This is a genomic window from Tomitella cavernea (assembly GCF_016599145.1).
In the GTDB taxonomy this organism is placed as follows: Bacteria; Actinomycetota; Actinomycetes; order Mycobacteriales; family Mycobacteriaceae; genus Tomitella; species Tomitella cavernae.
The window spans coordinates 1-55,487 of record NZ_JAENKO010000029.1 but is presented as its reverse complement, the minus strand read 5'-3'; the positions used below and the strand labels follow the sequence as shown (position 1 = coordinate 55,487).

Below are 55,487 nucleotides of genomic sequence, written 5' to 3'. Positions count from 1 at the left end.
TGGCCGCGCGCCGTCGCCCTGCGCCGCTGCGCGGCGGCGGTGCTGGCGGTCACGGCGGTGGTCCTCGCCGTCCGCGGAGATCCTGCCTCGGACGAGGTCGACGTCGTCATCGCCGCGCATGACCTGTCGCCCGGTTCGGAGATCACGGCCGCGGACCTGGCCGTGGTGCGGCGAGCTTCACGGGCCGTGCCACGCGGCGCATTGTCGGCGGCGGACGCCGCGCTGGAACGCATCATCGCCGCTCCCGTTCGCGCCGGGGAGGCGCTGACCGATGTGCGGCTGCTGGGAGAACCATTGGCCAGGGCGGCCGCGGGGGTGCAGGACGCCCGCCTGGTCACCGTCCGCCTCGCCGACCCGGCACTCGCCGAGGTGGTGCACGCCGGCGATCTCGTCGACATCATCGCTGCGCCGCCCGACGACCAGGCGCAGACGACCGAACTCACCGGCGCCGACAACGTCGACACCGGCGGCGGTGCCGCCCCGGGGCGGTCAGGAGATCTCCCGCCTGTCAGTCCCCGCCGCGACGATTCCCCGTTGACGATGGCCACCGCTGCACCCGTCGTGCTCGTGCCACCGGCCGCCGACTCGAGGTCACGCCGCGGGCGCATCCTGCTGGTGGCGCTGCCTGCGCAGCAGGCGGCGCGCGTGGCATCCGCGTCGATGACCCGCGCCATGACCGTCACAATGCACTGAAACCCGCGGCATCGACCACATCGCGTGATGGACCTGCTCCGGACCGGTCGGGCGACTCAGCCGTGGTGCGGGGGCACGTTGCTGCGCAGCCATTCCTCGGCGCCGTCCCCGCCCCTCTCGCGCACGCTGTTCCGCGCAAGCTCGTCGCCGCCGGCTTCGGGCAGGTTGTCCCCGAAGATGCGGTCGATCCTGGCGCGCTGCGCGGCGCACCGACGCGCCCGGTCCGCCGCAGCCGCCGGAGCCTCGTCGGGCGTCGGATCGTCATGGAGCGGCGGGGGCGCCGCGGCCCGGCCGGCCGGATCGCTACTCGTCGACACGCGAGAGATCTCCGATCACGTGCCGGGCCAGGCGCGCGAGCGTCGCCATCCCGTCGCGGATGGATTCGCGGGTGCCCGCCAGGTTGACAACGAGCGTGCTCCCGGAGATGCCCGCGACGCCGCGCGACAGGCCGCCCTCGATGGAGCCCGCGGCCAGCGCCGAGGACCGCAGTGCCTCGGCGATCCCGGGTATCTCGCGGTCGAGGATCTCTATGGTGACCTCGGGGGTGACGTCACGCGGCGACACCCCTGTGCCGCCGACGGACACGACCAGGTCCACGCCGCCGATCACGGCGGTGTTGAGCGCCTTGCGGATCTCCACCTCGTCCGAGGCGACGACCACGGTCCCGTCGACGAGGAAACCGTCCTCCCGCAGCAGCTCGCCCACCAGGGGGCCGGACTCGTCTTCGACGTCGCCGTGGGCCGCCCGATCGTCGACGACGACGATCAGCGCCCGCCCCGCGAGAGTGTTCAGTCTGTCCATACGGTCCACCGTAGTGCCCAGCAGCGCCGTCGCGGCGATTCCGTCGTCGGTCAGACGGAATCCGTTGGTCTCGCTGAAGGTGTTGGTCTCGCTGTCGGTGTCGGTGTCGATGATGATCACTGTGCTCCTGATGCTCCGGTTGTCGATGATACGGCCCGCCCCGCCGGTCAGTTCTGCGCTTCTCCGAGCGTCACGTCGACGGTGTGCGGATTCCCGCCGTTCTCGTCGGTGACCGTGACGGTGACCTTGTCGCCGGGCGCGTGGGACCGGACCGCTGCGATCAACCCGTCACCGCCACTCACGACCCGGTCATCGACCTTCGTGATCACCTGCCCCTTCTTGATGCCCGCCTGGTCCGCCGGCCCGCCCGGCAGCACCGACATCACCAGTGCGCCGGAGGCATTGGAACGGACGGGGACGGTGATTCCGATCTGCGCATGCTGGGCGTGCCCGGTGGTGATCAGGTCCTGGGAGATCTGCTTGACCTGCTCGACAGGAATGGCGAAGCCGAGGCCGATGGAGCCGGACTGCTGCCCCATGCCCTCGCCGAGCGAAGCGATGGCGGTGTTCATGCCGATCAGCTGGCCCTTCATGTTCACCAGCGCGCCGCCGGAGTTGCCCGGATTGATGGCGGCATCGGTCTGGATCGCGTCGATCACCGTCGCCTGGTCGCCGCTGTTGCCGCTGGTGGACACCGGCCGATTGAGTGCGCTGATGATTCCCGCTGTGACGGTGCCGGACAGGCCCAGCGGCGAGCCGATGGCGACCACCTGCTGGCCCACCTGGAGGTTGGAGGACGAGCCGAGCTCGATCGGTGTGAGTCCCGTCTTGTCGGCCTTGATCACCGCGATGTCGGTGACGGGGTCCGCGGCGACGATCTTCGCGGGACTCGTGGACCCGTCCGCGAACGTCACCTGGATCTGCACGGGCCCGGAGGACTCGGCCGTGGCAACGTGGTTGTTGGTGAGGATCATCCCGTCCTGCGACAGGATTATGCCGGAGCCTTCACCGCCCCCGCCGCGCGTGGCCACCTTGATCTCGACGACGCTCGGCAGCACTTTCTGCGCCACCTGCTGCACCGATCCGCTGGGGGCGGCCGCGGTGGGCTGCGCCTTGGTGGTCGAATCGTTGAGCGCCTGCACGACCGACGCCGAACCGGAATCGTCATTGGTCGCGAAGTACGCGCCGGTCACGCCACCGATAGCCCCGCCGACGAGCGCGAACGCGAGCGCCCCGGCGACGAGCACGGCCGCGCCCGGCCTGCGGCGCGGGGGTTTCGCCGCCAGCGGTGACGGCGCCCCGTGCTGCGGGCCCGGGTAGTGCTCGGGGCCCGGCCCCGGATACACCCCCTGGTATGCGCCGCCCGGCGGGTACGGTCCGGGCGCCTGGTAGGGGCCCGGACCCGGATAGTGCGCGGGCGGCGGCGTCCCCAGCCCGTGGAGCTCCTCGGTGGGGTGCGGACCGTCCGGCGCTCCCGCCTGCGGGCCGTATTGCTGTGGCGGGTCCTGCGTGCCGCCCAGGTCCCCGTCGTGTCCAGGTCCGCGGCCGTGCTCCCCGCCGTCGAATCCGCCGTCGGGATCGCGCCTGTCGGGATCGCGCCTGTCGGGATTGCGCCTGTCGGGATCGCGCCTGTCGGGATTGCGCCTGTCGGGATTGCGATTGTCGTCCATTCTCGGCCTCTCTCCCTGGCGGCGCCCACGCCGCCGCGATCTTCGGATGCCGCCGCGCCGGCGGACTATCCCGGCGGCGCGGTCCCCGCGCCGCCCCGGGGCGGCGACCTCTGATCTTCAGCCTGGTGCACGTTGCTGAGAACGCACTGAGAGCACACTGGTGATTCCCCGTGGAACGAATTACGAACCCTGTGGGCGCGGCTCAACCGTCCACGTGCGTCCTCGCCCCGGGCGCCGACCCCGGCTCGCCCGGCAGGGCGATGCGGATCAACGCGCCCCCACGATCGGACACGTCCGCGGTGATGACCCCGCCGTGTTTCACGACGACCTGCCGCACGATCGCCAGGCCCAGGCCCGAGCCCGGCATCGAGCGGGCTGTGTCCGACCGGTAGAAGCGCTCGAACACCAACTGCCTGTCCGGCTCGGGGATCCCCGGCCCGGCGTCGGCCACCGTGAGCTCGGCCAGATGCGGCCCCACCTGGCGGAGCGCTACGTGCACCTTCTCCCCCGGCGGGCTCCACTTGGCCGCGTTGTCCAGGATGTTCAGTACCGCACGGCCGAATCCACCGGCGTCGCCGTAGACGAACCACGACGCCGCCCACACCTCGAATTGCACGTCGGAGCGGCGCCGTTGCACGCGGTCGAGCGCCCCGTCCAGCACCTCGCGCAGGTCGATACGCTGCCGCACGGTCTCCGGGCTGTCCTCCCGCGCGAGGTCCACCAGATCCGCCACGAGGGTCGACAACTCCTCGATCTGCGCCAGCACGTCGTCGCGTATCGCCTCGGTCTCCCCCGGGGGCAAAGCAGGCGCGCCAGGACGCCCGGCGGCGATGAGCAGCTCCGCGTTGGTGCGCAGCGATGTCAACGGCGTCTTGAGCTCATGACCGGCGTCGGCGACCAGCCGGCTCTGCCGTTCACGCGAGTCCGCCAGGGCACGCAGCATCGCATTGAAGCTCATCGTGAGTCGTGCGAGTTCGTCGTTGCCGGAGACAGGGATCGGGGTGAGGTCGTCCGTGCGCGCGACGCGCTCGGCCGCCGCGGTGAGCCGGCTGACCGGGCGCAGACCGGTTCTGCCGACGGCGGTTCCGGCCGCCGCCGCGACGACGACGCCGATGCCGCCGACGATCCCGAGCACCAGCGCCAACCTGTCGAGCACCCGCTGCGTGGGCGCCAGCCGTTGCGAGAGCACCAGGGTGACCCCGGATTGGGAACGCTCCGCGAGGATACGTTGGCCGCCCGCGGTGCGCAGTGACGACTGGTCGTGCCCGCTCGCCACCGCGACCTCCGGTCCGCCGATGGGGATGCGAGGGCCGGGTGCGTACACGGAGCCGTCGGGGTAGATCAGCGCCACGCTGATGTCCGAGGTGAACGCCCGCGCGAGTGTGAGGACGAAGCTGGGGTCCAATGCCAGCGCCGAGCTGTCGACGAACGTCGCGGCACGCGCACGCAACTGCGTGTCCACCGAGGTGTACAGGGCGGAGCGGACGACGAAGTATGTCGAGACCGCCATCGCCGCCACCAGCACCACCGCGACCGTCGTCGCCAGCGCCGTGACACGCCCGCGCAGCGAAACGCGGCGCAGGTGCGCCAGCCACGCGCGCGGATCCGGACGCAGGTGCTGCGTCACGGGGGACTTTCCCGCAGCACGTAGCCGACGCCCCGGACCGTGTGTATCAGGCGCGGCTCGCCGCCGGCCTCGGTCTTGCGGCGCAGATAGCCGATGTACACCTCCAGTGCATTGCCGGACGTGGGGAAGTCGTAGCCCCACACCTCCTCCAGGATCCGGCCCCGTGTGAGAACCCTTTTCGAGTTCGCCAGCAGCATCTCCAGCAGCGAGAACTCCGTGCGCGTGAGACTGATGGGGCGGTCGCCGCGCATGATCTCGCGGCTACCTTGGTCCAGGGTGAGGTCGGCGAACGCCAGCACCTCGGCGGGTTCGCCGTCCGCGTCCTCCTCCGGGTTGGCGCGACGCAGCAGGGCGCGTAGCCGGGCCAGGAGCTCCTCCATGGCGAACGGCTTCGGCAGGTAGTCGTCCGCACCGACGTCCAGCCCCGCCACGCGCTCCGAGACGGAATCGCGCGCGGTGAGCATCAGTACCGGAAGGTCGTCGCCGGTGCCGCGCAGGCGCCGGCACACCTCCAGCCCGTCGACGCGCGGCATCATCACGTCCAGCACCACAGCGTCGGGCCGTGCCGCGTCGATCTTCTCCAACGCGTCGAGGCCGTCGTGCGCGGTCTCGACCGCATAGCCGTTGAACGTCAACGACCGGCGCAACGAATCACGCACCGCACGGTCGTCGTCGACCACCAGAATGTTCACCGCCACACGCAAAGCCTACGAGGTCCGGCCCCACTGCGGCGGCGACGGCAGGTTCCACCCGCGCGCCAGCGCCGCCAGGCGCAGCACCGTGGCGATGACCGTCCCCGTCACCAATCCCCACGGATACGGCACCGAGCCCAGCTCGAAGCCCACGACGATCGTCGCCCCGACCAGCGCCGGGGTCGCATACAAGTCACGGTGCAACAGCAGTGGCATCTCGTTGACCAGCACGTCGCGCAGCACCCCGCCGCCGATCGCGGTGATCGCGCCGATGAGGATCGCGGCCCACCATTCGGCGTCGTGGCGCAGCGCCGTCGCCGCGCCGGTGGTGGCGAACACCCCCATTCCCAGTGCGTCGAGCCACAACACCGCGGTCTGCACGTGCCCCAGCAGCGGGTGCAGCAGGAACACCCCCAGCGAGAAGGCCAGCGCGACGACGAAATCGGGCCACTGCACCAAGGCTGTGGGCGGGTGCACGCCCAGCAGGACGTCCCTGGTGATGCCGCCGCCGATGCCCGTGGTGACGCCGACGACGCACACCCCGAACAGATCCAGGCGCTTGAACACCCCGATCGACGCGCCGGAGGCGGCGAACGCGGCCGTGCCGACGAGGTCGAGTGTGGTGAGCACAGCGGCCTCCTCCATCGTTCGCGGGCGGGACATGCGCGGGCCACCGCGATTATGCCCGGCCGTGCCCAACCGTCGGGATCTCTGCCCTGCATCCGGACACCCGGGCACCGGCCGGGCCGACGATGCACCCCTGAGTGGACCACGGGGCGTGCCCTCGCGTAGGTTTATCTGGTCATGGGTGTGCCCGCCGGGCCTCCCCACGGGTGGAGCTGCCCGGAAGTCCTGTCACAGGTCGAGTCACACCCGCCCACGGCGTCGCACCCCCCGCCGCGCCGCACCGAAACGCCGCTAGGAGGCCGCACAATATGGCTGGCAAGAGGAATTCGTCGTCGTCGTCGTCCCGCAAGAACCGCAACGACGCGCCCCGCAAGCCCAAGAAGAACCCGTTGACCGCCGCCGGCATCGCCACGGTCGACTACAAGGACATCAACCTGCTGCGCACGTTCATCTCCGACCGCGGCAAGATCCGCTCGCGCCGCGTGACGGGGCTGAGCCCGCAGCAGCAGCGGCAGGTCGCCACCGCCGTCAAGAACGCCCGTGAGATGGCGCTGCTGCCGTACACCACGCACTGACCGCCCATGCCCGGCCGCGTCGCGCGGCCGGGCCCGGTGATCGGGAGCACTTCTCCGGCGGGAGCCGGGCAGGACGTAGCGTTCGTCCTGCCCGGCTCCTTGCATTCGCGTGCCGGGCCGGAAGCACCCGCCGAACCGACACCCCGCCACAGGAGCAGCACGTGACCCACGCAGCCCCGGCCGACCCGGCCCTGGCCACCCTCGTCGCCATCGAGGAGATCAAGCGGCTCAAGCACCGCTACCTGCGCTGCCTCGACGGCAAGGACTGGGAGCCGTTCACCGACACCCTCGCGCCGTCGATCACGGCCAAGTACGGCAAGTACACCTTCGACGACCGGGACGCGCTGGTGGCGTTCATGCGCAAGCACATGGGCCGCAAGGAGATGCTCACCGAGCACTTCGTCGCACACCCCGAGATCACCGTCGACGGAGACACGGCGCACGGCTACTGGCATCTCAGCGACACCGTGCTCATCCCCTCGCAGGGCGTGATGCTGCGCGGCGCGGCCGTCTACGACGACGACTATGCGCGCGGCGAGGACGGGCAGTGGCGCATCACCCGCACCGGGTACGAACGCGCCTACGAGTACGTGGTGAAGCTGGAGGATCTGCCCAGCTTCACCGTCACCGCCAACAAGTGGGCGTGACGGCGGGCGGCCCGGCTCACCGCCTGCGCCGCGCCCGGAGGTAGTCGCCCACCACTGCGGCGCCCAGCCCGTCGGCGTCGGGGGCGACGACGCGGCCGGACACGCGGCGCGCCATCGTGTCGACGAACCGCCCCAGACCCGGATCGCCGCCGAGCCGGAAGAACGTCACCTGCGCGCCGAGCCTGCGCAACGCGTCGAGTTCCTCCACGGTGTGCGCGAGTGTGACCGGGTGCGGCGGGTAGTCGAAGAACGCGTCGCCGCCCGGCTGCAGGTGAGCTGTGGGTTCGCCGTCGGTCACCACCAGCACCACCGGCTGCGCGTCCGGGTATCGGCGCACGTGCCGCCCGGCCAGCAGCAGCCCGTGGTGCAGGTTGGTGCCCTGCTCGAAGATCTCGTCCAGGCCGGCCAGCTCCTGCACGGACATGGTGCGCGCATGCCGCCCGAAGGCGATGATCTGCAGGTGGTCCCCGCGGAAGCGGGTCCGCACGAGATGCTCGAGCGCCAGCGCCGTGCGCTTCATGGGCACCCACCGGCCGTCCATCACCATCGAGAACGAGATGTCCACCAGCAGCGCCACCGCCGCGCGGGTGCGCCTCTCGTTCTCGACCACCTCCACGTCGTCCACTCTCAAACGTACCGGGGGGCCGGAGCCCGTCCCTGCCGTGCGCAGGACCGCGTTGACGACCGTGCGGGTGGTGTCCCACGGTTCGGTGTCGCCGAACCGCCACGGCCGCGCGGCGCCCGTCGGTTCGCCCGCCGCACCCGCGCGGTGCGTTTCGCGGCCGCCGGCCCGCGACGAGAGGCTGCGCGCGACATCGCGCAGCGCGGCCTGACCGAGTTTGCGCATCGCGGCCGGCGACAGGCGCAGATCGCCGTCGGGCCCCCGGTCCACCAGTCCCTGCTCGTGCAGGGCGCGCTCGAGTTCCGCGAGCGTGCGCGCATCCACGGCGGCCTCGCCCCCCAGCAACCGGGCCAGCTCGTCGAGGTCGACGTCGTCCATCGTCGCGCCCGGGTACTGCTGCGACAGCGTCTCCGACAACGCCTCGAGGTCACCGATCTGCTGGATCGCCGACGTCCCCTCGCCGAGGCCCATCCCCTCGGACCCGCCGAAATCCTCGTCGCCGGACCACCCGGCGCCGGGGCGCGCCGCCTGCAGCTGCCCGTCGAGGCGTGCGAGCTGCTCGGCGATGCCCGGGTTCCCGAAGGCCTGCCGGGCGAGCGCGTCGAGTTCCGCGCGCTGGTCTTCCGACAGCGAATTGCGCAGCCGCTGCGCCGCCGCTGCGCGCGCCGCGAGCGCGTCGATGAGCTCGTCGACGCTCGCGGGCCCCTCCGGGAAGAAGTCGCCGTACCCGTCCATGAACTCCGCGAACCGTGCGGTCGTGTCCTCCCCCCGGTTGTGCGCGTCCAGGAGGCCGGACAGCGCCTCCAGCATCCGCTCGACGCGCCGGCGGTCCTCGTCGGTGGCGTTCTCCAGCGCCTGCTTCATCCCCGCGAACCTCTGATCGAGCATCTCGCGGCCCAGCAGGTCCTTGATCTGCTCGTACTTGTCCCGCGCCTCGGCGCTCCGCCACGGATAGGCGCCGAGCTCCTCGACGGCCTTGGCCGTGGACGGCGGCAGCTCGGCCAGCTGCATCTCCTGGAACCGCGCGTCGTCGTCGAGCGCACGCGCCAGGGCCTTGCGTTCCTCCAGCACCGCCTCGTCCAGCAGGCTGCGCGCCTCCTCGAGGGTGCCGGACAGGTCGCCTCTGTCGAGCAGCTCGCTCCGGCGCCGGGCGGCGCGGCGGCGCAGCTCGTCGAGCCCCGCGGTCCCTCGCATGCCGCGGCGCAGCAACTCCCGTACCGCGCGGCGCGGCGAGGTGCCCGCCATGACCTGCTCACCGATGTCGGCGAGCGCCTCGCGCAGATCCACCGGCGGCGCAAGCGGGTCCGGGCCGCCCCGGTACCGGCCGTACCGGGCGTGACGGAGGTCCGTCTGCGGGCCACCCGGATCGTGGCCGCCGTGCCCGCGGCGTCCCCGCGGATCGGGGCCGGTCATCAGCCGTACACCGTCCTGCCGTCATCGTCGCCGGTGTCCTTCGCCACCCGGCGCGCCAGGAACAGCCCCTCGAGCGCGAACTCCACCGCAGAGGCGCGTTCGCCCGCGGTGCGCGCGCCGAGCCGTTCGATCACCGGGGCGACGGTCTCCGCATCGGCGAGTGAACCCAGCAATTCGGCCGCGGAGACGTCGTCGCCGGTGACCACCTGCGTCCCCTGGTCGATCAACGACACCAGCGGGCCGAGGTCGATCCCGCCCAGCCGCCCCCGCACCGTGTCGGCGGTGGCCCGGCGGAGCAGGTGCTCGAGCACCGCGTCCTCGCGACCCTCCTCGCCGGATTCGAACTCGAGCTTGCCCCGCAGCACCGGTATCACCGCCTCGAGATCCACCGGGCGCGCCACCCCCTGCTCGCCGGGCTGGTGCAGGATCGCGGAGCGCCGCAACGCCCCGGCGGCCACCGTCTCGGCGGCGGCGATGGAGAAGCGCGCGGACACACCCGAACTCTGGTCGACGGAGGTGGACTCGCGCAGCAGCCGCGTGAACCGGGCCAGCACCTCCAGCAGGTGCTCCGGCACCTCCGCCACCAGCTGCGACTCTTGGCGGATGACGGCCACCTCGTCATCCAGCTCGAGCGGGTAGTGCGTGCGGACCTCGGCGCCGAAGCGGTCCTTGAGGGGTGTGATGATCCGGCCGCGGTTGGTGTAGTCCTCGGGATTGGAGCTGGCCACCAGCAGCACGTCCAACGGCAGCCGCAGCGAGTGGCCGCGCACCTGGATGTCGCGCTCCTCCATGACGTTGAGCAGCGCCACCTGGATGCGCTCGGCCAGGTCCGGCAGCTCGTTGACGGCCATGATTCCCCGGTGCGCGCGTGGCACCAGCCCGAAGTGGATGGTCTCCGGGTCGCCCAGGCTGCGCCCCTCCGCCACCTTGACCGGGTCGACGTCGCCCACCAGGTCACCCACCGACGTGTCCGGGGTGGCGAGCTTCTCCAGGTACCGATCGCCCCGGTGGCGCCACGCGACAGGCAGCTCGTCGCCCAGCTCTGCCGCACGTCGCCGCGACTCCGAGGTGATGGGGTCGAACGGGTGCTCGCCCAACTCCGCGCCGTCGATGACCGGGGTCCACTCGTCCAGCAGCAGCGGCAGTGTCCGGAGCAGGCGCGACTTGCCCTGGCCGCGCTCGCCGAGCAGGACGATGTCGTGACCGGCCAGCAGGGCACGCTCAAGCTGCGGCAGCACGGTCGCGCCGAAGCCGAGCAGGCCGGGCGCGGAGTCCCGCCCGTCGCGCAGCGCGTCGAGCAGGTTGCGCCGCATCTCAGACTTCACGCTTTCCCTACGGTGGCCCGACGCGCGCAGCCGACCGACGGTGGTGGGGGCGGGCGGCGCCGAAGCGGTGGATTCTTGAGAGGAGATCGCCGTCACCTGTCCCAGGCTACGAGCCCGCACCGGGATTGCCCACCGTTCCGCCTTTCGGGCCCCGCCCCCGCACGCCCGGCCACCAGATACGGTCGCCGATCTGCAAGGACAGCGCCGGAACGAGCAGCGTGCGCACCACGATGGTGTCCAGCAGGACGCCGAAGGCCACGATGAACGAGATCTGCGCCAGAAACAGCAACGGAATCACCGCCAGCGAGGCGAAGGTGGCCGCGAGCACCACCCCCGCCGAGGTGATCACCCCGCCGGTCACCGCCAGGGCGCGCGGCACTCCCGCCACCGTGCCGTCGCGCGCCGATTCCTCGCGCACACGCGTCATGAGGAAGATGTTGTAGTCGATCCCGAGCGCCACGAGGAAGACGAAGCCGAACAGCGGCATCGCCGGATCCGAACCGGGGAAGCCGAGCAGGTGGTTGAACACCAGTGCCGACGCGCCCAGCGCGGACGCGAACGACAACACCACGGTGACTATGAGCATCACCGGCGCCACCACCGCCCGCAACAGCAGAATCAGCACCGCCAGCACGACGGCGAGCACCACGGGGATGATCACCGTCCGATCCCGGACCGACGTCGCCCGCACGTCCACCTGTACCGCCGACATCCCGCCGACCATTGCGTGCGCCCCGGGCACGGCGTGCACCGCGTCGCGCAACCGGCCCACCGTGTCGAGCGCGGCGTCGGAATCGGGCGGGTCGGCGAGCACCGCGTCGATCTCGGTGTCGCCGCCCGCGCTCGCGACCGTCCGCACCGCCACCACCCCGTCGACCCGCCGGGCCGCCTCCGACACCGTGGAGGCGTCGCCGTCGTCGGTCACGATGATCGCAGGCGCGGACGCCCCCGCGGGGAAGTGCTCGCCGATGATCCGCTGCGCCACCTTCGAATCGACCTCGCGGAGGAACACCTCCGACTGGGGAACCCCGCCCGCACGGAACTGCGGCGCGAAGGCGGCGAGCACGAACAGGACGACCAACGCCCCCGCGGCGTACCGGCGGGGATGGTCGCGCACGCTCCGCGACAGCCGCCACCAACGCGGATGCTCGGCGGCCACGATCGCCTCCGGATCGGCGTACGCCGCAGCCCCCGGCAGCACCCGCGGCACCCGCGGCCAGAAGACGCGCCTGCCGAGCGGCAGCAGCATCGCCGGCAGAAACGTCATCGTGGCCAGCAGCGATCCGACGATGCCGATCGCCGCTATGGGGCCGAGGCTGCGGTTGGACTGCAGCTCGGACAACAGCATGCACAGCAGCCCCAGGATCACCGTGCCCCCGGAGGCCGCGACGGGCGCGAGGGTGGCGCGCCAGGCCCGGCGCATCGCCCTGAACCGGTCCGGCGTCAGCGCCAGCTCCTCGCGATAGCGGGCCACCAACAGAAGGGCGTAGTCCGTGGCGGCGCCGAACACCAGGATGAACATGATGCCCTGGCTCTGCGCGTCGATGGTCACCACGTGGTGGTCCGCCAGCGCGTAGACCACCAGCGACGACGACGCGAGCGCCCCCACCGCGGACAGCAGCACCGCAACGGGCAACAGCGGGCTGCGGTAGACGACCACCAGGATCACCATCACCACGCACCCCGCCACCACCAGGAGCATCCCGTCGATCCCGGCTATAGCGCTGGTGAAATCGGCGACGACGCCCGCCTCGCCGCCGATGTGCACCGAGAGCCCGGCGGGCGCGCCGGAGTCGAGCGCGTCACGCAGGCGCGACACCTCGCCCGGCATGCCGTCGTCCGGAACCACGCCGAGCCCGCCCACCATCGCCGCACCGTCGGCCGACCGCACCGGACCCAACACGTCGTCGCCGAAGCCGCCGGTACCCGCCGCAGACCGCAGCATCCGCGCCAGGTAGGCCTCGTCCGCCGGGGTGATCCCGGACCCGCGCTCGGCCACCACCGCCACCGAGGCGGTGTTCGCCCCGCGGATCTGCTCGACGTCGCGCAGCACGTGGGCCGATTCCGCGTCCTCCGGGAGCCAGGCCGCACTGTTGTTCTGCTGCAGGCCGGACAGAGCCCCGATCGCGCCGCCGCCGACCCCCGCCAGCGACACCCAGGCGAGCAAGGCCAGCGCGGGCAGCAGCAGGCGCCGGCGGCGACGCGCCGGTACCGGGCTGCGGAGCTCCACGCCCACGACCGTAACCCGCGGCGCCCGGCGCCACGGCCGCTACGGCGTCAGTGCGCGAAGTGGCGCGCCCCGGTCATGTACATCGTCACGCCGGCCGCCTTCGCGGCCTCGATCACCAGCTCGTCGCGGACCGAGCCGCCCGGCTGGACGACGGCGCGCACGCCGGCCTCGGTGAGCACCTCGAGGCCGTCCGGGAACGGGAAGAACGCGTCCGAGGCGGCCACCGCGCCCCGTGCACGCTCCCCTGCCCGGCTCACCGCCAGCCGCGAGGAGTCCACCCGGTTGACCTGGCCCATCCCGACGCCGACCGTGGCGCCGTCGTGCGCCAGCAGGATCGCGTTGGACTTGACCGCGCGGCACGTGCGCCACGAGAACGCCAGGTCCACGAGGGTGGCGTCGTCGGCCGGTGCACCGGTGGCCAGCGTCCAGCCGGACGGGTCGTCGCCTGCCGCGCTGAGCACGTCGCGCTCCTGCACCAGCAGCCCGCCGCCGATCGGCTTCATCTCCAGCCCGGCCGCCGCGGGTGCCGGGGCGACCAGCACGCGGATGTTCTTCTTGCGGGTGAGCACCTCCACCGCACCGTCCGCATACGACGGGGCGATGATGACCTCGGTGAAGATCTCGGCGACCTGCTCCGCCATCTCCACCGTGACCTCACGGTTGGCGGCGATCACGCCGCCGAACGCGCTGACCGGGTCGCATGCGTGGGCCTTGCGGTGCGCCGCGGCGATGGCGCCCGGGCCGTCCTGCGTACCGATGGCGATGCCGCACGGGTTGGCGTGCTTGATCACGGCGACGCACGGCTGCGCGTGGTCGAACGCGGAGCGCCAGGCGGCGTCGGAGTCCGTGTAGTTGTTGTACGACATCTCCTTGCCGTGCAACTGCTCGGCCTGCGCCAGCCCGACGGGGCCGCCCTGGCCCACGTACAGCGCCGCCTTCTGGTGCGGGTTCTCGCCGTAGCGCAGCGACGCGGCCCGGCGCCACGTCGCGCCCTGCCAAGAGGTGAGCCCCTCCGGCGCCTTCGGCTCGGTCAGCGCCGTCATCCATTCCGCCACGGCCACGTCGTAGTCGGCGGTGTGCCGGAACGCCGCCGCCGCGAGCGCGGTGCGCTCGGACAACGTGAAGCCGCCCGCCCGCACCGCGTCGCCGATGTCGCCGTAGCGCGCCGGGTCCACCACCACCGCCACCGACGGGTGGTTCTTGGCCGCGGCGCGCACCATCGACGGTCCGCCGATGTCGATCTTCTCGACGCAGTCGGCCTCGGACGCGCCGGACGCGACCGTGTCGGCGAACGGGTAGAGGTTCACCACCACCAGCTCGAACGCCGCCACGCCGAGCTCCGCGATCTGGTCGAGGTGATCATCCTTGCGGGTGTCGGCGAGGATCCCCGCGTGCACGCGGGGATGCAGGGTCTTCACCCGCCCCTCGAGCACCTCGGGGAAGCCGGTGAGTTCCTCCACCTTGGTGACCGGTACGCCGGCGCCCGCGATCGCCTGTGCGGTGGAGCCGGTGGAGATGATCTCGACCCCCGCCTCCTGCAGCACCCGTGCGAGGTCCTCCAGGCCGGTCTTGTCGTAGACGCTGACCAACGCGCGCCTGATCGGCCGCCGGCCCGCGTCGCTCCGCACGCCCACTGGAACCTCACTCACAAGATCACGGCCTTCCGTCCGTCGATGGTGACACCGCGCGCCGCGATGGCCGAGACGACCTCGACCAGTAATCGCCGCTCCACGGTCTTGATGCGCTCGTGCAGGGTGGCCTCGTCGTCGTCGGCCTCGACGGGCACCGGTTCCTGTGCGAGCACCGGGCCCGTGTCCACTCCCGTGTCGACGAGGTGGACGGTGGAACCGGTGACCTTCACGCCGTACGCCAGCGCCTCGCGCACCGCGTGCGCCCCCGGGAACGAGGGCAGCAACGCCGGGTGCGTGTTGACGATCCGGCCGTCGAACCGGGCGACGAAGCGCGGCCCGAGGATCTTCATGAAGCCCGCCGACACGACGAGGTCCGGGCGATGCCCGGCGACTGCCTCGGCGAGGGCATCGTCCCAGAGTCGGCGTTCCGCGTACCCGCCGAGCGGCACCGTCAGCGCAGCGACTCCGCCCTGTGTCGCACGGTCGAGCGCCGCGCAGTCCCTGTCCGTGACCACCGCCTCGATCGCCGCGGGGAACGCGGGATCGGCGGCGGCGTCGAGCAACGCTTGGAGCAGGGTGCCGGATCCGGAGGCCAGCACCACGATGCGGGCGCGCTCCCGTGCCGGGTCAGCGGACGTATTCAGGGCTCGGACTCCCGGGGTGTGCTCGACGGATCAGCGGCGCGTTTCAGGCCGTGTTCAGGATAATCCCTCGCCGTCGTCGCCTGTCGGGGAGGGCGGGCGGCCGCTCCCCGACGGACCGCCCCCGGCCGCCTCGGCGGCCGTCACGGTGGCGGATCGCCCTGCCGCGCCTTCCGGATCCCCGTCGTCGTCCGTCGTTCCACCCGCCGGATCCGCGTCCGCACCGTCGGCGCTGCGGCGCGTCCTCCACCCTCGCGGCATGCGGCCGGCCGGCCACGCCGGGACTTGAACCCTGTCCCGCAGGAGCAGCACGACGGCCCCCGCAGCTGCGTTCCACCCGAGCACCGCGAGGGCGAACATGGGCGCGTCGACCCCGATCGGATCGAAGATCCCCACCGTCCCGCCCGCCAGGTACCCGAGCAGCAGCGCGCCGGCGGCCGCCACCGCGGCGACCGACACGACGTATCGCGCCTGGTCGGCGAGCGTGCGCCCGCGAACGCCGCGCACCGCCGCGCACCAGACCGCGATCCCCGCAGGAGCGACGAGGGCGACGGCCCAGAGCGGGCTGATCGGCGCGGTGGGAAGCACGCCCAGCACGGGCAGCGCGGGCGCCGGCCCCGGCGTGACGGCGAACAGGCTGAAGTCCGCTGCGCCCACGTGCGCCACCGTCCCCACCAGGACAGCGGCGCCGCCGACCGCCAGGTTGGGCAAATACAGCACCGACAGCACCACCAGGCCGATCCTGCCGACGGCGGAGGGCTCCGCGGCGAAACCGTCCTGTACGCGGGCCCATCCGGTGAGCAGGCCGAGGACCACCAGGACAGCGCCGGCCGCGAGCAGCGCGCCCAGCGCCACGGCCGCCGACCGCAGTACGGGCCGGACCGATTCCGGCAACCCCCACTCGACGGTGTACCGGCGCGCGGCGCCGAGCCCGGTGCCCACCGCGGCGGCGACGGCGTGCACTGCGGCGACGATGAGCACCGACGGCACGGCGCCGATGGTGGTGACAGGCAACGTGGCGGAGGCGTCGTCGATGAGCAGCGCCGCGACGACCGTGATCACTGCGGGCCCGCCCGCCGCGGCGCCGATGACGGAAAGGTGCCGCAGCGGCGGGTCGTCGGCGGCGGTGCTGCGGCGCGCATAGGTGGCCACCGCCGCCGCCAGCAGCGCAGTGGGCAGCAGTGGCAGTGCGCCCAGTTGCAGGTCGCCGATGTAGACCGGCGTCTGATGCAGCACCAGCCACATCGCGCCGACGGCGCCGGGCAGCCCGCCCAGACCGCCGCCCGCGGTGAGGAGCACCAGCAGCGCCACCGCGAGCGCGCAGGCCGCAGCGATGCCGCCGGGAACGAATGCCACGAGCACGAGCGATCGCTCACGGCCACGGCCGGACCCGGCCGGGTCGTCGTCGTGGGACCGCGCACCGGGGAGGACGTCGTCCCGTCGGGGCACGCGGCGCCTGAGCAACGTGTTCATCACCGGCCAGCGTCGCATCCCGCGGAGCGATGCGGCCGCAGGCGCGCCGTGGTGTGACCGGCGCGACCGCGGTCCGCCCGAGCGCCGGGGTCAGTCCGCCGGATCGTCCCGCCCGCCGGTGCCGGACGCCCCTTCACCGCTGCGGCCCGTATCAGGGACCCCGCCCTGCGGGGTGTCGCCCGCGGGCCCGGCACGGAACATGTGGGTCGGGTCTTCGGTCCCCTCCGGCTGCGGAGGCTCCTGCGACGGCCCGCCGCCCGGCTGCGGCTGTCCCGCATAGTCCGGTCGCGATCCTCCGTACGCCTGCTCCGCCCCCCACTGCGGACTGGCCGGGCCGTAGCCGTACCGGGGACCGGCGGTACCGGCCGGTGGCGGCCCGGCATGGCCCGGCTGCGGCCAGTACCCCTGGGCGAACGCCTGCGGCGGGTATCCCCCCGGCCCGTACTGCGGCCGAGGCGGAACCGGCGGCTGCTGCATGTAGCGCGGATCCTGCCCGGGAGGCGCCGTGTAGGGCTGCTGCGGCGGACCGCCGTACCCGTAGTAGGGCGGCGGCGCCGGGTACCGGTAGTCCTGCGGGCCCCGGGCCCCGGGCGACGGCGCGGAGCCGGCACGCAGGACGCCGGCGTCGACGAGCACCGCGACCGCGGCGAATCCCGTCTGCACCACCGCGATGCCGAGCACCACCCAGAACGCCCAGCCGGCACCCACCCCCGGGTCCAGGCTCCTGCTGATTCCGCCGAAGAAGTTGTTGATGTCGGAGAATCCCAGCGAGCACAGCAGCACGAGCACGGCCGTGGCACTGGCGACCGCGGACGCACCGAGGTTCGGCGTACGCTTCGGCAGCAGGCCCAGCGCGGCGATCAGCCCCGCGATGAGCACGAGCGCGACCACCAGCGGATTTCCGAACATCGAACCGAAGAAGTTGGGGGCGGTTCCGTCGTCAGCGCCGATATACGGGCCGAAGCCGAAGAAGAAGCCGGCCACGCCCGACAACGCCACCACGGCGGGCGCCGCCGCGGCCGCCCGCGCCAGCACGTCGCGGCCGCCGTCCCCGTGTCCCCGGACGCCGAGGGGAGCCTGCCCCGGCGGCGGACCGAACTGCTGACCGGCAGGGCCTGGGCGATTCTGTGCACCGGATTGTCCCGGCGCCCCAGGCTGCCCCTGCGGGCCCGACTGCGGAGCGCCCGGAGCGCCCGGAGCGCCCGGAGCGCCATAGCCCCCTTGCTGCGGATACGTCATCGCTTCCCCTCGTTCGGCTGTGCATGCAGGCTGCTTCACACTGCACGATACGGAAGGTTCCCGGGAAACGACTCCGCCCCGGCACGCGGATGCGTGCCGGGGCGGCTGCGGGCGGCCGTCGTCACAGACGGCCGGCCGTGCACAGGCGGAATGTCTGCGAGCGCCCGGTCAGAGCGCCTTGTAGAGCTCGCGTGCCAGCTCGGCCGTCTCGGACGGCGTCTTGCCGACCTTGACGCCCGCGGCCTCGAGCGCCTCCTTCTTGGCCTGCGCGGTGCCCGACGAACCGGACACGATGGCGCCCGCGTGGCCCATCGTCTTGCCCTCCGGTGCGGTGAAGCCGGCCACGTAGCCGACGACCGGCTTGGTGACGTTGGCCTTGACGTACTCCGCGGCGCGTTCCTCGGCGTCTCCGCCGATCTCACCGATCATGACGATGAGCTTGGTCTCGGGGTCCTCCTCGAACGCCTTGATGGCGTCGATGTGGGTGGTGCCGATGACCGGGTCGCCGCCGATGCCGATGGCGGAGGAGAAGCCCAGGTCGTTGAGCTCGTTCATGAGCTGGTAGGTCAGCGTGCCGGACTTCGAGACGAGGCCGATCGGCCCCTTGCCCGTGATGTTCGCCGGGGTGATGCCGGCGAGAGCCTCGCCCGGGGTGATGATGCCGGGGCAGTTCGGGCCGACGATACGGGTCTTCTCGCCCTTCTCCACGTTGTAGGCCCACGCGAATGCGCTGTCCTGCACGGGGATACCCTCGGTGATGACGACCAGCAGGCCGATCCCGGCGTCGATCGACTCGATGATCGCGTCCTTGGCGAACTTCGGCGGCACGAAGACGACGGACACGTCGGCGCCGGTCTTCTCCATCGCCTCGGAGACCGACCCGAACACCGGAAGCTCGACGTCCGCGCCGTCGACGGCCTTGTGGGCCACCGTGGTGCCGGCCTTGCGTGCGTTGACGCCGCCGACGATGTTGGTGCCCGCCTTGAGCATCAGCGCGGTGTGCTTGGTTCCCTCGCCGCCGGTGATGCCCTGGACGATGACCTTGGAGTCCTTGTTCAGGAAGATTGACATGTATGCGTCCCTTACTTTGCGGCGAGCTCGGCGGCCTTGTCGGCCGCCTCGTCCATGGTTCCGACGACCGTGACGAGCGGGTGGTTCGCCTCGGCCAGGATGCGGCGCCCGTCCTCGACGCTGTTGCCGTCGAGGCGGACGACCAGCGGCTTGTTCGCTGCATCGCCCAGGGTCTTGAGTGCCTCGATGATGCCCTCGGCGACGGCGACGCACGAGGTGATGCCGCCGAAGACGTTGACGAACACACTCTTGACCTGCTCGTCGCCCAGGATGACGTCGAGCCCGGCCGCCATGATCGTCGCCGAGGCTCCGCCGCCGATGTCGAGGAAGTTGGCCGGCTTGACGCCGCCGTGCTTCTCGCCCGCGTAGGCCACCACGTCGAGCGTCGACATGACGAGCCCGGCGCCGTTGCCGATGACGCCGACCTGGCCGTCGAGCTTGACGTAGTTGAGGTCGTTCTCCTTCGCCTTGAGCTCCAGCGGATCTGCGGCGGCAGTGTCCTCGAACTCCGCGTGGCCGGGCTGACGGAAGTCGGCATTGGCGTCCAGCGTCACCTTGCCGTCGAGCGCCAGGATCTGGTCGTCCGGCGTGCGCACCAGCGGGTTGACCTCGACCAGCGTGGCGTCCTCCTTGATGAAGACCTCCCACAGCTTCTGGATCGTCACGGCTGCGGCGTCGAGCACCTCGGAGGGCAGGTGGCCCTGCTCGGCGATGCTGCGCGCAAATGCGAGATCGACGCCCTTGACGGCGTCGACCGGCACCTTGGCGAGACGCTCCGGCTTGGTGGCGGCGACCTCTTCGATCTCCACGCCGCCTTCCACCGAGCACATGGCCAGGTAGGTGCGGTTCGCGCGATCGAGCAGGAAGGAGATGTAGTACTCCTCCGCGATCTCGCTGGCCTCGGCCACCAGCAGGCGCTTGACGGTGTGGCCCTTGATATCCATCCCGAGGATGTCCTGGGCGTACTTCTGCGCGTCATCCGGCGTGGCCGCGTACTTGACGCCACCCGCCTTGCCGCGGCCGCCGACCTTCACCTGGGCCTTGACCATGACCGGCTTGCCGACTTCCTCGGCGATCGTGCGCGCATCGGCGGGGGTGTCGGTAACACGCCCGGGCGACGTCGGCACTTCGTGCTTGGCGAAGAGTTCCTTCGCCTGGTATTCGAAGAGATCCATGTGTTCACCGTCTCGTCTACGTTTGGAGCCCCGCCCATGGGTCCGAGCGGGTGTGTTCGGGACAATATCGGCCGATTCAGCGTGGTCGATCTCATGCCCTGGCCGTTTGTGCAGCCCATCACAGGGCGCACAACGCCGCGAACATGGGCCCACCCACCTTAAGCGAGAGCCCGCGGCGCGATGCGCGCGGTGACCGCCGTGTGGACTGAGACGCCGGACACCGTCACCCCGACGCCGCCGCGCGACCGGCGCCGACTGCGCGGTGGACACGCCCCGGGAGACCGGCTTCGCGCGTATCGGCGGGGTGCCGTTATTGTTACCTCCGGCGATCGACCGTCGGCCGCGTCGGCCCCACAGGGACGCGCGTAGGCGGTCCGCGCACCGGCCACAAGCTGGAACTTCGCCGCTTCAGTGTGACACCGGACACAATCAAGACCTTTGTGACCGGCGTCGCTCCAGGTGGCGCGCGGACTGGAACAATCGTCCAGTCACAGTTTACGGAGCGGCGCTTGCCCCTCCGCGACCGTTTCGTTACGGTCAGCCAGGTAAATATCACGATCAGGTCACGAGTTGTGACGGTGTGTAACGCCGCGGACCGAGCCCTCGATCGAACCGATCCGCCACATACGAGGACCTGACTCTTGACCGTGCAGCGCGAGAACTCCGCAGGCGACGCCCCCGCCGCAGACGCAGCCGAAGCCCCTGCATTCCGCGATCTACGCACCCTTTCCGGTTCCCGTTCCCCGCGCGGCGGAGCGCACCGTGTTCCGCAGCCGCCGCACGCCGTCAAAGGCCGCGCAGCCGTGGTGGCCGTCGCCGCCGGCGCCGTCGTCGCCGCCGGACAGACATTGACCGATAGCGCGGCGGGCGCCCCGGCCGCAGAATCCCCCGACGCGATCGCGCTCGCCTCCGGGTCGAGCATGATCCTCTCGGACGTCGCCACAGGCACCGCTCAGGCCGCCGACAATGCCGCGGCCGCACTCGAGGACGCCGCCACCCCCGCCAATGCGGGAGTCGGCAGCGTGGGCGGCAGCGCGCAGGTGCTCGCGATGCCCGAGCAGGTCGAGCAGGCGGCCGAGACCGCCCGGCAGCTGGCCGTCGGCGCACGGTACGCCGCCGAACGCGCGGCCGCCGAGGCGATGGCGCGGCGCCCCCTGTACGTCAAACCGGCATCAGGCCAGCTGACTTCCCACTACGGCACACGGTGGGGCACCATCCACGGCGGGATCGACATCGCCAACGCGATCGGCACCCCCATCTACGCCGCCACCGACGGCGAGGTGATCGACGCCGGACCCGCCAGCGGGTTCGGCCAGTGGATCCGGGTGCGGGCGGATGACGGCACCGTCACCGTCTACGGCCACATCGAAACCATCGAGGTCAGCAAGGGCCAGCGCGTGCTCGCCGGCGACGAGATCGCGAAGATGGGCAGCCGGGGCTTCTCCACTGGGCCCCACCTGCACTTCGAGGTGTGGGAAAACGGCACCCAGCGGATCGATCCGCAGCCGTGGCTCGCGCAGCGTGGCATCTCGGTGGCGGGCTAGAAGCACCTCGCCCGGGGCTGAAACCCGGTCCGAGACGCAGCACCCCGCGAAGCCCCATCACCCGCAGGGCCCTGTTTCCCGAGGAGGCCTCCGCACACGCAGTGCATTCCGCCCGGTGCACACCGACCGGGCCAGCGTCGTCACAACTTCGTCATCGGAACTCCGCCGATGAGCATCAGCCGCACTTTGCCGGCACTGCCGAAGTCGATCGTCGCCGTGGCGCGATTGCCCACCCCGTCACAGGCGATGACCGTCCCGAGTCCGTACTTGTCGTGGTTGACCCGGTCGCCCACCGCCAGAACGAGATCCGCGTTGCGTGGACGGGCACTGCCGAATCCCTCCGACCGTTTGCCGTCGCCGATGGCACGCCCACCGCGCAGCCTGTCCCCCATCGACCCGCCGCGCGCGCCGGCCCCCGAGCCGAAGCCGCCCGACGCGCCGGTTCCCGGATCTTCGCGTCGCCACTCGAGCAGTTCCACCGGAATCTCCTGGACGAAGCGGGATTCCGGGTTGGTGATCGGCTGCCCCCATGCCGAACGCAGCACCGCCCGGCTCAGATAGAGCCGCCGCCGCGCGCGGGTGATGCCGACGTAGGCGAGCCGACGCTCTTCGGCGAGCTCCTTCGGGTCGCCGAGCGCCCGCATGTGCGGGAATTGGCCGTCCTCCCATCCTGTGAGGAACGCGACCGGGAACTCGAGCCCCTTCGCAGTGTGGAGGGTCATCAGAGTGACCATGCCGTCATCAGAGTCGGGTATCTGGTCGGCGTCGGCGACCAGCGACACGCGCTCCAGGAATGCCGCTAGAGAGCCGGGGGCGGGCAGGCCGTCGTCGCCGCCCGTTTCCTGGGGCCCATCGTCGGCGGCCGCGGCCGCCGCGTTGGCCGCGTCGACGCTGAACTCGTGGGCGACGCTGACGAGTTCGTTGAGGTTGTCCAGGCGGGCGCCGTCCTGCGGGTCGCTGCTGGCCTCGAGTTCCGCCCGGTACCCGGTGCGGTCCAGCACCGCCTCCACGATGTCGCCGACGGAGGGAGGCTCCGCGCCCGGCCCGGCCTCCTGCCCGCCGGCGGCGAAAGTGCGCAGCCCGTCGAGCAGCTCGACGAACCCTGAGATCGCATTTCGCGCACGAGTGTTGAGAAAGGCCACCTCACCGGCGGCCGCATCGCGCAGCGCACCGCCGAAACCCACCCCGGCGGATTCCGCATGCACCGACACGCACGCCTCCGCGCGGTCGCCGATGCCCCGCCGAGGCGTGTTGAGGATGCGGCGCACGCTGACCGTGTCCTCCTCGTTCAGCAGCACGCGCAGGTAGGCCACGACGTCGCGGATCTCCTTGCGCTCGTAGAAGCGCACGCCCCCGACCACCCGGTACGGGACCCCGAGCCGGATGAAGACCTCTTCGATGGCCCGTGAGGCGTTGTTTGTGCGGTAGAACACCGCGACGTCGCTGTAGCGGGCCTGGCCGGCGTCGACGAGCCGGTCGATCTCTGTGGCGATGAACGAGGCTTCGTCGTGCTCGTTGTCCGCGACATACCCGACGATGCGTTCGCCGTCGCCCTCGTCCGTCCACAGGCTCTTCTCACGCCGCCCGGTGTTGCGGGAGATCAGCGCGTTGGCCGCCGACAGGATGTTCTGCGTCGAGCGGTAGTTCTGCTCCAGCAGGATCGTCCTGGCGTCGGGATAGTCGCGCTCGAACTCGACGATATTGCGAATGGTGGCGCCACGGAACGCGTAGATGGACTGGTCCGCATCGCCCACCACGCACAGCTCCGACGGCCCCGGGCCGACGGGTCCCACGCCTGCGGGATCCTGGGCGGCGCCGTCGGCCACATGTGCACCGGCCAGCTCGCGCACCAGCACGTACTGCGCGTGGTTGGTGTCCTGGTACTCGTCCACGAGCACGTGGCGGAAACGACGGCGGTAGTACTCCGCGACCTGCGGGTGATTCCGGAACATCGCGACGGTCTCGCCGATCAGATCGTCGAAATCGAGCGCGTTCGCCGCCCGCAGCCGCCGCTGGTACGACGCGTAGACCTGCGCGACGAGTCCGGCGAAGCCCGCCCGCCCTGGCCCGCCGCCGGACGACGCGGCATCGGCCTCGGCCTGCCCCGGGCCAACAAGCTCGTTCTTCAACGCCGAGATCGCGGCCGTCAACGCGCGCGGAGCATGCTTTTTGACGTCGATGTCGAGATCCTTGGCGATCATCGTCACCAGCCTGCGCGAATCGTCGGCGTCATAAATGGAGAAGTTCGTGTTGATTCCGTCCACCAGCCCCGCCTGGCTGCGCAGGATTCGCACGCACGTCGAGTGGAAGGTGGCCACCCACATGGCGCCTGCACGGGGCCCCACCAGCGCCGCGACCCGTTCTCGCATCTCCGCCGCCGCCTTGTTGGTGAACGTGATCGCGAGCACCTGTCCCGGCAGCACTCCACGCTCCGCCAAGAGGTACGCGATGCGCCGCGTGAGCACCGTGGTCTTGCCCGAACCTGCTCCCGCGACGATGAGCAGCGGGCCGCCTTCGTGCACCACGGCCTGCCGCTGCGGCTGGTTGAGGCCCTCCAAGAGCTGCTCGGCCGGGTCACGCCCCTCGGACTGGCCGCGGCGGGCGGAGGCCCGCGCCGACGGGGAGGACGCCTGCCCGGGCCGGGCGGATGCACTTCCCTCGGACCGGGAGGACTCTGGGGCTGAGGAGATCGTATTCATCGCACGTCAACCGTACCGGCCGGGACCGACGTCTCCGCCACGGATGCGGGCCCCTCACGGCGCCAGCGGGGTCGGCCGGCGGAACGCGTCCGACGGCGCCTCGATCGGCACGGCCGGCCGGCGTGGCAATATGTGCTGTGCCCGTCCGGTCTGCGGACGTGGCCGAGCGTGCGGCAATGACCGGTTTCCAGCGGCGAGAGGGCGGGTGACGACGATGGCAGGCGGCGAATCGTCCGGCGACGAGGTTCAGGGCTCCCCCGGCGCCGAAAGGGTTGACATCGACGAGCTCCGCGAGGAGATCGACCGGCTCGACGCCGAGATCCTCGCCGCCGTCAAACGCCGCGCCGAGGTGTCGAAGCGCATCGGCCGCACGCGCATGGCGGAGGGCGGCACCCGCCTCGTCCACAACCGTGAGATGGCGGTCATCGAGCGCTACAGCGAACTCGGCCAGGAGGGCCACACGCTCGCGATGCTCCTGCTGCGCTTGGGGCGCGGCCGCCTCGGCCACTGAACGATCCAGCACGGCCGCGGCCGCACCCGAGGAAAGGAACGCCGAGTATGCCCGGATCCCGCACCGGAGACAGCGCCGTCGACCGGGGCCGCCCCGCGTGGGTGCGGCCGCTCGCAGCGGTCGTCGCCGTCGCCGTCGTGATCGGGATCGTCTTCGCGATCCTCGCCGCCACCGGGGCGCCACCGTTCGACGACGACGGCCCGCACCCCGCCGACGCGCAGCAGCAGGCCGCCATCACCGGGGTCACCCACAGCTACTTCGACGCGCTCAACAGCGGCGACGCAGCGACTTTCACAACGACGATCTGCCCGGACATGGCCGAGGCGTTCGGCCGGATCACCGACCGGGAACCGCTCGACAGCCCCGTCATTCCCATCGCGATCACCGACATCTCCGTCGACGGCGACGCCGCCACGGCGTCGGTGACCGTGCGCCGTGAGGGCGCCGACGACGACACGGAGACGGTCCACTTCCGGAACGTCGATGGTTGGCGGCTGTGTCAGGTCCCGTGACTGTCGAACGTGGCTCCACCACCGACGGAGCACCTCTTGACCTGCTTTTCCTTCACCCTACCGGCGTGTACAGGTAGAGTCCTGACGCCGGATGCGCCGCACCCCGGACCCACCGTTTCCGGCTGCGCTATCGACGAGGAGAACGCATGACAGAGCCCGACCGCGGAACGGACCGCCCCACCGGGCGGCCCGTCGGCTCCGGCGCACCCGCGACCGACGGCGTGGAGGCGCAGTCCGCGTCGGCACGGACCGGACGGCACCGCGTGGCCTTGACCATCGGTGGGGCATGCGCCGGGGTCGGTATCGTCGTCGCCGCGGTGTTCGGCGCGCTCTACGAGACCGGGACCGCGCCGTTCGACGACGCGGGACAGTCGACTGACGCCGCCATCACGAAGGCGACACAGACCTGGGTGGACGCGATGAACTCGCAGAACGTCGAGCAGATGCGCGCCTCCGTGTGCGCCGGCGACCAGGCGAAATTCGCGGACACGCCGAACAAGCCCCCGGTCTCCGAGCCGGTGCGCATCGACTCGGTGCACGACGTGGTCGTGTCCGGTGCCACCGCCACGGCGACGATGACGGCCTCCGTGGGCACGGGCCAGAACACACAGACCCAGGACTTCGCGCTGGGATACAAGGACGAGGCCGGCACCTGGAAAGTCTGCCAGTCCGCGGGCACCGCGCAAGCGCCCCGGTGACCCGCCCTTCCCACTGAGGCCCCATAGCCCCGCAGAACATGCACGCCCCTGACGAAGAACCAGTGGATCCCTTTCGAGAGACCTTCCGGCGCAAAGCATCCCGGCTTGGCGCACATCGACCGATCCGACCCCTGTATCGCCCATCCCGACCCTGAGGAGCTGCCCGCAGATGAGCACCCCCGACGACCCCCAGCCCCCCACGCCCGGCGACGATCCCCGCGGCACCCCGGGCTCCGAGCCTTCGCAGTGGGGTTTCGACTCCGCGCCGGGCTCCGAGGCGCATGGCGGACCCGACGCAGACGGAAGCCGGGCGGACGCGCCCCGCAAACGCACCGGACTCTTCGTCAGCGGCGGCGTCGCAGCGGTGGCGGTCGTTGTGGCCGTCGTCTTCGCGGTGCTCTACGGAACCGGGACCGCGCCGTTCAACTCGTCGGACGACGCCGACATCGAGGCCGCCACCGAGGACTACGTCAACGCCTTCAACTCCCAGAAGGTCGATGACCTCCGGGGCGCGATCTGCAAGGACGACGCGAAACAGTTGGACGGCTTGACGGACGGCCAGGGCAGCACCAATCCGATCACCGTGGAGAGGGTCGGCGGCGTGAGCATCGACGGCTCCACGGCAACCGCGAAGGTGACGGCGTCGGCCAAGGCCGCGGACGGCAAGCCCGACCAGGAGACGCTGACGCTCGGGTACAAGAAGGAAGGCGACGCCTGGAAGGTCTGCCCGTCCCTCGCACCGCCCGAGCAGGCCCCCGCACCGCAGGCACCGGCCGACCAGGCGCCCGCACCGCAGGCTCCCGCCGACCAGGCCCCCGCACCGCAGGCCCCGGCCGACCAGGGCAACTGAGTCGCAGCGGCCGCGGACGGGGGTCCGCGGCCGCTGGGATTTCAAGCGTGCGACATGTCACGCCCCGGCTAGGGTGGGCACGGATGCAGCACCGGACCCGGCTAAGGAGTGGCAGTCGCCCATGACCAACGGACAACCGCACGTCACCGACGAGACACCGGCTTGGGCGGCGCTGCGCAGCCACTACGAGACCATCGGCGACGTCTCCTTGCGCACGCTCTTCGCGAATGATCCGGAGCGCGGCGCGCGGTTGACGGTGGACGCGGCCGACCTGCACCTCGACTACAGCAAGCACCGGGTGGACGACGAGACGCTCGATCTGCTGGTGGCCCTCGCCGAGGAGCGCGGCGTGGCGCAGCACCGGGATGCCATGCTGCGAGGCGACCGCATCAACACCAGCGAGGACCGCTCCGTCCTGCACACGGCGCTGCGGCTGCCCGAGGGCTCCTCGCTGGTCGTCGACGGCGTCGACGTCGTGCCCGAAGTGCACGATGTGCTGCGCTCGATGGGCCGTTTCGCCGATGACGTCCGCTCCGGCGCGTGGCGCGGCCATACCGGCAAGCGCATCGCGACGGTGGTCAACATCGGGATCGGCGGATCGGACCTCGGCCCCGTCATGACCTACCGCGCTCTGCGGAGCCACGCGGACACCGTCGACGTCCGCTTCATATCCAACGCCGACCCGGCCGACGCCGTCGCCCGCCTGGACGGCCTCGACCCGGAGACCACGCTGGTCATCGTCGTCTCCAAAACGTTCTCGACGATTGAAACCCTCACCAATGCGACGGCGGCACGGCGGTGGCTCCTGGACGGACTGGGGATCGCCTCCGGCGAGCACCTGACCGACGAGGCCGCGGCAGCGGTCTCGAAACACTTCGCGGCGGTGTCCACCCACGAGGACCGCGTCCGCGGATTCGGCATCGACCCGGCCAACATGTTCGGCTTCTGGGATTGGGTGGGCGGGCGCTATTCGGTGGACTCCGCCGTGGGCCTGTCGCTCATGCTCGCGATCGGAGTGGAGGGCTTCCACCGGTTCCTCGCCGGCTTCCACGCCGTCGACGAGCACTTCGCGACGGCGCCGCTGCGCCACAATGCTCCGGTGATCGCCGCGCTGCTGGGGGTGTGGTACTCCAACTTCTTCGGTAGCGAATCCAAGGCCGTTCTGCCCTACTCCAACGACCTGAAGCGGTTCCCGGCGTATCTGCAACAGCTCACCATGGAGTCCAACGGCAAATCGGTGCGCGCCGACGGCACGCCGGTGCGCTCGTCCACCGGTGAGATCTACTGGGGGGAACCCGGCACCAACGGCCAGCACGCCTTCTACCAGCTTCTGCACCAGGGCACGCGGCTCATCCCCGCGGACTTCATCGGGTTCGTCGAGCCCAATGCGGACCTGCCGACCGCCGACGGCACCGAGATGATGCACGACCTGCTCATGTCGAACCTGTTCGCCCAGTCGAAGGTGCTCGCGTTCGGCAAGACGGCCGACGAGATCCGTGCGGAAGGCACGGACGAGGCGCTGGTCCCCCACAAGGTGATGCCCGGCAACAGGCCGTCCACCACGATCCTGGCGCCGCGCCTCACGCCGTCGGTGCTCGGCCAGCTGATCGCGTTGTACGAGCACACGGTGTTCGTCGAGGGCGTCATCTGGGGGATCGACTCTTTCGACCAGTGGGGCGTCGAGCTCGGCAAGCAGCAGGCGATCGAGCTGATGCCGGCGCTCTCCGGGCCTGACTCCCCCGTCGATCTCGGCGATTCGTCCACCACCGAGCTCGTCCGGCGTTACCGCGCCGGACGCGGACGGTGAGCTGAGCGCGCCCCGACCGCACGCACCGGTTCGAGCAGGACGGCACCTGCTTGAGGCCTACTTGAGCAGGCGGGACAGTCGTCTGTCCGCCAGGACCTTGCCGCCGGTCTGGCAGGTGGGGCAGTACTGCAGCGACCGCGCTTCGTAGGACACCTCGCAGATGATGTCGCCGCAGACCGGGCAACGCTCGCCCGCACGGCCGTGCACCGCGGCCGCCGCGCGCTTGTACGCCTTGAGACGAGCGACGTCGGCCTCCGCGAGTTCCCGCACCGCCTCGCCGAGGATGTCGCGCATCGCGGAATGCAACGTGTCGAGGGTGCGACCGTCCAGATTCTCCGCAGGCGCGAACGGCGACAGCCCGGCCCGGTGCAGGATCTCGTCCGCGTACGCCCCACCGATGCCGGCGATCTCCCGCTGATCGGTGAGGACGGTACGCAGCCGGCGCGCGCCTGCCGCGGCCAGCAGCTCGGCGAACTCGTCCCGGCCGACCGTCGCCGCGTCCGGGCCGAGACCCGCCACCATGGGCACATCGAGCGGGTCGGCGACCACCCACGCCGCCAGCGACTTGCGCGTGCCCGTCTCCGTGATGTCGAAACCGCCGGCCGCACCGTCCCCGTCCCCGCCGAGGTGCACCCTCAGGGCCAGCGGTCCGCGTCCGGGCCGCGCCGGCGTCGTCGGCAGTGCATCCGACCATTTCAACCATCCGGCGCGGGCGAAGTGCAGCACCAGGTACAGGCCTTCGCAGTCGAGCATGAGGCATTTCCCCGCGCGCCCCACCCGGTTGAGCACGCGTCCCTGCAGCGCGGAGATCGGCGGATCGAACGTCTTGACCACGCTCAGGGCGGCGACGTCCACACGCTCCACTGTGCGCCCCGCCGCGTGCGCGCGCAGAAAATGCGCCAGCGCCTCGATCTCGGGAAGTTCGGGCATGCCACGAGTGTGCCCGCACGGCCTCCGGTCCGCAGTGGATGGCGCAGAACGGCACGTCGCCGCCGCGGCACGCAGCCGCGCCGGGGGATTCCGGGCGGATAGACTCGTCGGCGTGGCGATCACGACGGCGTATGAGGACCTGCTGCGGCACGTCCTCGAGCACGGCACCCCCAAGTCCGACCGCACCGGCACCGGCACGCGTTCGGTGTTCGGCCATCAGATGCGCTTCGATCTGCAGGCCGGTTTCCCGCTGGTCACCACCAAGCGCGTGCACTTGAAGTCCATCGTCTACGAGCTGCTGTGGTTCCTGCGCGGCGACTCCAACGTGCAGTACCTGCGCGATCACGGGGTGCGGATCTGGGACGAGTGGGCGCGGCCGGACGGCTCGCTGGGCCCCATCTACGGGGTGCAGTGGCGGTCCTGGCCCACCCCGTCCGGGGAGCATGTGGACCAGATCGCCCAAGTCATCGAGACGCTCCGGTCCGACCCGGACTCCCGCCGCATGCTCGTCTCGGCGTGGAACGTCGGGGAGATCCCGCAGATGGCACTCCCGCCGTGCCACGCGTTCTTCCAGTTCTATGCCGCCGACGGCCGCCTGTCCTGCCAGCTCTACCAGCGCAGCGCAGACCTGTTCCTGGGCGTCCCGTTCAACATCGCCGGCTACGCGCTGCTCACCCACATGGTGGCACAGCAGGCGGGGCTGGAGCCGGGCGAGTTCATCTGGACCGGCGGCGACTGCCACATCTACGACAACCACGTGGATCAAGTGCGTACGCAGCTCGCCCGCGAGCCGTACCCGTTCCCCGCCCTCCACCTGGCTCCGCGCACGTCGATCTCCGATTACACCTACGAGGACGTCGAGGTGGTCGGCTACCGGCACCACCCGCGCATCAGCGCCCCGGTCGCGGTCTGACCATGCTGGGCATGATCTGGGCGCAGACCCGCGGGGGCGTGATCGGCGCGGGCGGCACCATGCCGTGGCACCTTCCCGAGGACCTTGCCCACTTCAAGGCGGTCACCGCCGGGCACCCCGTGATCATGGGGCGCGCCACGTGGGATTCGCTCCCGCCCCGGTTCCGCCCCCTGCCCGGCCGCCGCAACATCGTGGTGACCCGCGACCTCGGATGGTGGGCCGACGGCGCCACGGCGGTGCACTCGACCTCGGAAGCGCTGGTCCAGGCACGTTCTTCCGCATCGCCCGAGGCCTGGGTGACGGGCGGAGCCCAGATCTATTCCGCGCTGCTCCCGCACGCGGATCTGTGCGCGGTGACGGACATCGACGTCGACGTCGCGGGCGACACCCTCGCCCCCCTGCTCGACGCGCAGTGGGTCGACGTCGCTCCCGCGGAATGGCAGGTGTCCGCACGATCCGGCCTGCGCTACCGATTCCGGACGTTGCGACGGCAGGCGCCCGGCGATGCCGCCGCCGGGGCCTCGTTCCCCGACGCCGACCCCCCCGATGCCGAGTGAGATGGCCACGGTCGGGTATCCGCTCCGGCGCCTGCCTGCGTCCCGTGCCGCTGGCGGTGCTCATCCCCGTCAGCCTCGTGATGCTGTTCTCCCCCGGCTCGACCGTCCCCAGCGGCCCGCCGCACTCCGACAAGCTGGTGCATGCCGGGCTCTTCGCCGCGCTGGCGATCGCGGCGGTCGTCGCAGGCGCCGGATGGCGGAGCACCGCGGCGGTTCTACTGGTCTACGCCGCCGTGTCGGAGGTGCTCCAGGGCGTCCTGCCCATCCACCGTAACGGTGATCTGCGTGACGTCCTCGCAGACACAGTGGGGATCGCGTGCGGGATCGTCCTCACGCTCGTCGTCCGCCGATTTCGGGTTTTCCTTGGCAAGTGACCGATTCGTTACCTACGATCATCGTCATGCTGAAGAACCTGATGCGTCGCTCGCTGGTCCCGCTGTCCGCCGCGGCGATGCTGCTGGCTCTCACCCCCGGCACCGCGGCCGCCGAGCAGGGTGTGGACGTCTCGTCCTGGCAGCACCCGGGGGGACAGGGCATCAACTGGTTCTCGGTGCGCGGCAGCGGACAGCAGTTCGCCATGGTCAAGGCCACCGAGGGGCTCTATTATGTCAACCCGTTCTTCGTGCAGGATTCCTTGGGCATCCGCGCCGCCGGTCTGGCGCGCGGCACCTACCACTACGCGGACGTCACCGCCGACCCCGTAGCGCAGGCGGCCTTCTACTCGACCGTCGTCCTGGGACAGAACGGCCCGCTCGACCTCCCGCCGGTGATCGACCTGGAGGACGCGCGCGGCCAATCCGCACAGCACATCATCGGCTGGCTGCACGCGTACCTGGACACCGTCCAGGCGCTGACCGGGCGCCAGCCGATGATCTACACCGGCGCATGGTTCTGGCGGACCCACATGGCCAACACAACCGAGTTCTCCGAGTATCCGCTGTGGATCGCCGACTACAACGGCGGCGACGGTCCCACCCTGCCCCTACCGGGCGGCTGGCAGGACTGGGCGTTCTGGCAGTATTCCGATGCCGGCAGCGTCCCGGGGATCAGCGGCAACGTGGACGTGAACCACTACAGCGGCGCGGCCGGCCCGTTCGCGCGGCTGTCCAACAGCGACGCGCTCGGCTCGCTGGGATCCCTCGGTTCCGCCGCGTCGGCCGGAGTGGCCGGTGTCCTCGGAAACAAGACGGGGTCCTAGACCGTTCGTCGCGGACTGCCCCGTGACGACTCACCGGTCCGTCACGGCGTCACGGTGACCACCCCGGTCATGCCCGGGTGCAGCGTGCACATGTAGGTGTAGCGGCCGGGCTCGGTGAAGGTGTGCGTGTACTCACCACGCTTTTTCTGCCCGCTGTCCAGCACCGGATCCGCGGCGACGGCGCCGGAGTCGTCCGTGCCGGTCACGTCGTGGGGCACGCCGTTGTCGCGGAACTGCCAGGTGACGGTGTCCCCCACCTGCACGGTGATCTCTGCAGGCGTGAACTGCATGCCGGTGATGATGACGGTCCCCGGCGGCACGTCGTCGAGCGATGCGGTCGCGCCGGCACCGCTCGAGCAGGCCGCGAGCGTGATGAAGGCGAGCGCCGCGCACAGCAGCGCGGCAACGCTGCGCGGACGGGTGCGACGGCGCGCACGTGGACGGTCGGGATGAGTCTCGGTGAACACGCAACCCATTGTGCAACGGCGTACCGCCGGGGCGTGCAGGCGCTCCCCGGCTGCGCAGCCGCCCATCTAGGTGCTCTCGTGCTCGTCGGTGCCTGGCGGAACCGTCCCGAGCCCCGCGTAGGCCTGTTCCGGCGTGTGGCGGCCGGAGACGACGGCTTCGACCTCGGCCGCGATGGGCATGTCTATCCCGTACTCCTCGGCCAGCTGCATCACGATCGGCGCCGTCTTCACCCCTTCCGCCACCTGGCCGAGCTCCTTCGCCGCCGCGGCCGCGGACAGGCCCCGCGCCAGCGCCTCGCCGATGCGGCGGTTGCGCGACGCCGGACTCATGCACGTGGCGATGAGGTCGCCCATGCCCGTGAGCCCCATGAACGTGCGCGGATCGGCGCCCATCACCTCGCCGAGCCGCATCATTTCCGCCAACCCCCGCGCCAGCACCATCGCCCGGGTGTTGTCGCCGACTTTGAGCCCCTCCGCCATGCCCGCCGCGATGGCGACGATGTTCTTGAGGACCCCGCCGAGCTCGCAGCCGAGTACATCCGTATTGCGGTAGACGCGGAAACGGGGCGCGGCGAACAGCGGCTGCAACGCGGTGGCGACGTGTTCGTCCTGCGTGGCGATGACCGCCGCCGCGGCCATCCCGTCGATGATTTCGCTCGCGATGTTGGGGCCCGCCAGCAGGCCGACGGGGTGTCCCGGCAGACACTCGCCCACCACCTGGGTGGGCCGCATGCGACTGCCCGCCTCGAGCCCCTTCACCAGAGAGAGCACGGGCACCCAGGCGCGCAGCGTCGGCGCCACCTCGGTGAGTGTGGCCCGCACCGCCGACGACGGCACCCCCACGACGAGCACGTCGGCCCGGGACGCGGCGGACTCGATGTCGTCCGTCGCGTCGAGGGAATCCGGCAACGGCCGTTCCCCCAGGTACTGCCGATTGCGGCGCTCGCCGTTGATCTCCTCGGCGACCTCGGGCCGGCGGCACCAGAGCGTGGTCCGCGTGTTGTGGGCGGCCAGACTCGCCACTGTCGTCCCCCACGACCCGGACCCCAACACCACTACCCGCACCGGACGGGACATGCGATCACCCCTCGATCCTGCTCGACGCCAACCGTGCCAGGTCCAATGCGGCGGTGGGGCCACTGTGGGTCCCCCGCCCCGGCGGAAGCATCATCGACAACCCGTAGACGCTGCCGTTCTGCACCCACCACACCGTGGGCGCGGACACCGAAGTGGTGAACGCCCGCTCGCCGAGACCGTCGATGTCCTGCACCTCGCCGGCCTGCTGCGCAGACCGCTCCACCTCACCGTAGACGCGCATGATGTCCCCGTCGCCGTCGTTCTTCACTTCGAGGTCGACCACGGGCAGCGTTCCGCCCGCACTCCCCTGCCAGATGCAGCCGCCCGCCACCCGGCTGGTCCGCTCGATCGTCACGCCCGTCTTCTGAGTGATCTCGTCGCCCGTCAGCAGTGCGCACGGGCCGGAGTCGCTTTCGGTGTTCGGGGGGAGCTCGGGGCTGGGCAGCGTGATCGCGTCCAACCTGGCGTCGCTGGGCGGGGCGGGCGTATCCGAACACCCCGCGACTGCCGCACCGGCGACGAGCGCGGCGCCCGCAAGCACCCCGGTCCTGGTCATGACACTGTTCCGCACTCCGCTCCTCTTCCACGTCGACACGAGCAGAGTCTTTCACCGCCTGGATGTGGTGTCCACCACATTGAACAAACCGGCACTCCTGCCGCGGCGGAAGGCGAACTCACGAGCCGCTACACTCGCACACGCACAATCACGCGCCTGCCCGGGCGCGCCACAACAACACATGCACGGCGACGCGACGCACACCGCGATCATCGCAGGAGCACGATGACCGCAGGAGCAAGATGACCGCAGCCCGGTCCGGCCGCGTCCCACGCCCTCGTAGCTCAGGGGATAGAGCACCGCTCTCCTAAAGCGGGTGTCGCAGGTTCGAATCCTGCCGGGGGCACACTGAATCCGCCGATCCCGGAGGCGCATCCATGCTCTCTGTGATCGTGCTCTGGGCGTGGGCGGTGACCGCGCTCAGCGGGCTCGGCCTGCTCGGCCTGCTCGGCGCTTGGCTGACGACGCCGTCCGTGCGCACCGCCCGCACACGCGGAGGCAGGCACCGTCGGCTCCCGCCGAGCCTCGTCCTCAGCCATCTCTCCGTCGCCGCCGCAGGATTGCTCGTCTGGGGCGTCTTCGCCTTGTGGAGCCGCAACGCTTTCGCCTGGGCGGGGCTCGGCGTCTTGGCGGTGACGACGATCGTCCTCATGATGCTGACCTTGCTTGCCGTGGCGGAATAGGGCGTCGCCGCTCAGGTCGCATAGTCGCCCGGAGCCTGCCGCAGGATGACCTCGGCAGTCTTCGACACGAAACTGTCCGGGTGGCCCGTCAGCTCTTCAAGGGCTCGCCGTGGTGCCCGCCCGCCCAGCTCGGCCATCGCCTGCGCCACCCGCACGAGCACGTCGACCGGGGCGGCTCGCCCCGACTCTCCGCCGCCACGTTCGGCGGCGCCCGTCAGCGCCGCGACGACCCGGTCCGCGGTGACCGTGCCCGCATGCACGAGGCCCGCCAGCGTTTCGGACGCTTCGACGTCCCGCCGCCCCTGGATCACCATCCGTACGAGGAGCGGGACCGCATCGGTGCCCCCTGCGGAGCCCACCGCGACGGCGGCACGCTCGCGCACCTCCGCGTCGCCGTCACCTAGGGCCCCTTGCAGTACCGCGATCGCGTCGGGGCCGCCGAGCTCCGCCAAGGCGGCGACCGCCCGTCGTCGCACCGCCGCGTCCGGCGCGACCGATCCCGTTTCCAGAACGCCGATCGCACCCGCGGGGCTCTTCGCCAGCGCCCAGCGCAGCGCCCCGGCCACGTTGGCGTCCTCCTCCGCCAACAGCGCCTCGGCCAGCGCGTCCCCCGGGATGGCGGCGACGGCGTCGCCCTGCCCCAGCACCGCCTGCTGCTTGCGCGCGCCGGAACCCGACCGCACAGCCTTGAGCAGCAGGACGATCCGCACCGTGTCCTGCCAGCCCGTAGGCTCGGCCGACCGCAGTTCGTCGAGCCGACCGAGCAGTTCGGTGTCCGCCGCGATCCTCCGACGAGTCGATTCCCGGAGTTCATCGAGCAGGCCGACGGGCGAGAAGCCGTCGTCGTCCAGGGCCCGCTTGACCGCCGAGAGCGGCATGCCCAGCGATCGCAGGCTTTCGACGTGCACGAGCCGGCGGAGGTCGGCGGCGGCGTATTCGCGGTAGCCGCCCGCCGTCCTCCCGCTGGGGCGGACGAGCCCCAGTGAGTCGTAGTGGCGCAGCATGCGCACGCTGACCCCCGACCGTCGCGCTAGCTCCCCGATCAGCATCAGTCGTCCTGCACCGCCTGCGGTCCGAGCGCGCGCACGCGGCGAGCCGCACCCACCTGCGCGTCGGCCACCGCGTCCGGATCCGCCATGAGCGTCAGCGTATCGCGGACGTGCCCGCGCACGTCCGCGTCGCCGGAACGTCCGGCGGACTCGGCGGCGGCTGCGCCGTGATCACCGAGTGCCGCGAGGGCACGGCTGAGCGAGCGCCGCACCTCCCGGTCGCCCCTGCCCAGCTCCCCGGCCAGCCGCGCGGCGAGGGCCGCCTCCGCACCGAACGGGACGAGAGACACGGACGCACGCCACGACGCACGCGCCACCTCGTCGTCTTCCGCGTCGAGGTGCTCCGCGACCGCCGGCCACGCCGCGCCGTCGCCGATCTTCGACAACGTGTGCAGCGCCTGACTCCGCGGCTGCGGCGCGACCGACCCGAGAGCATCCACGAGCAGCGGCACCGTCACCGCGGACGGCAACCGGGTGAGCGCCCAGGTGAGCATGTCGCGGACGTAGAAATCGGGCTCCACGGCGCACCGGTCCACCAGAGTCTTTGCGAGTGCTGCGTCCGGCTGCGATCCCGCGGCCAAGGCCGCGCGCAGCCGCACCGACGAGTGCGGGTGCTCGAGCAGGTCGGCGGGCCGGCGGCCGGTGTAGATCGTTCTCCGTCGTGTCACGGCGAATGCCTCCTTCGACTCCCATCGAAGGGGATGACACCGTGTGAGGGTCAAGCAGGCGGCGTCGGGAACAGGCGGGCCGAGCACGCGTCAGGAACCACCGATGCCGGTGAGGGCCCGCACCGATCCCAGCGACCCGCGGGGGCCGTCGACGACAGATCCCGCCGAGCCGACAGACCCCGCAGAGCCGAGGGAGCCGGCCGAGTCCGGCGATCCCACGGAGCCGAGCGAGCCCCCCGCACCGCCGCCGGTGAGCAGCGGCATGAAGGTGTCTGCGATGACCTGGTGCCCCGTCGGGTTCGCGTGAATGTCACCGCGGCTGCACATCCACGTCCACGTGCAGATCCGCGCTACGTTCGTCGGCACGGCCCCGACGCCGGGAAGCTCGACGTCACCGGTGAAATCGTTGGTGTCGAACGCGGCGGTCACGTCGGCCGTCTTCCACCCGTGCTGGGCGTTGGTACTGGTGATGACCGCGGAGAGCAGGTTGTCCGCGGGGACCGTCGCCGCGGCGAGCGCCCGTTGCATCCCGCCCTTCAACCATGCGGCGAGCATCGGATTGTAGTAGGTCATCCCCACGTACACCGGGCCGTCGCCGCCCGCCTCGCGGATGCGGGCGTCGATCCGTGCGAGGTTGGTGCGGATGACACCGAGCTGCTCCGCGACGCAGCCCGCCATCGGCAGCACCGACGCCCCCGCCGAGCCCGTGCCCGCCGAGCCCGCCGACTGGGTGATCGAGCCCGCATCCCCGGACCCGCCCGAGACGCACGGGAAGATGTCGTTGGCGCCGATATCGTTGGTGACGTAGGAGATCTGGCCGGGATGCTCCTCGATGAACTCCGCCGCCGCCGCCAACTGCGAGTGCTGCTGGTACTGGCTGCAGTGGCCGCCCTCCACCATGGAGACCGACGTCTCGCCGTCGCAGCCGAACTTCTTGAGCTCGAGACCCGGATCGTCGGCGCTGAGCGCCGCATAGATCAGGTCGCTGTAGGCGATGGGTTCGTCGGTATCGCTGTCCGGCTGGTATCCGGTGGACAGCGAATCCCCCAGCGACACGTAGTAGGTGGTCTCGGGGGCTGCCTCCGCAGGGCCTGCGGCCAGCAATGTCCCCGCGGCCACGAGGGCCCCCACCACCGCGGAGATCGCGGCACGCCGGGCCCGCCAGCCCCTTTCGTGTGTCCCGCGCCGCCGCGGATCGTGTCCCTGCCGCCGAGTCATCGTTCCACCGATCATGCGGCCGCCTCCGATACCGTCATTGCGCCGGGTCGCCGCCCTGCGGGGCCGGATCCGCGTGACGGCGCGCACTGACCTGGCACGCCGACAGGCCCACCGTCCCGCGCTGCACGTCGACGTTAACGCCGCCCCCGACCGTTCACCCCGGGTTTCGTCGAATGGACGGGGAATGCGACGGCGACGGTGGTAGAACCACGACCCCTTGGCCAGGTCGACGACGCACGGGCTGCGGACCGGCGCTGCCGCCACCAGGTCGCCGTCACTCCGGCTGCGGCGCCCAAGCGGCTCCGGCACGCCCGCCCAACTCGGGCCGCGCCACCACCGTGTACAGCGCACGCCCGTCCTCCCCCGCCCCCAGCATGGATTCGACGACGCTCACGTCGCGTACGACGATCTCGACGGGCTCGACGGCCGCCGCGACGGCAAGTGCCGACGCCGCCTGCGAGCGCCGTACCCGGGCCAGCGTGAGGTGCGGGGTGAACCGCCGTGAGGCTCCGCATCGCGAGGCGAGGGCGCGCAGTTCCGCGCGGTCCGGCTCGGTGGCCCCGTCCGCACCGAGCCAGACGACGCTGCCCCCGTGGTGGTCGAAGCTGCTTGCGCCGCCGATCCGCAGCCGTATCGGCGGATGCTCCGCGGCGTCCGCGGCGATCCGCTCGACCAGCGCCCCGACGTCGCGCACGGCACCGTGGAAGGCGAGGGTGACGTGCATCTGCTCCGCGCGCGCCCACCGCACACCCAGGCCTCCCGGCAACGCGGCGGCGATGACGGCCCGGATGGCGACCGGCGGAACCAGTGCGGTGAAGAGTCGGCGGGGGCACCTGTCCCCTGCAGCTTCCGCCGGAACTTCCACAGCGGCTTCCGCACGGATTCCGGAATCGTCCACGCCACCGTCCACCGTCAGATCCAGTCCTTGCGGCGGAACACCACGAACAGCAGCAGCGCCAGGGTGACGATGGCGACCGTGCTGGCGATCAGCCCGGAGACCTCGTCCGAGCCCGGGTAAGGCACATTCTGACCGAACCATCCGGTGATGGCGGTGGGCACGGCGATGATGGCCGCCCAGCCGGTGAGCTTCTTCATCACCGTGTTCAGCCTGGCGTCCTGCAGCGAAAGATTGGTCTCGAAGATCGTCGTCACGAGCTCACGCAGCGACTCCGTCCATTCGGCGACGCGGAGTACGTGGTCGAAGAGGTCCGCGAAATCGCTGCTGAGCTCCTTGGACCAGGCGTCGCTGTCGTGGTCGTCCCGGTGCCGGACGATCGCACTGACCACGTCGCGCATGGGCAGCACCAGGCGCCGGAAGTGCACGAGCTCCTTGCGCAGCCGGTAGTTGGTCCGCTGCACCGATCGATCGTGGATGCGGTCGTCGAACAGCCGGTCCTCGACGTCCTCCAGCGCATCGTCGAACTGCTCGGCGGTGTCCAGGTGGCCGTCGACGATGACGTCGAGGATCGCGTGCAGCAACCCCAGTGGCCCCTCCGCCCCGCCTGCCGTGCCGTTGCGCCAGCGGGACACGGCCCTGTCGACATCGAAGCGGTCGTCGCGCCGGACCGTGACGATGCCGCGCGGAAGCACGAACATCGATACCCGGCTGGCACGCAGGCTCGACGGTGCGACGCCCTCACGTCGCCGGTGCCGACGGCGCCGCCGGCGCCGGACGGCCCCGTCATCGGTGTCCGCCCCGTCATCGGTGTCCGCCTCGTCATCCGTGTCCGCCCACTGTGCGAACGCCGCATTCGCCGCCGCGGCTTCCGCCACCGCCGCGTCCGGTCCTCCGGCCGCGCCGGGTCTGCCGGCTGGCCCGGTGGGCCCGGTGGGCCCGTCGGGAACGGCGCCGATGCCGGTGGCGTAGGCGGTGACGAACAGGTGTCCAGGGTGCCGCGTGGCTTTGGGCCGCTCGTCGTAAGCGATGGTGTCCTCGATCGCATTGGTGTCCAACGCGAAGGTCCGGGTGAGTTCGGCGAGCACCTCCTCGTCCGGCCACAACACGTCGACCCAGAACGTCGCACCTCGCGCGCCGTCGGGGGTCGCGTCGGCCAGCTCCCGCGCGGACAGCCCCTCGACGACACGCCCGTCCGCATGCCACAGCACGCCGCGGAAGCGGGGTGAGGGAAGCGAATCTGAGGCGGGCGCGGGCGCGATGATGTCCGTCATGACCACAGTGTGCCGGTGCGCAGCGAAGCACGTCCTGGAACCACTGGACCCGGATGCCGCTGCGTACAATCGGATCCGGCCCGGCATCGCGGCACGGGCTCGGCCGCGCCGCCGACAGCGTGAAGGAGCCCCCAGTGACCATGCACTCCCCGGGCGCCCGCACACCGCGCATGGACGTGCGTCGCGCGGCGGACCGCTTCTCCACGCGGATCGACTGGCTCGATTCGCGCCACTCGTTCTCCTTCGGCCACCACTACGACCCCGCCAACACCCACCACGGGGTGCTGATGGTCAACAACGACGACGTCGTCGCGCCGGGGCTGGGCTTCGACACCCACCCGCATCGCGACATGGAGATCGTCACCTGGGTGCTGCGCGGCTCGCTGGTGCACCAGGACTCCATGGACAATTCCGGGGTGATCTATCCGGGTCTCGCGCAGCGCATGAGCGCGGGCACCGGGGTGCTGCACTCCGAGAAGAACGACTCGTGGCGCCTCGATGGAGTCCCCGCGGCGTTTGCCCGCGAGCACGACGAGCCGGTCCGCCTCATCCAGATGTGGGTGGTTCCGGACGAGCCAGGCCTCACCCCGGGCTACGAACAGCTCGAGGTGGAGGACGCGCTGCTGCGCGGCGGGATGGTCACCATCGCCTCCGGCATGAACTCGTACCGCGACCACGCGGCGATCCGCATCCACAACCGGTACGCTGCGATGCACGTCGTCAGGCTGGGGCCCGGCACTCCGCCGGCCACGCTCCCCGACGCCCCGTTGCTGCACGTGTTCGTGGCGCGCGGACAGGTCGAGCTCGAGGGCACGGGCCCGCTGGTCGAGGGCGACGCTGTGCGGATCACCGGCGGCGGTGGCCAGCGTGTGTCGCCGCCGGCGGCTCCCGGCACGGACGCGCCCGGCGCCGAGGTGATCGTCTGGGAGATGCACGCGGGACTCGGCGGCCCTATCTGAGCATCTCCTGCCTGAGCATCCCGCCGTCTGGGTGGCCGGCCCGACTTGAGCGTCCGGCTACTGGGGGACCCGCCCGGTACGGCTCTAGCGCAAGTGTTCGATTCGAATGTATGCTCGCATCATGACGGCGGCTTTCCAACCGACACTCTTCGACTCCGCGGTGGACCGGCCTTGCTACCGCCCCCTGCCGCCGGTCGTACACGCCGCCGGCGGGTCCGCGGGAGCCGGAGCACGCGCGCATCTCGCAGAAGGCGCCTGGGTGGAGCTGCACCCGAATTGGCTGCGTGGCGCGGAGGCTCTGCCGGACCGGCTTGCGCAGTCGGTGGACTGGCGCGCGGAGCGCCGGGCGATGTACGACCGCGTGGTGGATGTGCCGCGGCTTGTCCGCTTCTACGGCGAGGGGGAGCCGCTCCCCCACCCACTGATCACGCAGGGGCTGTCACTGTTGTCGGACCACTTCGGCGCGGAGCTCGGTGAGCCGTTCCGCACCGTCGGGATGTGCCGATACCGCGATGGGTCCGACAGCGTCGCCTGGCACGGGGACGATATCGGCCGCGGCCGCACCGAGGACACCATGGTCGCGATCCTGTCTTTGGGCACCGAACGGACTCTCCTGCTCCGCCCACGGCGGCGGCCAGGCGGTGCGGGCCGCTCGGCGTCGCTGCGGTTCCCGCTGGGGCATGGCGACCTCATCGTCATGGGCGGCAGCTGCCAACGCAGCTGGGAGCATTGCATCCCCAAATCGGCCCGTGCGCGCGGCCCCCGAATCAGCGTGCAGTTCCGCCCGCGCGGGGTGCGCTGACCGCGCGCTCCCGCCTGGGCCCTAGGCCGCGCCTATGCCACCGGGAGACTCATCAGCCGCGAGGCCGCACCACGACCAGCGGGCACTTGGTCCGGTGCAGCAGGGCGTGGCTGGTGGATCCGAGCACCAGTCCCGTGAAGCCGCCGCGGCCCCGGCTGCCGGTGACGACCAGTTGCGCGTCCGCCGACCATTCCGTGAGGATCTTCGCCGGGTTCTCGCGTTCGACCACCTGCCGCACCCACGTCCCCGGATGCTGCGCCGCCCGCTCCTCGACCAGGCCGCGCAGCTGCTCCTCCTCGGTGCGCTGGACCCGCCGCCAGTACGGGTCGTCGGCGCGTGAGCCGAGCAGTCTGGGATGCACCCCGGCATCACTCCACACGTGCACGGCCACCAGTTCCGCACCCCTCGAGTCCGCCTCCGCGTACGCGAAATCGAGCGCGGCGAGCCCGGCTTCCGAGCCGTCCACACCGACGACCACCGGCGCTCCGGCCTTGTCCGCCGGGTCGGGGACTCCGTCCGGCAGCCCGGGGATCACCGCCACCGCGCAATGCGCGTGCCCGACGACAGCCCGCGTCACCGAACCGACGAAGAGCCCCGTCAGCTCGCCATGGCCCCGCGTGCCCATCACGAGCAGGCGCGCGTCCGCCGTGCGACCGATGAGCACCTCGGACGGCGACCCCACCTCGTAGGAGGCGTCGATCGTCAGATCGGCACCGTCCACGGCCGCCCGCGCAGCGTCGGCGGCATCACCCAGCACCTTCTCCGCGATGCGTGTGCGCTCGTCCTCGACGAACCGGGCCGCCATAGGCTCTGTGTAGAACACCGAGGGCACCGTCACCGCGTAGAGGAGCCGCAGCGGAAGCGCCCCCGCAAGCGCGTACCGGGCGGCCCATCGCACCGCGCGCGCCGAGCCCTCGGAGCCGTCGACGCCCACGCACACCAAGCCCACGCCCTCCGGCCGGCCGGAGTCCCGCTCCACCACGGCTCCTCCCGTCCGTCGCACCACGCCCGGCGCGGCCCGTCCGCGTCGGATGCGTCCGATACCCATTCTGCCATCCGCCCGGGCCGGGCACGCGTGATTGCGGCAGCGTCACCGATACCCGCGGAAACCCTCCCAGGCCTCTCGACGTTCACGCCGCGGATCGGAGACCACGCGGTCGCGGCGGTCGAAGATCATGGTCCGGCGCGCATGCGTGTCGTAGCGCGGCCACGTGTCCATCGGCGCCCCTTCCCGCGCGAAGCGCAACCAGTGCCCCTGCATCCGCCGGCTCACGCCGCGCAGGTCACGCGCGCCGCCCAGGGTGGTCATGGACTTGCCGAATGTCGTCTCCCCCAGCCCGAACACCGGCACCAGCTCGGTCGCGTGCGTCGCGCCCAGGCCGAGCGTGTCCATCAGCCGCGGCGCATAGTCGTAGCGGTAGCGGTACGTGGGCGCCGTCTGCGTGTGCCCGTCCGCGCAGTCCAACGACGGCTTCCAGAACATGGCGTCGCCGCACAGCGCGGTCAGCGCGTTCTCCGAAGGATACGACGGGTAGGCGGAGAGCACACGCTCGCGCAGCTCCGGCTGGGTGTTCTCGAACAGCAGGTCCACGCGGTCGGTGGTGAGCGGCATGCCCTCGTCGCCGAACTTGCGGAACAGCGCAGCCTCCCGACGGTTGGTGCCGATGATCATGGGCAACCTTTGCGCCTTGCCCTCGGCGAACGCGTCGAGCGGCGCCATCGGCAGAACATCCCCGTCGACGACCGGCGCGTAGCCGAGTGTCCCGGGCTCGTCTTCCAGGGCTCGCCGCATGAAGGACAGCCCGGCCTTGCCCAGGTGCCGGACGCCCGCGGACTCGAGCGCCTGCACCTCGCGGCCGTCCTCAGCGCCGAGCTCGTCGAGGAAGATCCGCGACCACCGCTGCGACCGTTCCGGCCCGTAGCAGACGGCGGCGTTCGCGCTCTGCGCGATAGACCTGCTGAACAGGCCCTCCGCATGCGGCGACGACATGAGCGACACCACGGCGTTGCCGCCGGCCGACTCGCCGAACACTGTCACGTTGTCCGGATCACCCCCGAACGCCGCGATGTTGCGGTGCACCCACTCGAGCGCGGAGATCTGATCCCGCAGGCCCAGATTGGATTCGATGGGGCGCGACGCCGTGGAGAACTCCGAAAAGTCCAGGTAACCGAGCGGCCCCAGCCGGTAGTTGAGCGAGACGTAGACGATGTCGCCGTGCTCCACCAGACCCTGACCACCGTAGAGCATCGTCGCGCTGGTGCCGATGACGTATCCGCCGCCGTGGATATAGACCATGACCGGGCGAGGCCGTGTGCTGGGGGCCGCCGGCGCCAGCACGTTGAGCGTCAGACAGTCCTCGCTCATCGGCTGGTATTTGCCGAGGCCCATCATGGTGGCGAACTTCATCTGGGGGGGAGCGAACCCCCAGCTCAGCGCGTCACGGACGCCCGACCAGGGCGTCATCGGCTGAGGCGAGCGAAACCGGAGCCGGCCCATGGGCGGCAGGGCGAACGGAATCCCGCGCCAGCTGAGGAAGTCCCGGTAGCGGCGGCCGCGCACCCGCCCCTCGACGGTCTCGACCTCCGTGATCAATGCCATGGAGTCACTATACGAAAGCGCTCCCGCTACTTCAGGGCCGAGGATCGCGCCCACGCAGGTGCGATTCCGCCCGGCGCGGGCGCATCCTCAGATCGTGAACGCCAGCGACGCCGGGATCCGCCACCCCAGCGCCAACGCGTCCTCGGCGCTCATCGCACCGGACCGCCCCACCTCGACCTTGATCTGATGCACAACCTCGTCCATGGTCACCCGGCCCCCGGCCAGCCGCGCGAACACCCCGGACGGCATGGTGACGGTGACGTCGGGCTCCCCGCCGATCGGTGCCATCGCCGCGCGCCCGTCGGCCACCTGAACGTCGAGAGTCCGCGGGATCGGGCCGTCGAGACGCAGGCGGACCCGGGCGCCTTCCGGCGCGCCCGCCTTCTTGCCCACGAGGAACGGGACCGCGCCGGCGATCTCGGTGAACGCGAGCTCTGCGCGGGCCCCGCCCTCCTCCCCCGGGCGCGCTACGGCGTCACGGATGTCGAGCTCGTGCATCCAGCAGTCGAACAGTCGGATGCGCATGAACCGCCCGTACGATTCCGGGCCCACGGGAGTGGTGGTCGCGGCGTCGAAGCCCGCCTGCGGCATCTGCTCGAGCGCGTGCCTGCGCCGGGCCAGCAGCGCCGTCCACCTGTCCATCAGATCCGCAGGCAGTTCGTCCCGCATCGACCGTACCCAACGCTCGTTGATCTCGCCGATGGGATTACGGACGTACGCCGCGGCGACGGCGTCGACCGGCGCGGGCGGCGTCTCCCGGCCGTCGAGCATCGACTCGGTGCCGATGATGTGCGCGGCGATATCGTGCACCGACCACCCCGGCAACGCGGTGGCGGCCTGCCACTGCTCGGCGTCCAGCGTGCGCAGCAGCTGCTCCAGCACCGACCACTGCTCGAACAGCGCGGCCTGCACGGCGTCCCGGTCCACCTTGGTCACGGACATGACCCGACATTAACGCACGAAGGCGCTCCCCGGAACGTCGTTGCGCGCGCCTTCCCCTGTGCGCGCATGCCCACGGGTGGACAATGCGGAGGTGACCCGACAGCACCTCGCCGCCGCCTGGACCACCCCCGACCCGCCATCACGACCCGTGGTGGCCACCGGCGCGTTCGACATCCTGCACGTGGGACACCTGCGGCTGTTGGGCGAGGCTCATCGGCGTGGGCGCCCCCTGGTCGTGGGAGTCGAGGACGATGAACGTATCCGCGCGTGGAAGGGCATGACGCGCCCCATCAACTCCGCCGTCGACCGCGCCGCGATGCTCGCCGCGCTGCGGTGCGTCGACGGTGCCTTCATCATCTCCGGGGACCCGGACGTGGCCGGATGGCGCGAATATTGCCGGGTGCTGGAGCCGATCGAGCCGCACGCGCTGGTGTTCACCGTGGGGGATCCGCACGCCGAGCCCAAGCGCCTGGCAGCCGGCGCGTTGGGAGCGGAGGTGTGGGAGGTCCCGCACGTCCCCAAACGGTCCACCACCCGCATAGCGGGGCGGCTCGCCGGACACTGAACCGCCGCGATCCCCGGCGCAGGCGTCCACCCGGCTGAGCAGTTCAGTCCGGCAGAGCAGTTCAGTCCGGCAGCGCCGCGAGTTTCGCCATCGAACGCGCAATGTCGCCCTTGAGCGACCGTCCGATGGCTGAGCCGATGGGGCCGCGCGCCATCGGATTGGAGAATTCGACGTCCATGGTGATCGCAGAGCCGTCGCCCGCCGGTGCGATGGACAGCGTCATCGCCACCTTGGTACCGCTCTTGCCCTCGCCTCGCAGCCCGATCCTCTCGATGGGACGGTACTCCTCCAGCGTCCAGTCGACGCGATTGCGCATGCCGCGGACCGATATCACCGATGTCAACTCCAGGCCCTGCTCGACGGTGTCGGGAAGCTCGCTGCGCCAACCGTCGTGGATCGTTAGCCACTGCTCGAATCGATGCAGATCCGACGCCCGGTCCCATGCCGCCTGCGGGGACAGCGCGAACGTCTCGGTCACCTTCAGCGTGGTCATCGGTTCTCCCGTCCTGATCTACGCGCACGACGGCCGGCCGCGCAGGGGGCCACCCCTGCGGCCGGCCGCCACCGGCGCCTCTGCTCCGGACGAAGACTACTCCGAAAGCTTGCCCTTGATCGTGTCCTGCGCCTTGTCGACCTTGTCCGCGTACTTGCCGCCGGTCTTCTCGTCGACGGTGTCGCCGAACTTCTCCACCGCTTGGTCGATCTTGTCGGGATTCTGCTGCGCGTAGCCCTTCGCCTTGCCCACAAGACCCTTCAGCGAGTCAGCGAAGCCCATCAGGCCCACCTCCAGTCGTCCGCATGCCGGGCTCTCCGGCATATCACACTCCACCGTTCCATGTTCGGGCCGTGATTGCAGGACGGGCGCCACGCGATGGTTTCCCGCACCCCGGCCGGCATCACGCCCGGCCGCTGTTCCCCCACAGTGGCCGCCTGTCCCCCGTGCGCGCCCTGTCGATCCAGAAAACCGACTCGATCAACGCTGCTCCCACCAGGCCGCAGGCAAGCCCGATGACCGTCCATTGCCAGTGGGACGGGTCGATCTCGAAGAAACTGCGCACGAACGGGATCGAGAACAGCACCACGTAGGCCAGGCCTGAGACCACGAGCAGGACGATCTTCCACCACTGGTAGGGGCGTGCCACCACCACCAGCACCCACAGGCTCGCGACGATCAGGGTGATCAGGACGCTGGTCGACACTTGCTCCCGCACGGGTTCGGGCAGGTCCACCCCTTGGTAGACGATCATGTAGCAGACGAACGTGGCGATGCCGATGATGACGCCCGCCGGCACCGCAAGACGCAGGACGCGGCGGACGAAGCCGGTGCGCGCGCGCTCGTTGTTGGGCGCCAGCGAAAGGATGAATGCAGGCACGCCGATGGTGAACCACGCCGCGATGGTCACGTGCCTGGGAAGGAACGGGAAGGGGACAGGGTCGGCGTCCGCGACGGCCGCGATGACCCCGGCGAAGCCCACCAGGAACGCCAGCAGCGCGGAATAGACCGTCTTGGTGAGGAACAGGTTTGCGACCCGTTCGATGTTGCCGATCACCCGGCGACCCTCGCCGACCACGTAAGGCAGGGTCGCGAACCTGTCGTCGAGCAGCACGATCTGCGCGACGGATCGGGTGGCCGGGCTGCCCGAGCCCATCGCCACCCCGATGTCGGCATCCTTGAGCGCCAGCACATCATTGACGCCGTCGCCCGTCATCGCCACCGTGTGCCCGCGCGATTGCAGAGCGGTGACCATCGCCCTCTTCTGGTCGGGCCGCACGCGCCCGAAGGTCGTCGTCCCCTCGAGGGCGTCCGCGAGGGCGTCCTGGTCCTCCGGCAACGTGCGCGCATCCATCGCGGCGCCGCCTGCCGTGATGCCGAGCGAATCCGCGACAGCGCCCACCGAGACGGCATTGTCGCCCGAAATCACCTTGACCGACACCCCCTGGGCGCCGAAATAGTCCAGCGTGGCGCGAGCGTCGGGCCGCACCCTCTGCTCCAGCACCACCAGGGCGGCCGGTCGCGCGGTGGCGGCGACGTCCAGGGCGTCGACGGGGCAGCCGGCCTCGGCGAGCAGCAGCACACGCAGCCCGCGCGACCCGATCTCATCGGCCTCGCGCGCCACCTCCGACGCCGGATCCAGGAGCACGTCCGGCGCTCCGAGCAGCCAATCGCCCTCGTCGCCGAAGGAGATTCCGCTCCACTTCTTCGCCGACGAGAACGGTGCGACGGCCGTGGCCCGCCAGCCCGGGTCGTCCGGCCGCGCCTCCTTTATCGCGAGGATCGACGCGTTTGGCCGCGGCTCCGCCGCCGCGAGCGCCGCCAGCGCCGCGTCCACCCGACTGCACTCCGCACCGCCGCTCTGCGCAGCACCCGCACCGGCGGCGCCGGTCACACGCACCTCGGACAGACGCATTCCGTTCTCCGTCAGCGTGCCGGTCTTGTCCGCGCACACCACGTCTACGCGGGCGAGCCCCTCGATGGCGGGCAACTCCTGCACCAGACACTTACGCTGCCCCAGCCGCACCACGCCCACCGCGAACGCGATCGACGTCATCAGCACCAGCCCCTCCGGCACCATCGGAACCAGCGCCGCCACCATGCCGATCAGCGAATCGCGCACGCCCTCCTGCGAGTTGACCAGCTGGTTGTAAATGGTCAACGCCCCCGCAGGGAGGAGCAGGTAGGTGACGAACTTGAGGATGCGGTCCACGCCCGAGCGCAGCTCCGAATCGACCAGGCTGAACCGGCTCGCCTCGTCGGCCAGACGGGCCGCGTACGCCTGCGCGCCCACAGCGGTGGCACGGAACGCCCCGCTGCCGGCCGCGACGAAACTCCCCGAGAGCACGCGGGATCCGACGGGCTTGTGCACGGGATCGGACTCACCGGTGAGAAGCGACTCGTCCACGTCGAGCCCTGCGGCCTCGATCACCTCACCGTCCACCACCAGCTGGTCGCCCGCGCCCAACTCGATGATGTCGCCCGCGACGACCTGCTCGGGCGGCAGCCCGGACGCGGCGCCGCTTCGGCGGACCACCGGCTGCGCCTGGCCGACGATCGTGAGTTTGTCGAGGGTGCGCTTGGCGCGCAATTCCTGGATGATGCCGATACCACTGTTCGCGATGATCACCAGGCCGAACATGCCGTCGATCGGCGAACCGGCGGCGAGCACGATCACCAGCAGAACGCCGAGCATCGCGTTGATGCGGTTGAAAACGTTGGCGCGGACGATGTCCGCAGTGGAGCGCGACCCGCGCTGCGGGACGTCGTTGGTGAGCCCGTCGCGCACCCTCTGCGCCACCTCGGCCGCGGTCAAGCCCGGCTCCTGCAGGCCCGGCCCTTCCCCGTTCCGCGGCGGCATCACGGGCTCCGGAGAGCGCGGCATCGGCGCCCCATGGTCCGTTGCCGCCGCACGCATCCGGGCCTCACCTGCGGGATCCGACTCGTCGACTGACACACCGACACCCTAGTGACTCCGCCGCCGCGCGCGTCCGTCAACCGGCGATCCGGTCATCACTCCACCAGCGGTCGCCGCCGTCGCCGAGCAAGCCGACGGCACCGTCGACGCTCCCGCCCGCCGTACCGGCACCGCCGGACAGCGGCCCGAGCTCCACCCGATGCCCGGGCCGCGGAACCGCCAACGCGATCCCGTCGCCGTGGCCGCCCCCCGCCGGGGACCCGACCGCTGCGCACAGCCGCTCGATGGGTTCGGACCAGGCGTGTGGGGCCAGGTCGAAGGTCCCCCAGTGCACCGGGAGCAGCGTCGCGCGCCCACCGGGGTTGAGGTCGCTGCACGCACTGACGGCCTCTTCCGGCGTCATGTGGATGTCCGGCCACAATGTCGAGTAGGCGCCGATGGGCAGAACCGTCAGATCGAACGGCCCGTGCGCGTCGCCGGCCGTCCGGAAAGCCGACGTGTAGCCGCTGTCGCCGCCGAAGAACACGCGACGCCGCGCCCCCGCCACACTCCAGCCTGCCCACTGGGTTCCGTCCCGCCGGAGGCCCCGGCCCGAGAAGTGCCGCACCTCGCACGAGGTGAACGTCAACCCCGCCACGACGGCGGACGACCCCCACCCCAGTTCCACGATGCGGCCGTCGTCGATGCCCCACCGCCGCAGGTGCGCGGCAACCCCTGTCGGCACGATGAAGGTGCAGTCCTGCGTGCGCGCCAGGCGGACCACCGTCGCACGCTCGAGATGGTCGTAGTGGTCGTGTGAAATCAAAACCGCCTCGACCGGCGGGAGCCCCGAGGCGGTCACAGGCGGCCGGTGCAGGCGCCGCGGGCCCACCCACCGGGACGGCGAACAGCGGTACCGCAGAACCGGATCGGTGAGCACCCGCCGCCCCTCGATCTCGAGCAGCACCGTCGCGTGCCCCAACCACGTTGCCGCGCACTCCCCCGCCGCGGCGCCGACGTCCGGCACGATCACCGGGATCGCGCTGGCGGGCCTCCGGCGGTCGCCGCCCCGTCGCATCTCGCGCAGGCCCCGCCACAGCCCCTCCGGCGCGAACGACGCCGACGGCTCGGTGTTGCGGAACCGCTTTCCCCGCGGCGCGACGGCCCCGATCTCCCCGCGCACGTGGCGCAGCTCGCCCGCCAGCATCACCGCCGCGCCCGCAGCCGAGAGCGCCGCGGCAGCGCGGGCACTGCGTCGTCTGCTCCGACCGGGCCGGCTGCGCTGACTTTGCCGGACGGGCTCTGCTGCTCGCACGACGTTCACGCTCCTTGGAACCGGGGTGCGCGGCCTGCGCGCCGCGCCCTGCTCGCCTCCGACTTGTCCTCGCTGGCCCAGACCTTGTTGAACAGCTCCGTCTGCTCGTCCGAGGCCTTGGACCGGCCGCCGTCGTCGTTGAAGACCAGCTTCAGGTGCTGCAGACTCAGTGGGGCGTACGCCGCCAGCTCTGCCGCCCACCGGCGGGCCGCCTCCCCATCGCCGATCCGGTTCGCCAGACCCAGCGTGCCCGCCTGACCGCTGTCCATCTGCTGCGCACCCATGAGCATCGTGCGCGCATGGCCGCCGCCGATCATCTCCGTGAGCTTGCGGACGGTCCAGTTGTGAACCGCCAGCCCCACCTTGACCACGGGGATCTGGAAGCGCGCGCCCTCGTCGACCACACGCAGGTCGCAGGCCAGGGCCAGCTGGGTGCCCGCGCCGATCGCGGGGCCGTTCACCGCGGCGATCACCGGAACCGGCACCTGCTCGATCGTATGCAGCATGTGCACCAGCGCCAGCGGGAAGCGGCTGCTGTAGACGTCGCCGGAAAGGTCGGCGCCCGCGCAGAACGCGGTGCCCGCGCCGGTGATCACGACGGCGCGCGCCCCGCCCCCGGCCGCCGCCTCCACTGCTTCGCGGATCGCGTCGCACATCGACGTGTTCAGCGCATTGCGTTTGTCCGACCGTTGCAGTTCCAGCAACGCCACGGCCCCCTCGTGCCGCACGCCCACCTTCGCGGACTGCGCCTCGGTTCCAGTCACCCGCTCGCTCCTCTCCCGTTCGCCGCCGGCCCACCGCCTACTCGCCGGTAGCCGTTCGATTCGAAGATACAGCCCCGCACCGTCGCCGACGGTAGCGTCTGGGTCACCGGACCGGACGCGCCCCGGCCGGGACGAACCCCACGAGGAGACGGCACATGCCCGCACCCGGCGACGTTCCGGAACGCATCACCGCGCACGCCCTCATCGAGGCCGTCATCGACGCGGGCACGTACGCATCGTGGGACGCCGAACCGGTGCGCCTGCCGCACACCGACGCCTACGCCGATTCTCTGCGCCGCGCCCGCGAGCGCACCGGCGTCGATGAATCGGTCCTCACCGGCGAGGCGACGGTGGATGGCCGCCGGGTGGTGCTGCTCGCCTGCGAATTCGGATTCCTCGGCGGCTCCATCGGCGTGGCCGCGGCCGAACGCATCACCTCCGCCATCGAACGCGCCACCGCGGAGCGCCTCCCGGTGATCGCCTCGCCCACCTCCGGCGGTACACGCATGCAGGAGGGCACCACGGCGTTCCTGCAGATGGTCAAGATCGCCGCGGCCGCGCAGAACCACAAGGCCGCACACCTGCCGTACCTCGTCTACCTCCGCAACCCGACTACGGGCGGCGTGTTCGCCTCATGGGGCTCGCTGGGCCACATCACCATGGCGCAGCCGGGGGCGCTGATCGGTTTTCTGGGGCCGCGCGTCTACGCCGCGCTGTACGGCGAGGAGTTCCCCACCGGGGTGCAAACAGCGGAGAACCTCTTTCGCAATGGCATCGTCGACGGAGTCGTCGCCGCCGCCGACCTGCGCCCGCTGCTCGTCCGCGCGCTGCGGGTGCTCGCCGGGCTGCCGGAACCCGGCCCGCACGCCACGCCCGGCCCCGCGCCGCAGGTCGTCTCCCGGTATCAGGACGTGCCCGACCTCCCCGCATGGCAGTCGGTGATGCTGTCGCGGCGCGGCGACAGGCCCGGCATCCGCGCCCTGCTCGCCCACGCCGCCACCGATCTCGTCCCCCTCAGCGGCACCGGCCAGGGCGAGGTGGAAAACGCGATGGTGTTGGCGCTGGCCCGGATCCGCGGCGTACCCGCCGTGGTGCTGGGCCAGGACCGGGCGGCGCAGACGCCCACGACGCCGCTGGGCCCCGGCGCGCTGCGGGAGGCCCGCCGGGCGATGCGGCTGGCCGAACAGCTGCGGCTGCCCCTCGTCCTCGTGATCGACACCGTGGGAGCGGCGCTGTCCGTCGCAGCCGAGGAGCGGGGGCTGGCCCCGGAGATCGCGCGCTGCGTGGCCGATCTGGTGACCCTGCGCACCGCGACGGTGTCGATCATCCTCGGCCAGGGCAGCGGCGGCGGGGCGCTGGCACTGCTGCCCGCCGACCGCGTGCTCGCCACGCAGCACGGCTGGCTCGCGCCGCTGCCGCCCGAAGGCGCCAGCGCCATCGTGCACCGCGACACCGCGCACGCCCCGCAGATGGCCGACGAACAGGGAGTGCGCTCGCGGGACCTGCTGCGCGACAGGATCATCGACGCGGTCGTCCTCGAGGAGTCCGACGACGGTCCCGCAGAGCTCGGCGCGCGCGCCGGCGCCGCGATCGCTGCGGAGTTGTGTGCGCTCGCCGAGGTGGGCGACGACGACCGCATGCGCGCCCGGCTGGACCGGTACCGGCGCCTGGGACTCCCCTGACCGGGGGCGAAACGCCGCGTGCCGTCCTACGACGGTGACGCTGTGACCGTCCGCACAATAGTGTGGGAGTGCACGAACCGTTCAGATCGGACGACCCGAGTCGAGGTGGGACATGACCAGCAGCCGCCACAGCGGACCAGGCCCGCACACCGGCGCGTACGCGCAGGCCTACGACGCGTCGGTCAACACGCCGGACGCGTTCTGGCCGGCCGCCGCGCGGGGGATCACATGGTCGGCGCCCCCGACCCGCGCCCTGGACGCCGGGGAAGCGGAATCAGGCCACTGGTTCCCTGACGGCCGGCTCAACACCTGCGCAAACGCACTCGACCGCCACGTGGCCGCGGGACACGGCGACCGCGCCGCGCTGATCTACGACTCCGCGATGCTCGGCGAGCAGCGCACCTACTCGTATGCGGAACTGCTCGACGAGGTCTCTCGGTTCGCGGGAGTATTGGCCGCGCAGGGCATCGGCCACGGCGACCGCGTCGTCATCTACATGCCGATGGTCCCCGAGGCCGCCATCGCCATGCTCGCCTGCGCTCGGCTGGGGGCCGTGCACTCTGTCGTCTTCGGCGGCTTCGCGGCCAAGGAGCTCGCCGCGCGTATCGAGGACGCCGAGCCGAAGGCGCTCGTCACCGCCTCCGGCGGCATCGAACCGGCGCGGCCCGTGCCATACCTGCCGATGGTGCGCCAGGCACTGGAGATGACGTCGGCCGCGCCGCGGACGGTGATCGTCAAGAAGCGCGAGCAGGTCGCCGGGTCCGCCGAGGACCACCCCGGCTGGCTCGACTGGGACGCGCTCATGGCGGACGCCGCACCCGCCGATCCCGTGGCGGTCGCGGCCACTGATCCGCTCTACGTCCTCTACACGTCCGGAACCACCGGCAAGCCGAAGGGAGTGGTGCGCGACAACGGCGGCTACGCGGTGGCGCTCCACTGGTCCATGGGCAACATCTTCGATATCCGCGCGGGCGACGTCTGGTGGTGTGCCTCGGACGTCGGCTGGGTGGTGGGGCACTCGTACATCGTCTACGCACCTCTGCTCGCCGGCGCCACCACGGTGCTCTACGAGGGCAAACCCGTGGGCACCCCCGACGCCGGCGCGTTCTGGCGGGTCATCGCCCAGCACGGCGTGAAGGCACTGTTCACCGCTCCCACGGCCGTCCGCGCCATCCGCAAGGTCGACCCCGACGCCGCCTTGATGGCCGCGCACGACATGTCCACGATGACGCACCTGTTCACCGCCGGCGAGAGGCTGGACCCGGACACGTTCGAGTGGGCGGGCAAGGTTCTCGGCGTGCCCGTCATCGACAACTGGTGGCAGACGGAGACCGGCTGGCCCATCACCGCCAACCCGGTCGGGCTCGAGCCGATGCCCATCAAGCCCGGCTCGTCCACCGTGCCGGTGCCCGGGTTCCGGGTGGAGATCCTCGACGACAAGGGCGTCCCGGTGGCGACAGGCGAGGAGGGCAACATCGCCATCCGGTTGCCGCTGCCGCCGGGAACGCTCACGGGACTGTGGGGCGATCCGGAGCGGTTCCACGCGTCGTACATGGCGGCGTTCCCCGGGTACTACGCCACCGGCGACTCCGGCCGCATCGACGAGGACGGATACGTCTTCGTCCTCGGACGTTCCGACGACGTGATCAACGTGGCCGGGCATCGACTGTCCACCGGCGGAATGGAGGCCGTGGTGGCGGGGCACCCGGATGTGGCCGAATGCGCGGTGATCGGCATCCACGACGACCTCAAAGGACAGCGTCCTAGCGGCTACGTGGTGCTCAAATCCGGCGCGACGATCGACGCCGATACGCTGCGCGAGCAACTGGTGACGCTCGTACGCGACGAGATCGGCGCCGTCGCCTCGTTCCGGGACGTCACGGTGGTGGAGGCGCTGCCCAAGACCCGCTCGGGCAAGATTCTGCGCAAGACGATGCGCCAGCTCGTCGACCGGCAAGACGTGGTGGTGCCGTCCACCATCGAGGACATGGCCGTGCTCGAGGCGCTGGAAAAGCAGCTGCGGGGCTAGTCACCTCACCTGCACGGTTGTCGAGGAGCCGCCCGGCGTGGTCGCCTCGCCGCTGCCGGTGACCACGCTGACGACGGCGACGACGAACAGCAACGCGGCCGCGCCGACGGCGGCGAGCACTCCGCGCCGCACGGGCAGGCGCGGAGGCGCGGGCGGCGGCGGTGCCATCGCGGCGCGCACGTC

52 protein-coding genes, 1 tRNA gene and 1 pseudogene are annotated in these 55,487 nt (G+C 71.2%); 20 read left to right on the top strand and 34 right to left on the bottom strand.

Going from position 1 to position 55,487, the window contains the following annotated elements; translation table 11 throughout:
* On the top strand, positions 1–693 hold a 693-nt coding region (locus JJ683_RS11545; RefSeq protein WP_200174217.1), incomplete at its 5' end, for an SAF domain-containing protein.
* 56 nt (positions 694–749) lie between these two features.
* Here the strand turns inward: JJ683_RS11545 and JJ683_RS11540 are convergent.
* The 6 genes from JJ683_RS11540 to JJ683_RS11515 all read right to left on the bottom strand — a co-directional run bounded on the left by JJ683_RS11540 (position 750) and on the right by JJ683_RS11515 (position 6,128).
* Entirely contained in the window at positions 750–1,010 is a 261-nt protein-coding gene (locus tag JJ683_RS11540; RefSeq protein ID WP_200174216.1) for a hypothetical protein, read from the bottom strand.
* The gene (locus JJ683_RS11535; protein WP_200174247.1) at positions 997–1,494 is read right to left on the bottom strand and encodes a MogA/MoaB family molybdenum cofactor biosynthesis protein; all 498 of its coding nucleotides are present in this window, start codon (positions 1,492–1,494) and stop codon (positions 997–999) included. Before JJ683_RS11535 ends, JJ683_RS11540 begins: the two co-directional genes overlap by 14 nt.
* Before the next feature lie 167 nt (positions 1,495–1,661).
* Positions 1,662–3,164: a S1C family serine protease gene (locus JJ683_RS11530; RefSeq protein ID WP_200174214.1), complete on the bottom strand. Its 1,503-nt coding sequence runs from the start codon at positions 3,162–3,164 to the stop codon at positions 1,662–1,664.
* 202 nt (positions 3,165–3,366) lie between these two features.
* Complete coding sequence (locus JJ683_RS11525; protein WP_307810876.1) at positions 3,367–4,791, bottom strand: HAMP domain-containing sensor histidine kinase; 1,425 nt, start codon at positions 4,789–4,791, stop codon at positions 3,367–3,369.
* Complete coding sequence (locus tag JJ683_RS11520) at positions 4,788–5,483, bottom strand: response regulator transcription factor (protein WP_200174243.1); 696 nt, start codon at positions 5,481–5,483, stop codon at positions 4,788–4,790. The genes JJ683_RS11525 and JJ683_RS11520 overlap by 4 nt, the downstream gene beginning before the upstream one ends.
* A 15-nt stretch (positions 5,484–5,498) precedes the next feature.
* Positions 5,499–6,128, bottom strand: a complete 630-nt coding sequence (locus JJ683_RS11515; protein WP_200174241.1) for a trimeric intracellular cation channel family protein — start codon at positions 6,126–6,128, stop codon at positions 5,499–5,501.
* A 290-nt stretch (positions 6,129–6,418) separates the two neighbouring features.
* Between JJ683_RS11515 and rpsR the strand changes: the two genes are divergently transcribed.
* Positions 6,419–6,685 carry a 30S ribosomal protein S18 gene (gene rpsR, locus JJ683_RS11510; RefSeq protein WP_200174213.1) on the top strand — a complete coding sequence of 89 codons (267 nt, stop codon included), beginning with the start codon at positions 6,419–6,421 and terminating at the stop codon, positions 6,683–6,685.
* A gap of 161 nt (positions 6,686–6,846) precedes the next feature.
* The gene (locus tag JJ683_RS11505) at positions 6,847–7,332 is read left to right on the top strand and encodes a nuclear transport factor 2 family protein (protein ID WP_307810874.1); all 486 of its coding nucleotides are present in this window, start codon (positions 6,847–6,849) and stop codon (positions 7,330–7,332) included.
* A 16-nt stretch (positions 7,333–7,348) separates the two neighbouring features.
* Here the strand turns inward: JJ683_RS11505 and JJ683_RS11500 are convergent, their stop codons facing one another.
* The 9 genes from JJ683_RS11500 to sucC form a co-directional block, all read right to left on the bottom strand.
* Positions 7,349–9,367 (bottom strand): vWA domain-containing protein, encoded by a 2,019-nt coding sequence (locus JJ683_RS11500; RefSeq protein ID WP_242474632.1) that lies wholly within the window; start codon positions 9,365–9,367, stop codon positions 7,349–7,351.
* Positions 9,367–10,680 (bottom strand): ATP-binding protein, encoded by a 1,314-nt coding sequence (locus JJ683_RS11495; RefSeq protein WP_200174234.1) that lies wholly within the window; start codon positions 10,678–10,680, stop codon positions 9,367–9,369. The genes JJ683_RS11500 and JJ683_RS11495 overlap by 1 nt, the downstream gene beginning before the upstream one ends.
* A gap of 118 nt (positions 10,681–10,798) precedes the next feature.
* Positions 10,799–12,922, bottom strand: coding sequence for an MMPL family transporter (locus tag JJ683_RS11490; protein ID WP_200174212.1), 2,124 nt, complete (start codon positions 12,920–12,922; stop codon positions 10,799–10,801).
* 47 nt (positions 12,923–12,969) lie between these two features.
* Positions 12,970–14,550: a bifunctional phosphoribosylaminoimidazolecarboxamide formyltransferase/IMP cyclohydrolase gene (purH, locus tag JJ683_RS11485; protein ID WP_200174232.1), complete on the bottom strand. Its 1,581-nt coding sequence runs from the start codon at positions 14,548–14,550 to the stop codon at positions 12,970–12,972.
* Positions 14,551–14,567: 17 nt separating this feature from the next.
* Positions 14,568–15,158 carry a phosphoribosylglycinamide formyltransferase gene (gene purN, locus JJ683_RS11480; protein ID WP_372435289.1) on the bottom strand — a complete coding sequence of 197 codons (591 nt, stop codon included), beginning with the start codon at positions 15,156–15,158 and terminating at the stop codon, positions 14,568–14,570.
* 93 nt (positions 15,159–15,251) lie between these two features.
* Entirely contained in the window at positions 15,252–16,667 is a 1,416-nt protein-coding gene (locus JJ683_RS11475) for a cell division protein PerM (RefSeq protein WP_200174211.1), read from the bottom strand.
* A 90-nt stretch (positions 16,668–16,757) separates the two neighbouring features.
* Entirely contained in the window at positions 16,758–17,702 is a 945-nt protein-coding gene (locus tag JJ683_RS11470) for a DUF5336 domain-containing protein (protein ID WP_307810873.1), read from the bottom strand.
* A 372-nt stretch (positions 17,703–18,074) separates the two neighbouring features.
* A complete protein-coding gene (gene sucD, locus JJ683_RS11465) occupies positions 18,075–18,977 on the bottom strand; it encodes a succinate--CoA ligase subunit alpha (protein WP_200174208.1) in 903 nt (300 codons plus the stop codon).
* Positions 18,978–18,988: 11 nt separating this feature from the next.
* Complete coding sequence (gene sucC / locus JJ683_RS11460) at positions 18,989–20,152, bottom strand: ADP-forming succinate--CoA ligase subunit beta (RefSeq protein ID WP_200174206.1); 1,164 nt, start codon at positions 20,150–20,152, stop codon at positions 18,989–18,991.
* Between the two features lie 647 nt (positions 20,153–20,799).
* Here sucC and JJ683_RS11455 point away from each other — a divergent pair.
* On the top strand, positions 20,800–21,696 hold the full coding sequence (locus JJ683_RS11455; RefSeq protein ID WP_307810878.1) for a M23 family metallopeptidase: 897 nt from the start codon (positions 20,800–20,802) through the stop codon (positions 21,694–21,696).
* A 140-nt stretch (positions 21,697–21,836) separates the two neighbouring features.
* Here JJ683_RS11455 and JJ683_RS11450 read toward each other — a convergent pair whose 3' ends face one another.
* Complete coding sequence (locus tag JJ683_RS11450) at positions 21,837–24,395, bottom strand: UvrD-helicase domain-containing protein (protein WP_200174201.1); 2,559 nt, start codon at positions 24,393–24,395, stop codon at positions 21,837–21,839.
* A gap of 214 nt (positions 24,396–24,609) precedes the next feature.
* Here JJ683_RS11450 and JJ683_RS11445 point away from each other — a divergent pair, with 214 nt between their 5' ends.
* The 5 genes from JJ683_RS11445 (at position 24,610) to pgi (ending at position 28,773) form a co-directional block, all read left to right on the top strand.
* Positions 24,610–24,906 (top strand): chorismate mutase, encoded by a 297-nt coding sequence (locus tag JJ683_RS11445; RefSeq protein WP_200174228.1) that lies wholly within the window; start codon positions 24,610–24,612, stop codon positions 24,904–24,906.
* A 47-nt stretch (positions 24,907–24,953) separates the two neighbouring features.
* The gene (locus tag JJ683_RS11440; protein WP_200174200.1) at positions 24,954–25,418 is read left to right on the top strand and encodes an Rv0361 family membrane protein; all 465 of its coding nucleotides are present in this window, start codon (positions 24,954–24,956) and stop codon (positions 25,416–25,418) included.
* 146 nt (positions 25,419–25,564) lie between these two features.
* On the top strand, positions 25,565–26,116 hold the full coding sequence (locus tag JJ683_RS11435; RefSeq protein ID WP_200174197.1) for an Rv0361 family membrane protein: 552 nt from the start codon (positions 25,565–25,567) through the stop codon (positions 26,114–26,116).
* Between the two features lie 169 nt (positions 26,117–26,285).
* The gene (locus tag JJ683_RS11430) at positions 26,286–26,966 is read left to right on the top strand and encodes an Rv0361 family membrane protein (RefSeq protein ID WP_200174195.1); all 681 of its coding nucleotides are present in this window, start codon (positions 26,286–26,288) and stop codon (positions 26,964–26,966) included.
* 121 nt (positions 26,967–27,087) lie between these two features.
* Positions 27,088–28,773 (top strand): glucose-6-phosphate isomerase, encoded by a 1,686-nt coding sequence (pgi, locus tag JJ683_RS11425; RefSeq protein ID WP_200174193.1) that lies wholly within the window; start codon positions 27,088–27,090, stop codon positions 28,771–28,773.
* A gap of 57 nt (positions 28,774–28,830) precedes the next feature.
* On the opposite strand, the gene JJ683_RS11420 is transcribed toward pgi, so the two are convergent.
* Positions 28,831–29,703 carry a DNA-formamidopyrimidine glycosylase family protein gene (locus tag JJ683_RS11420; RefSeq protein ID WP_200174191.1) on the bottom strand — a complete coding sequence of 291 codons (873 nt, stop codon included), beginning with the start codon at positions 29,701–29,703 and terminating at the stop codon, positions 28,831–28,833.
* 118 nt (positions 29,704–29,821) lie between these two features.
* Here JJ683_RS11420 and JJ683_RS11415 point away from each other — a divergent pair, with 118 nt between their 5' ends.
* Genes JJ683_RS11415 through JJ683_RS11400 form a run of 4 tightly spaced genes read left to right on the top strand, consistent with a single transcriptional unit; the run spans position 29,822 to position 32,371 of the window.
* Positions 29,822–30,616 carry a thymidylate synthase gene (locus JJ683_RS11415; protein WP_372435288.1) on the top strand — a complete coding sequence of 265 codons (795 nt, stop codon included), beginning with the start codon at positions 29,822–29,824 and terminating at the stop codon, positions 30,614–30,616.
* Between the two features lie 2 nt (positions 30,617–30,618).
* A complete protein-coding gene (locus JJ683_RS11410; RefSeq protein ID WP_200174189.1) occupies positions 30,619–31,173 on the top strand; it encodes a dihydrofolate reductase in 555 nt (184 codons plus the stop codon).
* A gap of 44 nt (positions 31,174–31,217) precedes the next feature.
* Positions 31,218–31,547 (top strand): VanZ family protein, encoded by a 330-nt coding sequence (locus tag JJ683_RS11405; RefSeq protein WP_307810871.1) that lies wholly within the window; start codon positions 31,218–31,220, stop codon positions 31,545–31,547.
* Between the two features lie 26 nt (positions 31,548–31,573).
* On the top strand, positions 31,574–32,371 hold the full coding sequence (locus tag JJ683_RS11400; RefSeq protein WP_200174188.1) for a glycoside hydrolase family 25 protein: 798 nt from the start codon (positions 31,574–31,576) through the stop codon (positions 32,369–32,371).
* A gap of 41 nt (positions 32,372–32,412) precedes the next feature.
* On the opposite strand, the gene JJ683_RS11395 is transcribed toward JJ683_RS11400, so the two are convergent.
* The 3 genes from JJ683_RS11395 to JJ683_RS11385 form a co-directional block, all read right to left on the bottom strand.
* Positions 32,413–32,838, bottom strand: coding sequence for a plastocyanin/azurin family copper-binding protein (locus JJ683_RS11395; protein ID WP_307810870.1), 426 nt, complete (start codon positions 32,836–32,838; stop codon positions 32,413–32,415).
* A gap of 66 nt (positions 32,839–32,904) precedes the next feature.
* Positions 32,905–33,915: an NAD(P)H-dependent glycerol-3-phosphate dehydrogenase gene (locus JJ683_RS11390; RefSeq protein ID WP_200174186.1), complete on the bottom strand. Its 1,011-nt coding sequence runs from the start codon at positions 33,913–33,915 to the stop codon at positions 32,905–32,907.
* 4 nt (positions 33,916–33,919) lie between these two features.
* Positions 33,920–34,471, bottom strand: a complete 552-nt coding sequence (locus tag JJ683_RS11385; RefSeq protein WP_200174184.1) for a hypothetical protein — start codon at positions 34,469–34,471, stop codon at positions 33,920–33,922.
* A 273-nt stretch (positions 34,472–34,744) separates the two neighbouring features.
* On the opposite strand from JJ683_RS11385, the gene JJ683_RS11380 reads away from it, so the two are divergent.
* Both JJ683_RS11380 and JJ683_RS11375 read left to right on the top strand, forming a co-directional pair.
* Positions 34,745–34,817, top strand: a tRNA-Arg gene (locus JJ683_RS11380).
* A gap of 31 nt (positions 34,818–34,848) precedes the next feature.
* The gene (locus JJ683_RS11375) at positions 34,849–35,154 is read left to right on the top strand and encodes a hypothetical protein (protein ID WP_200174182.1); all 306 of its coding nucleotides are present in this window, start codon (positions 34,849–34,851) and stop codon (positions 35,152–35,154) included.
* A gap of 11 nt (positions 35,155–35,165) precedes the next feature.
* Here JJ683_RS11375 and JJ683_RS11370 read toward each other — a convergent pair whose 3' ends face one another.
* From JJ683_RS11370 to JJ683_RS19120, 5 genes are all read right to left on the bottom strand, one after another.
* On the bottom strand, positions 35,166–36,203 hold the full coding sequence (locus tag JJ683_RS11370; RefSeq protein ID WP_200174180.1) for a MerR family transcriptional regulator: 1,038 nt from the start codon (positions 36,201–36,203) through the stop codon (positions 35,166–35,168).
* Positions 36,203–36,871 carry a HEAT repeat domain-containing protein gene (locus JJ683_RS11365; protein WP_200174178.1) on the bottom strand — a complete coding sequence of 223 codons (669 nt, stop codon included), beginning with the start codon at positions 36,869–36,871 and terminating at the stop codon, positions 36,203–36,205. Before JJ683_RS11365 ends, JJ683_RS11370 begins: the two co-directional genes overlap by 1 nt.
* A gap of 90 nt (positions 36,872–36,961) precedes the next feature.
* Positions 36,962–38,005 carry a GDSL-type esterase/lipase family protein gene (locus JJ683_RS11360; RefSeq protein ID WP_200174176.1) on the bottom strand — a complete coding sequence of 348 codons (1,044 nt, stop codon included), beginning with the start codon at positions 38,003–38,005 and terminating at the stop codon, positions 36,962–36,964.
* A gap of 358 nt (positions 38,006–38,363) precedes the next feature.
* Positions 38,364–38,987: an RNA 2',3'-cyclic phosphodiesterase gene (gene thpR, locus JJ683_RS11355; RefSeq protein WP_200174174.1), complete on the bottom strand. Its 624-nt coding sequence runs from the start codon at positions 38,985–38,987 to the stop codon at positions 38,364–38,366.
* Positions 38,988–39,001: 14 nt separating this feature from the next.
* Complete coding sequence (locus tag JJ683_RS19120; protein ID WP_242474630.1) at positions 39,002–40,258, bottom strand: CorA family divalent cation transporter; 1,257 nt, start codon at positions 40,256–40,258, stop codon at positions 39,002–39,004.
* 140 nt (positions 40,259–40,398) lie between these two features.
* On the opposite strand from JJ683_RS19120, the gene JJ683_RS11345 reads away from it, so the two are divergent.
* On the top strand, positions 40,399–41,217 hold the full coding sequence (locus JJ683_RS11345; protein WP_200174225.1) for a pirin family protein: 819 nt from the start codon (positions 40,399–40,401) through the stop codon (positions 41,215–41,217).
* Positions 41,218–41,338: 121 nt separating this feature from the next.
* Complete coding sequence (locus tag JJ683_RS11340) at positions 41,339–42,019, top strand: alpha-ketoglutarate-dependent dioxygenase AlkB (RefSeq protein WP_200174172.1); 681 nt, start codon at positions 41,339–41,341, stop codon at positions 42,017–42,019.
* A gap of 52 nt (positions 42,020–42,071) precedes the next feature.
* Here the strand turns inward: JJ683_RS11340 and JJ683_RS11335 are convergent, their stop codons facing one another.
* The 3 genes from JJ683_RS11335 to JJ683_RS11325 all read right to left on the bottom strand — a co-directional run bounded on the left by JJ683_RS11335 (position 42,072) and on the right by JJ683_RS11325 (position 45,560).
* Complete coding sequence (locus JJ683_RS11335; protein ID WP_200174170.1) at positions 42,072–42,998, bottom strand: universal stress protein; 927 nt, start codon at positions 42,996–42,998, stop codon at positions 42,072–42,074.
* 111 nt (positions 42,999–43,109) lie between these two features.
* Positions 43,110–44,618, bottom strand: coding sequence for a carboxylesterase/lipase family protein (locus JJ683_RS11330; protein WP_200174168.1), 1,509 nt, complete (start codon positions 44,616–44,618; stop codon positions 43,110–43,112).
* 87 nt (positions 44,619–44,705) lie between these two features.
* Positions 44,706–45,560, bottom strand: coding sequence for a maleylpyruvate isomerase family mycothiol-dependent enzyme (locus JJ683_RS11325; protein ID WP_207280153.1), 855 nt, complete (start codon positions 45,558–45,560; stop codon positions 44,706–44,708).
* A 91-nt stretch (positions 45,561–45,651) separates the two neighbouring features.
* Here JJ683_RS11325 and JJ683_RS11320 point away from each other — a divergent pair, with 91 nt between their 5' ends.
* Entirely contained in the window at positions 45,652–46,125 is a 474-nt protein-coding gene (locus JJ683_RS11320) for an adenylyltransferase/cytidyltransferase family protein (protein ID WP_200174166.1), read from the top strand.
* A 61-nt stretch (positions 46,126–46,186) separates the two neighbouring features.
* Here the strand turns inward: JJ683_RS11320 and JJ683_RS11315 are convergent, their stop codons facing one another.
* The 5 genes from JJ683_RS11315 to JJ683_RS11295 form a co-directional block, all read right to left on the bottom strand.
* Entirely contained in the window at positions 46,187–46,618 is a 432-nt protein-coding gene (locus JJ683_RS11315) for a type II toxin-antitoxin system Rv0910 family toxin (RefSeq protein ID WP_200174164.1), read from the bottom strand.
* Between the two features lie 96 nt (positions 46,619–46,714).
* Positions 46,715–46,942, bottom strand: coding sequence for an antitoxin (locus JJ683_RS11310; protein WP_242474628.1), 228 nt, complete (start codon positions 46,940–46,942; stop codon positions 46,715–46,717).
* Positions 46,943–47,021: 79 nt separating this feature from the next.
* Positions 47,022–49,478, bottom strand: coding sequence for an HAD-IC family P-type ATPase (locus JJ683_RS11305; protein WP_200174220.1), 2,457 nt, complete (start codon positions 49,476–49,478; stop codon positions 47,022–47,024).
* A gap of 133 nt (positions 49,479–49,611) precedes the next feature.
* Positions 49,612–50,829 carry an MBL fold metallo-hydrolase gene (locus JJ683_RS11300; RefSeq protein WP_307810869.1) on the bottom strand — a complete coding sequence of 406 codons (1,218 nt, stop codon included), beginning with the start codon at positions 50,827–50,829 and terminating at the stop codon, positions 49,612–49,614.
* Positions 50,830–50,834: 5 nt separating this feature from the next.
* Complete coding sequence (locus tag JJ683_RS11295) at positions 50,835–51,593, bottom strand: enoyl-CoA hydratase (protein WP_307810868.1); 759 nt, start codon at positions 51,591–51,593, stop codon at positions 50,835–50,837.
* Between the two features lie 155 nt (positions 51,594–51,748).
* Here JJ683_RS11295 and JJ683_RS11290 point away from each other — a divergent pair, with 155 nt between their 5' ends.
* The gene (locus JJ683_RS11290; protein ID WP_200174162.1) at positions 51,749–53,275 is read left to right on the top strand and encodes a carboxyl transferase domain-containing protein; all 1,527 of its coding nucleotides are present in this window, start codon (positions 51,749–51,751) and stop codon (positions 53,273–53,275) included.
* A gap of 112 nt (positions 53,276–53,387) precedes the next feature.
* Positions 53,388–55,304 carry a propionyl-CoA synthetase gene (locus JJ683_RS11285; RefSeq protein WP_200174160.1) on the top strand — a complete coding sequence of 639 codons (1,917 nt, stop codon included), beginning with the start codon at positions 53,388–53,390 and terminating at the stop codon, positions 55,302–55,304.
* Here JJ683_RS11285 and JJ683_RS11280 read toward each other — a convergent pair.
* Positions 55,305–55,487 (bottom strand): annotated as a pseudogene (locus tag JJ683_RS11280) (hypothetical protein); the annotation flags it as partial. It abuts the gene before it with no gap.

What these genes read in the sequence shown, in the direction of transcription:
- JJ683_RS11535 (WP_200174247.1), bottom strand. Translation starts at nt 1,494, where the DNA reads ATGGACAGACTGAACACTCTCGCGGGGCGGGCGCTGATCGTCGTCGTC.
- JJ683_RS11530 (WP_200174214.1), bottom strand. Translation starts at nt 3,164, where the DNA reads ATGGACGACAATCGCAATCCCGACAGGCGCAATCCCGACAGGCGCGAT.
- JJ683_RS11515 (WP_200174241.1), bottom strand. Translation starts at nt 6,128, where the DNA reads ATGGAGGAGGCCGCTGTGCTCACCACACTCGACCTCGTCGGCACGGCC.
- rpsR (WP_200174213.1), top strand. Translation starts at nt 6,419, where the DNA reads ATGGCTGGCAAGAGGAATTCGTCGTCGTCGTCGTCCCGCAAGAACCGC.
- JJ683_RS11500 (WP_242474632.1), bottom strand. Translation starts at nt 9,367, where the DNA reads ATGACCGGCCCCGATCCGCGGGGACGCCGCGGGCACGGCGGCCACGAT.
- JJ683_RS11495 (WP_200174234.1), bottom strand. Translation starts at nt 10,680, where the DNA reads ATGCGGCGCAACCTGCTCGACGCGCTGCGCGACGGGCGGGACTCCGCG.
- JJ683_RS11475 (WP_200174211.1), bottom strand. Translation starts at nt 16,667, where the DNA reads ATGAACACGTTGCTCAGGCGCCGCGTGCCCCGACGGGACGACGTCCTC.
- sucD (WP_200174208.1), bottom strand. Translation starts at nt 18,977, where the DNA reads ATGTCAATCTTCCTGAACAAGGACTCCAAGGTCATCGTCCAGGGCATC.
- sucC (WP_200174206.1), bottom strand. Translation starts at nt 20,152, where the DNA reads ATGGATCTCTTCGAATACCAGGCGAAGGAACTCTTCGCCAAGCACGAA.
- JJ683_RS11450 (WP_200174201.1), bottom strand. Translation starts at nt 24,395, where the DNA reads ATGAATACGATCTCCTCAGCCCCAGAGTCCTCCCGGTCCGAGGGAAGT.
- JJ683_RS11445 (WP_200174228.1), top strand. Translation starts at nt 24,610, where the DNA reads ATGGCAGGCGGCGAATCGTCCGGCGACGAGGTTCAGGGCTCCCCCGGC.
- JJ683_RS11440 (WP_200174200.1), top strand. Translation starts at nt 24,954, where the DNA reads ATGCCCGGATCCCGCACCGGAGACAGCGCCGTCGACCGGGGCCGCCCC.
- JJ683_RS11435 (WP_200174197.1), top strand. Translation starts at nt 25,565, where the DNA reads ATGACAGAGCCCGACCGCGGAACGGACCGCCCCACCGGGCGGCCCGTC.
- JJ683_RS11430 (WP_200174195.1), top strand. Translation starts at nt 26,286, where the DNA reads ATGAGCACCCCCGACGACCCCCAGCCCCCCACGCCCGGCGACGATCCC.
- pgi (WP_200174193.1), top strand. Translation starts at nt 27,088, where the DNA reads ATGACCAACGGACAACCGCACGTCACCGACGAGACACCGGCTTGGGCG.
- JJ683_RS11420 (WP_200174191.1), bottom strand. Translation starts at nt 29,703, where the DNA reads ATGCCCGAACTTCCCGAGATCGAGGCGCTGGCGCATTTTCTGCGCGCG.
- JJ683_RS11410 (WP_200174189.1), top strand. Translation starts at nt 30,619, where the DNA reads ATGCTGGGCATGATCTGGGCGCAGACCCGCGGGGGCGTGATCGGCGCG.
- JJ683_RS11400 (WP_200174188.1), top strand. Translation starts at nt 31,574, where the DNA reads ATGCTGAAGAACCTGATGCGTCGCTCGCTGGTCCCGCTGTCCGCCGCG.
- JJ683_RS11390 (WP_200174186.1), bottom strand. Translation starts at nt 33,915, where the DNA reads ATGTCCCGTCCGGTGCGGGTAGTGGTGTTGGGGTCCGGGTCGTGGGGG.
- JJ683_RS11385 (WP_200174184.1), bottom strand. Translation starts at nt 34,471, where the DNA reads ATGACCAGGACCGGGGTGCTTGCGGGCGCCGCGCTCGTCGCCGGTGCG.
- JJ683_RS11375 (WP_200174182.1), top strand. Translation starts at nt 34,849, where the DNA reads ATGCTCTCTGTGATCGTGCTCTGGGCGTGGGCGGTGACCGCGCTCAGC.
- JJ683_RS11370 (WP_200174180.1), bottom strand. Translation starts at nt 36,203, where the DNA reads ATGCTGATCGGGGAGCTAGCGCGACGGTCGGGGGTCAGCGTGCGCATG.
- JJ683_RS19120 (WP_242474630.1), bottom strand. Translation starts at nt 40,258, where the DNA reads ATGACGGACATCATCGCGCCCGCGCCCGCCTCAGATTCGCTTCCCTCA.
- JJ683_RS11345 (WP_200174225.1), top strand. Translation starts at nt 40,399, where the DNA reads ATGCACTCCCCGGGCGCCCGCACACCGCGCATGGACGTGCGTCGCGCG.
- JJ683_RS11340 (WP_200174172.1), top strand. Translation starts at nt 41,339, where the DNA reads ATGACGGCGGCTTTCCAACCGACACTCTTCGACTCCGCGGTGGACCGG.
- JJ683_RS11330 (WP_200174168.1), bottom strand. Translation starts at nt 44,618, where the DNA reads ATGGCATTGATCACGGAGGTCGAGACCGTCGAGGGGCGGGTGCGCGGC.
- JJ683_RS11325 (WP_207280153.1), bottom strand. Translation starts at nt 45,560, where the DNA reads ATGTCCGTGACCAAGGTGGACCGGGACGCCGTGCAGGCCGCGCTGTTC.
- JJ683_RS11315 (WP_200174164.1), bottom strand. Translation starts at nt 46,618, where the DNA reads ATGACCACGCTGAAGGTGACCGAGACGTTCGCGCTGTCCCCGCAGGCG.
- JJ683_RS11310 (WP_242474628.1), bottom strand. Translation starts at nt 46,942, where the DNA reads ATGCCGGAGAGCCCGGCATGCGGACGACTGGAGGTGGGCCTGATGGGC.
- JJ683_RS11305 (WP_200174220.1), bottom strand. Translation starts at nt 49,478, where the DNA reads ATGCCGCCGCGGAACGGGGAAGGGCCGGGCCTGCAGGAGCCGGGCTTG.
- JJ683_RS11290 (WP_200174162.1), top strand. Translation starts at nt 51,749, where the DNA reads ATGCCCGCACCCGGCGACGTTCCGGAACGCATCACCGCGCACGCCCTC.
- JJ683_RS11285 (WP_200174160.1), top strand. Translation starts at nt 53,388, where the DNA reads ATGACCAGCAGCCGCCACAGCGGACCAGGCCCGCACACCGGCGCGTAC.